We start from the raw sequence: 55,460 nt of genomic DNA, 5'->3' as shown, positions 1-55,460 counted from the left end.
AGCACTTCGCCCATGGTGATTTCGCCTTCATCAATAGACGCGCGCAAACCGCCGCCATTTTGAATCACGATTTGAACACCTTGGTCTTTCGTGCGGTCCAACATGGCTTCTGTCACCAACACGCCCATTGAGCAAACTTCGGCACGGCACACATTGCGATCGCCATTGATTTGGCCAAGGCTGTTGCCCACAACTTGCGCTTTGATTTCTTCAAGCGGAGCCGCTTTTTCCTCAATAAGGGCAGCCATTTCTTTATCTTCTGGCACGCGAGCGTCTAGCAACCATGGTGCACCTTCAGCTTCAACAACGTCGCCATTGTCGTCCCAGGTCACGCTCAGCTCACCCAAATATTTTGAATAAGCATAGGCCTGAACAATCGGTACATTTTTGCCATTTGGCGCTTGCGCTATTGTTGGATATTCATCCAGCAATGTGTGCGAGTGGCCGCCCACAATCACGTCAATGCCATCAACGGCCTCTGCAATGGCAATATCGCGGTTGATGCCGACGTGAGACAGCAGAACAATTTTGTTCACGCCATCAGCCTCAAGCTGGGTCACCAACTTTCTCAAAATGTCTTCGGCCTGGATAAATGGCACATTGTCGCCCGGTGAAGACGTTTCCGCTGTGTCTTCTGCCAACACACCGATGATCGCGACCTTCTCGCCATCAATTTCTTTCACTATATGGGAGGGGATTTTGCCTTTTAGCAAAGGCTCATTTGCCAGATTTGTATTCGCAAACAAAACCGGGAAATCAACGGCATCAACGAACTCAGCCAGTTTTTCTGGCCCGTCATCAAATTCATGGTTGCCCACCGCCATCGCATCAAAACCGATCATGTTCATCAGTTCAGCAGCAAGCGAGCCCTTAAATGTGGTGTAAAACAAAGACCCTTGGAATTGGTCGCCCGCATCCAAAGTCAACACATTGAAGCCAGCGCCTTCCAAAGCGGAGCGACGGGTTTCAATGGCAGTCGCCACACGGGCCATGCCACCAAAACATTCACCAGCGGCATTATCTTCTGCACCGCAGCTCGAATCATATTTGTTGATCGGCTGAATGCGTGAATGCACATCGTTAATATGCAAAATCTTGAGCGAGAAATCCGCCAATGCAGGCGCTGCAAAGCTGGCCATTGCCATGCCTAGCGTCAGCGCTAAAGCCTGTTTTTTCATTTTATAGAACCCTCCAAAGTTTATGATGCCCCGGTTATAAGCCAGTCTTTGTTTCAGCTTTTTGACATTAGCTGCACTGGTCTTCGTCGAGGTCCTCCGCATGAGGTGCGAAATATGTCGCCCGCCCATGATGGCGAAAAGTTTATGACAGTTTTGTGACAGCCGCAACCGAATTTGACCGATTGGAAAAACTTCCAGCTTTCGGGAGATAAAATTATCTAATCATCAAGAACGATATAACAATGTCTGTTCTGTTCAAAATGCACCGCTAGATGTTTCATCAGCGATTCGATGCGCTTTGCCTTGCGCAGTTCGGGATGGATCAGCATCCAAATGGGCATATAGCTTTCCCAACCCAACGCAGCCACGTGCTGCAATTCTGGATGTGCCTCGCCCAGCACTTTCGGCATTCTTGTTAGCCCCGCACCAGCTTTCACCAATTGCAACGCCGCAATCATATCCTCGCTACGTGCGGCCACACGCACATTCGGGCATTGCTCCCGCAATTTCTTGGGTATGGCCTCCGGCCAAGAATGAAATGAGATGATCGGCACATCACTGGTCAAATCACCCGCGCCCAATGCACTTTGTGCCAACCAATCGGCGGAGGCATAAAAACCAGCTTGCTGTCCGGTCAGTTTCCGGCCCCAAAGGGTTTCGGGCGGCTTCCGCGTCACCCGTATGGCCAGATCAGCTTCGCGTTGATGCAAATTGAGCAAGCTGTTGTCGCCAACAAATTCCAAAAGTACACTTGGATTATCGTGCGCAAAAATTGCCAGACTTTGGCTCAATCGCGCATCAAGCAAGGCGGGAGGAATGGTGAGGCGGATCGCGCCGCTCATCCCTTCCTCATGCACCACCAAATGGCGTTCCAGCGCGTGAAATTCTGGTTCGACACGGCGCGCATGGTCTAAAACCACCTGCCCCGCAGCGGTTAACCTCAACCCAGCTGGCAACCGTTCAAAAAACACAATCTGCGCATCTGCTTCTGCGCGTGCCAATCGCCGCGATATGGTTGCATGGGTCACCCCCATATGCCGTGCCGCGCCCGCCACACCACCGTGGCGATCAATGGCCAACACCAACCGCAATATATCCCAATCCGCAACCAGACTATTATTTTCGTACATGAATTGTACTCAGATAGCGAATTTCGCACAGAGTCAATCCCTGCTATTTCACCTTCATTCACTGAAGGAGAGACAAATGGCACATTACGCATTGATCACGCTGGTCGTAAAAGACCAAGAGAAATTGGCCGCATATCTGAAAGTCGGCGGCCCCGCTGTTGCAAAACATGAGGGCAAAGCCATCGCCGGTGGGCCAGGCAGCCTATCGCTGCAAACCCCGCATGGCGAAACAAGAGGTGTGGTGCTGGAATTCCCAACCCCAGACCACCTTACAGCATGGCTGCAAGACCCTGAGTTGGCTGAGGTTCATGCGCTACGCAACGCTGGCGCAGACACAACAATTCTATCTTTGCCCGAAATTGCCTAGCCGAAACAAAATGGGCAGCGACCCGGCTGCCCACATCTCGATGGGTACTAAGTTAGACCGGTTCGCCTAGTTCATTACGCCAACTATGTTTGGGCGCAAATCCAAGCATTTTCTTCGCTTTCGCGATTGAGAAAAAACTCTCATATTCGCCCATTTTGGCGCAGGGCACGCCCTGATAAAACCGATCGATCAAATCCGGGGTCCGCTCACCAACTGAATGATCCTCATTGGCAACATTGAACACTTCAAAACCCAATCCATCGGTCAAAAGGCATCGCTCAACCATATGACCAAGGTCGCGTGCATCAATATAGGCGAAAAAGTTTCGCCGCCGTGAGGCTGGGTCTTTAATGTACGCTGGAAAATTCTCTTTATATTCGTGCGGCTCGATCACATTATTGATGCGCAGCCCATAAATATCCGCACCACTGCGCTGTTGAAAACTGCGCGCGGTCACCTCATTCACCACTTTTGACATGGCGTAGCTATCCTCGGGCACCACCGGATGCTCTTCATCCAACGGCAAATAGTCGGGCTTGCGCTCTCCATCAGCAAAACACACCCCATAAGTGGTTTCCGAAGAGGCAAACACGATCTTCTTCACCCCGGCCCGCAGCGCGGCATCAATCACATTGTAAGTGCCAATGGTGTTGACGCGATAGCATTCATTATCTGAGGTGATCAAAATGCGCGGCACCGCCGCAAAATGCACAACCGCATCAAAGTTCGGCACGCCCGTGCCCGGCTCCAGTTCGTCAAAGTCAGCATAGCTTTGCATCACGTCAAACATCTGTCCGGCATCCGTGATGTCCGCCAACCGATTATCAACACCCGGCAAATCGAGCGGCACACGATCCACATTCAATACACGGTGCCCCTGCGCCAACAAATGTGCCACTGCATATTTGCCCGCCTTACCCGAACCACCTGTAAATAAGATTCGCATGGCCACTCTCCCAATTTAAAGATTGCAAACGTTTACAGCACCATAGAAAACCAAATTCTTCGTGCCAATCCCTTTGCAACTTTTATTGGGCCGTGCGTAAAATTTTCTCCAGCGCCTTGCCCCGCGCCAGCTCATCAATCAGCTTATCCAAATAGCGGATTTCACGCATCAGAGGCTCTTCAATCTCTTCCACCCGTATGCCACACACAACGCCTTTGATCAGGCTGCGATTGGCATTCATGTTCGGCGCTTCAGCAAAAAAGGTCTCAAAACTCACCGCCTCAGCAAGCTGTTTCTCTAGCTGCTTTTGATCATAACCCGTTAGCCAGCTAATGATCTGATCCACTTCTGCCTGCGTTCGCCCCTTGCGTTCCGCTTTGGTCACATAATGCGGGTAAACGCTCTTGAAACTCATGGCATAAATTTTGTGACCCATTTTTACGCCTCCCGCTACATCTCTTCTGCTTTTCGCGCCGCCGCCGTCAACCCTGCGCTGATCGCATCGGATAAATCGGAATCGATCATATTGGTAAGGCCCGCAGCGGTGGTGCCTGCATAATCCACCATCGCTTGCACCTGTTCAGCAGGCGTTGCCTCATCCTCAGCCAACATGCGGCCACTGGCCAAAAACAATTGGCGCACAGCTCGGTCGGCGATTTCAGGGGCAATGCCCTGTTTCACCGCATGGTCCACCATGCATTGCGCAAAATAAGCTACAAAACCTGGCACAGGGCCGGTCATCGCTGTGAAATGGTTGAGATGCGCTTCAACAGTCAATTCATCTGTAGTCCCAAGCGCGCTGAAGATCTTAGTCACCATCTCCTTATCTGCCGCCGACACATCGGCACTTGCAAACCAAGGCGAATAGGCCAAGCTCAGCGCTGCCGCTGGGCTGCTCATGGCGCGAACAATACGCGACGATCCCGTTGCTTGCTGCAAGTCACGTACCGTACCGCCCGCCATCACAGAAATCACCAAACATTTGGCCGCATCAATCTGAAGATCAGCAAAATGAGCTGGCAGTACGCACAGAATAACAATGTCGCATGCATCCACCAATTGCTGGTTATCGCTGGTCACATGAACATTTTGACGCGATTCAAATTCTGGTACTTTGCCGCTTCGGTTTGAAATCCAAAGCTGCAAATCCTCAATTATTGGTTGGCTAAGCAACGCACTGGACATCGCGCCGCCCAACATGCCTGACCCACCAATAATACCGATTGAAACCGCCATAATGCTCTCCTCTGGTTGAGTAGATTGCCCCCGGGACGGCCTATCCCCAGAGTGCACTCAACAGCAAAATAGCACCAAAGCCAAATACAGTGAAGGCACCCACAAGCTCCGCAGTGGCAAGCACTTCGCCCCAAATCTTGCCGCCCTTTTCCTCCTGAGCCCGCACCAAATCTTTGAAATAAACTGCAAGGCTCGCCAGCACGGACACAGTGATCGCCGTGCCCAGCCCCATCAAAAAGGTGGCTGCGATCCCGGCAGGCAGCAGATCTTGGCTCAAGGCAAATGCCAACACCACCAATGCGCCCGAACAAGGCCGCAACCCAACGGACATCACCAAGCCAATTTGCGCTTTCCAATCGCGCCCTGCGAACTGCTTCGGCTCGGGCGCGTGCTTACAATGATCGCAACTTTCCGCATCATGATCCGGATGATTGTGATCATGATGGTGATGATGCGCATGGCCTTTACCACCAAAGCGCGGTGCCAGCTTGCGCCACACCAAATAGACGCCCAGCAACATCACCAACGCATAAGAGCCAACCGCCATCCAATGCGCCGCATCCGACATGGCAAAACTGGTCAATCGCAACAGCCCCGCAGCGATCAATACGAACGCCACAGCCACAATGGACTGCATCATCGCCGCTGCAAAGCTGATCAAAATGCCTTGCCGCAATTCTCGTTCACTGGCCACCATATAGGATGAGATCACAACCTTGCCGTGGCCCGGGCCAGCGGCGTGAAACACACCATACAAGAAGCTCAAGCCGCCGAGCGCCCAAAAGCCATTCCAGTCTTCCTTCAAAAACTGAAGCGCTTCGGTCAAGGCTTGGTAAAATGCTTTTTGCTGCGTGTTGATCCACCCCAAAATCCCTGTGGTCGAACCGCCTAAATTGGGCTCACGTGGCGGCGCCACAAATGGACTGCCACCGCGGCGCCCTACATTGGACGCAGCGGGCGCTACCTCCGCAGCTGTGTCACCACATCGCACAACCAGCACGTTGGCCAAATCCTTTGCGGCCTCTGCCAAATGCGGCGGCAATTGCAACACATCTGGGCCAAGCGCAAACAATTCTTCCTCAAGCGATGGGTCTATTGGGCGTGGACCGTTTACTTCCAGGCTGCACCCTTCCGGTGCACCAACCAATTGCGCCGCATCATTCTCGGCAAAGTTAAAGGCCACATAATATTCCGGGTCTCCCACTTCAATTTCAAAAGCCTCGCGCACAGGCGCGGGCACCGTGAAGTCCAACGTGAATGATAAAATCAAATTTGTGCCATCAAACACCATGCGCGCATCCCGCCCGCGCGCGATTTCCGCATTGCCGCGCCCCTCGCCGGCAAAGGTGTAATAGCTATATTCGGCCAGCCCAATCATATTGTCATCGGCAAGCGGTTGAAGTTCTTCGGGCGAGACGTCACCATCGCCATCCACATCAAGCCCCTGCACGGCCCATGCTGAATAAAGCGCATCAAAATTCCAGCGCTGACGCACACCCGCAATTTCGCCTTGTTCATTAAACAACACATCCACCTGTGCATCGGCAAAAATATGCGGGTGCGCCTGCGCCAATTGCACAGGCAAACCAATCAACAAGATCAAAGCACAAAGCAAACGCGCACAGCCGCGCCAAAAAGGATGAGAATAAGCCATAGGCCCCCGGGGTAATTGCTGAACTGGTTCTGGCCGAAAAATGCGGCAAAATTCAGTAATAACATTACATATCGTGATTTGCCGCATCACGCCAAGGGATAATCATATACTGAAAATTGACGCTAAACTTTTGAAAATATTAATCCTTTCAAAATCCTCCATTAACGATATTCACGCTGTCAGGTTTCCAGCGCCCCGCCCATGCGCTAAAAAAGTCAAATGGCGCTAAAATTTGAAAAAACTTTGAGCTATCAACTGATGCAACTGGGGGCAATCGCCCGCCAAGAAGCGCTTGTGCCGTTGCACGCGCAGGGGTTGCAAGTTGGCGATGACGCGGTGCTGTTTTGGCTCGCGGATCAATCGCGCCTTACGCTTGAAGAAATGCGCCAAGGATTAAACCTGCCGCCGGAGCAATTTAACGCCCTGATCGATCGGCTGGACCGCGCGCAAATTCTTGAAAGTCAAACCGATGAAGCTGATGGTGCGCTGCACATTTTCCTATCTGCAAAAGGCCTAGAGTTGCTGCAAACCATCCATAAGAATTTCAAATCGCTGGACGCAGAATTGACCAATTCTCTTTCAACCCACAAAGCCAGGAAGCTCAAAAAACTCCTGAGTAAAATCAACAATCTATTTTGACAAGTCCGCAAACATTTGGTTCTCTCATTGTCCAATCGGAGAGCGCCCATGTTGTCTACGCCACTTTACATTCTTGATTTGCTTGGCGTGGCGGTATTTGCCACCACGGGCGCATTGGTTGCCTCCCGCAAACAAATGGACATTATCGGCTTTGTGTTGCTGGCCACCCTCACGGGCGTTGGCGGCGGTACGTTCCGCGATTTGATTTTAGATCGTCCCGTTTTTTGGACGGTGGATCAGACCTATCTGATCATTTGCTTTGGCATCGCCATCATCGCCTTCTTCGCCTCGCACCTTATTCAACGACGCTATGTCGCGCTGCTCTGGCTGGATGCGATTGGTTTGGCGGCATATGCGGTTATGGGCGCCCACATTGCCACTCAAAATGGCGCGGGCTTTTTTGTGGCAGGCGCGATGGGCGTGATGACAGCCACCTTCGGCGGCATGATCCGCGATGTGGTGAGCGATGAAAATGTGCTGATCCTACAAGAAGAGATCTATGCCACCGCCGCACTCGTTGCCGCCTTCGCCTATCTCGTACTCACCTATCTCGGCATCCCTCCGCTTTACGCCGCAAGCGCAGGCACAGCATTGGGCCTAGTTGCCCGCGGCGGCGCCATCATTTGGCACTGGCAATTGCCGCGCTACAAGCCGCGCGAAGGGCGGGAATATTGATTACTCAATCGACGCCGATTTGATGATCACAAAAATAGATGCGCCCGGGGCTAATACCAAATCGGCAACGGTTTTCGCCATCACCCGAGCCCGGATGCGTGCTTCGCCAACCTTCACGAAAATATCCGTGGTGGCTGGATCAATCGCTTCTAGCCGCTCAATGGTGCCCTCCAATTGATTGCGCGCACTGATGCCCTCAAGCCGCGATTTAGCCAGCATCACATCCCGCGCCCAGATATTGAGCTGCACCCGCCGTCCGATATCCAGCCCGCGATTGGCGACTTCCAACATCTGCCCACCAATATTGACCTGCGCCAGACCATATTGATCATCCAACGCCGCCACATGCCCGTGCACCCGGCTGAGCAAATGCGCGTCAGCACGCAAAGCAAGAACTTCTTGCGTCGGTCCATGGGTGACAATGCGGCCCTGTTCGATCACCGCGATCTGATCCGCAAGCCGCGCCGCTTCTTCCATAGCGTGTGTCACATAAAGCACCGGCACATCAAGATCCGCAAAAACATCACGCAAAAATATGATCATCGCTTCGCGCCGTTCTGGGTCCAAGGCAGACAAAGGTTCATCGAGCAACAAGGCGTGCGGTTGCGCAAACAGTGCCCGCGCCAGCATCACCCGCTGCTTTTCCCCGCCAGACAAATCATGGGGCGCGCGCGCCAGCAGGTCGGCAATGCCCAGCCGATGCACCAGCGGCATATGTACGCCGTTGCGGCCCAACCGAATATTCTCTTCAACACTCAAATGGTCGAGCAGTCGTGGCTCCTGAAACACCATGCCCAAATGCCGTTTATGCGGCGCACTGGATTTGCCACGACCCGCAAAGACCTGCCCATCAAGCTCGATCTGCCCTTCGCTCGGCTCCAGCCCGGCAATGGCCCGCAACAAAGATGTCTTGCCCGCGCCCGATGGCCCCACCAGTGCCGTTACACCGCGCCTCATCTCCAATAGAAACTGAAACAATCGCGCCCCGCGCTCAAATTTCAAATCTACCTTAAGCATGGCGCACCGCCCGCCGTCCGTTCAGCCTTTTCTCCAACCATGAGAGCAAAAATTCGGAACCCCAAATCGCCAGCCCAGAAATGGCAAGTGACGCAACACACAGCCACACCACAAGATCATTCTGATCAAAAGCCTGCAGCGCCGCATGAATGGCTAAAGAAATGGTTTGCGTTTCACCGGGGATATTGGCGACAAAAGTTATGGTTGCGCCAAACTCTCCCATGGCTTTGGCAAATCCCAACACGCCGCCAGCCACCACGCCGGGCAGCGCGCTAGGCACATATAGCATCTTAAACCGTTGCCATGGCGTCAGCCCCGCCACCGCCAGCGCTTCATCTAAATCTGTTGACACATGTTCAAAGCTCAGTCGGATTGGCCGTACAATCAGCGGCAATGCTACTAAGCCCGCGGCCAACGCAGCTCCCGCAGCATTAAAGGCAAAGCTGATCCCCAGCGGCGCCAAAAGACTACCAAACGCGCCCTTAGGGCCAAACACATAAAGCAGCACTAAGCCGGTCACCACCGGAGGCATCACAAGCGGCATCATCACCAAAACGGAGAGCAATCTTCGCCCGAAAAAGCGCTTGGTGGCCAGCACATAGCCGAGCATAAAACCCAAGGGCAACGCCCATAAAAGCGCAAAAAACGCGACTTTTAAAGACAAGGCGATAATGGGCAGAAAAGCAGTCAAAGTGGGCGCTCAATCGGTTGAAAACCAAATTCAGCAAGCAGCTTATGGCCTTCCGCACTATCGATAAAGTCCAAAAACGCATCCACAGCGGGATCATCATCGCACAACCGAACGGCCCAATAGCGTATGGACGGATGGCTTTCTGCCGGAAACGCAAATGCAATGGGTAAGTCCATCGCCTTGGCATCCGACCCATAAACCACCCCAAATGGGGCGGCTCCACTCCACACAAAACGCGCCGCACTGCGCACATTTTCCGCCGCGGCCACACGACCCGACAATGCCTCCCAAAGCCCCAAATGCTCAAACGCAGCCTTTGCATAAAGCCCCGCAGGCACATGATGCGGATCAGCCAAAGCCAAACGGTTTTCACCCAGCATTAAGGGAAGCGCTTCAATCTCTATCTGCCCTGCTCGGTCAGCCATCAACACCAAACTGTTTCCAAACAGAGGCACCAAGTCGCGTTCACCTGCTGCATGTTCGGCCCAATCCTCATTGGCGGAGATATACAAATCAGCAGGTGCCCCCGCTTCAATTTGCCGGGCAAGTGTTGAAGACCCGCCCGCCACAATTATTACATCAAGCTGCGCCGCCGCTGCTGCACTTTGGGCAAAATCCACCAAGCTGGACGCCACAAAAAAGCGGGTTTCCGCCCATGCTGGCCGCACCGAAACAAGTGCCATCAGTACAAGAATGCCAATGCGGGCGGCGCGCCAAATCATGCGCCTTCAGTCAACCGCGCAGCTGTTGCGGCCAAATTTTCAATATGCGCAAAATCGCCCGCTTCGATCACATCGCCAGGCACCACCCAAGAGCCGCCAACACAAATCACATTCGGCAAAGACAAATAGTCCCGCGCATTTTGAACGCTCACGCCACCGGTTGGGCAAAATTTCAAATCCGGCAAAGGCGAAGCAAAGCTCTTCAGCAATTTCGCGCCACCAACAGCTTCCGCGGGGAACAATTTCAACCGCTGATAACCCATTTCCGCGGCAGCCATCGCTTCGGTTGCAGTGCTGATGCCCGGCAAAAGCGGCACATCAAAATTGAGTGCTTCTTCAAGCAATTGACGCGGCGCCCCGGGCGACACCATAAATTGTGCGCCAGCAGCAATGCTCTTTTCAATATCAGCTTTGGTGCGCACAGTGCCTGTGCCAACATAGGCACCTTTCACCCCTGCCATTTTTTCAACGACTTTCAGCGCATTTGGGGTTCGCAATGTCACTTCCAGCGCAGGCAGTCCGCCAGCCACCAGCGCTTCCGCCAAAGGAATCGCTGCATCCACATCATCCAAGATAATGACCGGAATAACCGGGGCAGCGCCCATAATTTCGTCGAGTTTTGCAATATTTTGCGCCATATGATCGGGACCTCATTGGGCTGGATTTAAAGGGACAGGGCCGCTATCGCGACCTTTCAACTTGGATTAGCATAAAGCAGAGATTGAAATACACCTCAAAAATACCTAAGTTCCACCCAACTTTGCTGCTGAAAGGGCGAAAGATGGTACAATTGATCAACGCGTTGACCCCCATGGATGAAGCGCGTGCAATTTTGAGCAAAGAATTTGATCTCAAATTCACCAAAGCGGTAGAAAAAGAAACGGCTGACATTTATGAACATGTCAAAGACCGTATTCCCGAAATTGAGTGGCAGTTTTACGCGCCACTGATCCGCGAGATCAATAAGCTCAAGCGCGAAAAAGATGCCGTGATTCTGGCGCACAATTATCAAACACCGCAAATCTTCCATGGCGTGGCCGATTTTGTGGGCGACAGTTTGCAGCTCGCCATCGAGGCAACAAAGGTTAAACAGCAAACCATCATTCAGTGCGGTGTGCACTTTATGGCGGAAACATCCAAATTGCTGAACCCAGAAAAAACCGTACTGATTCCAGATAGCCGCGCCGGTTGTTCTTTGGCTTCATCCATCACGCCAGAAGATGTGATGGCCATGCGCGAACAATATCCGGGCGTGCCTGTGGTCACCTATGTGAACACATCAGCGGCCGTAAAAGCCGTGACTGATATCTGCTGCACCTCCTCCAATGCGCTCGACATTGTTGAAGGGTTGGACAGCGACACTGTGATGATGATTCCAGATCAATATTTGGCGCAAAACACCGCCAAAAAGACCAAGAAGAAAATCATCACTTGGGCAGGCGCGTGTGAAGTGCACGAAACCTTCACCGCTAAGGATATTGAAGAGCTGCGCCAGGCCTATCCAACGGCCAAAATCATCGCACACCCAGAGTGCCCCACCGAAGTGATCGACGCGTGCGATTTCTCCGGCTCCACATCCGGCATGATCAATTGGGTGAAAACGGAGCGCCCGGCCAATGTGGTGATGGTGACCGAATGTTCCATGTCAGACAATGTGGCGGCAGAAACGCCCGGTGTGCAGTTCTTAAAAGGCTGCAACATCTGCCCGCACATGAAGCGCATTAATTTGGAAAATGTGCTTTGGTCTTTGCACACAGGCACTGAAGAAGTGACTGTTGATCCCGAAATTGCGGAAAAAGCCCGCGGCGCTGTAGAGCGCATGATCAATTTTGGCAAAGATAAAAACGCCACCAAAAAATAAAATCTGATCGATCAAGTCAAAGCCGGGGCAGTGCCCCGGCTTTTTTATTAGTGGTCAGAAAGATGTCCGCCAGCGGCAACAATTGAATATGGCTTGCCTGCCACGTCAATCACGTCCAACACAGCCAGCTCATCAGTCGAGATCAGCTTCAACGCGCTCGCCAATGGCTCCACCAACGCAATATGGTCGCCCGCAAAGGTGAAGTTGGGCCGTGGCGCATACCAAGGTTGCTCCATATCAACAGGCGCCGTCGCTTCAATTGACGCCACAATCTTCGCGTTAAACGCATCAATCTTATGCAGCTTGCCATCTGCCGTATGAGCAAAAGCCTCGCCAGAATTGGCCGGGTTCAAATAACCACTCACCAGCGGCGCTTCAAATTGAACTGATGTGAAGCTTCCCTCGCCTTCCACATCGATAAAAATCATTTTGTCTTTACCAAAATTACCCGCAAAAAACTGGACAGTTTTTCCGCCATCGAGGCGACCTGAACGTCCTTCACCCAGTTCTTCCGGATAAGGCAAGAATGCTGATTTGCTCAAATCTTCTTCATCAAAAACCAAAATGCCATCAATGCAGGCAAACGCAATTTTGTGCATGGAACTGGCTTCACCATGTAAGCCTTTACACTCATGCAGATCGCCTAACTGCTCTCCGTCTTTGTCCAAAACCTGCACATGGTTGGGCAAGCTGCTAGGTTCTTCCAAATTTGGCGCGGTAATCAGCATATGATCATGCAGTGGCACCGCAACACCATGATGCGGCGCGTCGGTAACCGTGTAGTTCACCTCAAACGCGTCATCAAATGCGGAAACATCCACTTTCGCAACACTCCCCGTGCCATCCATAAAGGCCGCCACTTCATCGCCGTGCAAAACAAAGTGAGTTGGCCGTGCACCGGTCAAAAACAGCCCTTGCCAAGCAGGCGCTTCCAAATGCAGATCACTATGATCACCATGATCTTCCACATGCAAACCAGTTTCAGCCACATCCACGCGGCCCTTGCTGCGCTGCACTGCAAACAACAATTCACCATCTTCACTCAAATGCAACCGCGCTGGCTCGGTCAGCTGATCCCAAACAATTGGATCATTTCCTTGCTCAAACACAATGATTTGCGCTTTCTCATGGTCGCCAATGAAATAGCGCCATGCCTCGTCAGCGCTCGCACTCGCCACGCCTGCCATCAATGCAAGGTTTGAAACGCCAAACGCCAAAATCTTTTTCTTCATCTCAATTCACCAAATGTAATATCATAACAATTGCGACTCATATGTTATAACGTTACGATTTTCAAGTTGAAGATGTTGCTTTCTAATGACGAAACAATTTGCTGGGAAAATTGGCGCAGCGACACCCGTTGCGCTCACGAAACCCAATTGAGGCGAGATGCTATTTTACAGAGGAACGGAGAGTTTTAGGCTTTTTTCAAAAACTCAGTTTTGAGCACAATCGTCGATTTGCCGATGCGGCATTCAACTTCGCTGTCTTTGTTTGTCGTGCGGATATTTTTGATCAACGTGCCCCGCTTCAACGTTTTCGACATGCCTTTAACCTTCAAATCTTTGTTGACCTGAACATTATCGCCATCTTCAAGGGCAGCTCCGTTACAATCTTTCGCGCTCATGAAAAAAACCTCGCTCTAACACTAGAACGAGGCTTAAACCATTGCATCCGGCCTGTCGCCAAAAAAAGCTTACTTTGGCGCACCTTCTGGCCAAAATTCAGGATCCCACGTCACATCAACACCGTAAAGCGGCACGGTCGAGATGGCCATTTTGGCCGACCCATCTGTCACCTGACGCGAATGCGACAGGTAGATCATGGTGTTGTTGTTCTTGTCATAAATCCGGTTCACCACCAGCTTTTTCCAAAGGAAGGAGCGGCCTTCTTTAAAGACTTCCTCGCCATCCTTATCGAGCTGAATATTTCGGATTACAATTGGCCCCGTCGCACGACAAGCAATGGAGGAGTTCGAGGGATCTTCAAACCAATTGCCCTTGGTCAACCGATCAATCATGCCGCGATCAAAATAGGCCAAATGACACGTGATGCCGTCCACTTCTTTATCGTGCACAGCCTCGATCAAAATATCATTGCCAACCCAATCAACACCAATCTTACCTGCCTCTTCAGCATGGCTTGGCGCAGCCATAAGGCCAAATGACAAGAGTGTTGCCGCAACCCATTTATTCATGTTCATGCTCCTCGCATCGTTTCCAAACACATGGCGATGCACCCATCTAAATTCAAGAAAAAAGCTGCCCAGTGTTGCCAATTCAAGCAAATTTCTAATTCAAATCAGCCGGGCAATTCTCATAAAGGCCGGCAATATGCAGCGCGTTGGAACACATGATCCCGCCCCACATATAGCCGCGCAAGCCCTCACCATATTCAATTTCAAACCATTCATAACCCTCAAACTGCACATCGGTGCGTGACACGATGGCAATTGGCTCCCCATAAGCCAGACTGTCGATTTTTTTCATTTTGTATGCCGGGACCAGAGCGGACATTGCCGCCGAGCGCGAAGTTTTCCATGCTCGACACATAGCCTTCAACTTCGCCAGAAGCTTCTGCGGAGTTGCTGCTGATCGGAGTAACCTTGCACTGTTTTGGCGCTTCATCATCTTTCATCAACAGCAAGCTATCGGCCCCTTTGCCATGCACCATCCAGTGGTGCGGACCTAAACTCAATTCGGCACCATAACCAGATGCAACCGGGGTTGGTTCCATTTCAATTTGCTCGCTGCCAAGCAACAGAATGGGGTTGGCATTTTGACCACTTGGCACCAAAACCTGCACATAAGGCTCGCCCTCATTGCACAAAAACAATGTGCCAGCAGGCAGTGGACCGCTGGCCATGGCCGCGCCGCTACCCATCAATAATGTGCCAACGGCACCAATCATAATTTTCGAAAACTTCATAATCACTCTCTTGCGCCCTCATTTGTCTGCGCATGCAACCAAACTATGCCACGGGTTCCCACATTAGCCCAACAAGTTGCACCCTTTGCAACCCATCGCAATCTATGTATCTATATCCGCCAGAGTAATTCGCACCGCTCGGTGCCCCAAAGGTATCAACGCGCCTATGACTATTTATGACAATGTTTTAAACGCCGAAGGCGCCCTAATTGTGGGTGCGGGCTTGGCCGGTTTGTTTTGTGCACTGAAGTTGGCGCCCCGCCCGGTCACTGTATTGTCGCCCAAACCACTTGGTCTTGGCGCATCCTCAAGTTGGGCCCAAGGCGGCGTTGCCGCGGCAGTAGGCCAAGGCGATAGCGCCGAGGCCCATGCCCGCGACACAGACATTGCTGGCGCCGGCATTGTTGATTTTGAATTGGCAGAATCCGTTGCGGCAGAAGCGGCAGAGCGCATCGAAGATTTGGCCAAATGGGGCACACCATTTGACCGCGATGAAAAAGGCCAATTTATCCTCTCAAAAGAAGCAGCACATTCGGTCAACCGCGTGGTGCGTGTATCGGGAGACCGAGCGGGCCGCGAGATCATGGCTGCCCTGATCGAAGAGGTGCGCAACACGCCCTCCATTCGCATTGTTGAAGGCATTACGGCTGTTGATCTGGCGCGTGCCGATGGCCGCGTGATTGGCGTTTATGCCCGTAAACTTGGTGATCGCTATGCCGAACCCGTTCTCATCCGCGCCCGCGCCACAGTTTTGGCCGCAGGCGGCTTAGGCGGGCTTTATGCCGTCACAACCAACCCGCCCGGTGTGCGGGGCCACGCCATGGGCATGGCCGCCCGCGCAGGTGCGCTTATTGCCGACAGCGAGTTTGTGCAATTCCACCCCACCGCCATGGCCGTGGGGCAAGACCCTGCGCCCCTCGCCACAGAAGCGTTGCGCGGCGAAGGCGCGATCTTGGTCAATGATCTTGGCGATCGCTTTATGCTCGATGTGCATAAAGATGCAGAACTGGCCCCGCGCGACATCGTGGCCCGCGCCAACTTCCGCCAAATTCAGGAAGGTCGCAAAGTGTTTTTGGACACACGCGAAGCCCTTGGCAGCCGCATCTATGATGCGTTTCCAACCGTTGCCAATTATTGCAAAGAAGCAGGCATTGATCCTGCTGTCGAAATGATCCCGGTCACCCCTGCGGCCCACTTCCATATGGGCGGCGTGAAGGTGGATGATCGCGGTCGCTCATCCTTGGCTGGTCTTTGGGTCTGCGGCGAGGCCTCCTGCACCGGCTTGCATGGCGCAAACCGCTTGGCGTCTAACTCCCTACTGGAAGCCGTCGTATTTGGCGCACGCATCGCAGAAGATATCTCAGGCCTTGAGCCCATCAACAAAAGCCTCCCCCCCTACCTCGGTATTGAGTGGGACGAGGAAAAGGGCGAAGAAGCGGAACGCATGTTGCGCAACCTGACCGCGGTGCAGCAATTGCGCCATATCATGACCAATTATGTGGGCGTGGAACGGTCTGAAGAGAGCTTAAAAACCGCTCTACGTAAAATCAGAGAACTGGAAGAAACAGCACGCGACGTCACCCGTTCCTATTTGAACATGACAGTGTCCGCCACATTGGTGGCGGCGGCGGCATTGCAGCGCACTGAGAGTCGCGGCGGTCATTACCGCTCCGACTATCCAGAGAAAAATCCTAAATTCAGAGACCACACCACGTTAACGCTCACTGAAGCGCTAAAAATAAGGGACGCTTGCTAAGAGCCAAGCGCCCCTCTAATTCCGGCTTATCTGTCCGCGACTAAACGCTTGGATCGTTGGCTGCCATCTTTTTCATTTGTGCTTCGCGGTGCGCCCGCTCAGCCAAAAGTTTCTTTTGATATCGGCTCTGTACCACATCAACAGCCACCATTACGAACAGTACGAAATAGAAGGTTGATTTTGCCATCGGCACAATTTCGTAGCCGAATAATATCAGATGCGCCAAGTGCCCACCTTCGGAAATCAGCAAAATGCCCACCAACAACAGAATAAACAAGCCAAGCACTTGATACATGCGGTTGCGGTCTAGGAAGTCAGCGACATAATCCGACAAAACAATCATTAAAATACCTGAACCGATAATCGCCACAGCCATCACCCAGAACACATTCGTCAACGCAATAGACGACAATACGCTGTCGAACGAGAACACCGCATTCATGGCCACAATCCAGAAAATGGTGGCCCCGACCGAGCGGGTTTTCTTGTGTTTATCCTGGTCATGCAGATCATGCACGGAGATCAAATGATAAATCTCCTGAATGGCGGTGTACATGATGAACCCGCCGCCAATCAGCACAATAAAGGCATGTACATTCATTTCGGTTTCGATAAAGCCCGGCAAGTCGATGGCGAAAAATGGAGCCTGAAACAGCTCAATCATGCGCACCAGCAAAAACAGCAGCACGATCCGGAGAACAATGGCAATGCCAATGCCCACACGGCGCACATAGGCTTGCTTTTCTTTCGCCACCTGCTTGGATTCAAGCGAGATATATAAAAGATTGTCGAACCCCAAAACCGCCTGCAATGCGATCAACATCGCAAGCGTGAACCAATTTTCAATCGACAAGAAGCTTTCCATCAGCGCGCCCAATCCCAATATTTCTACATCTGATTTACAGCTAAATTAGCTTAGCGGTCTGAAAGTGCAAGCTTTAGCCCCAGAAAACCAAATGTGCCAGCAAAGCCGCGGCGCAGCCATAGCAACACTTTTGGACGAGATAAAACAAAGTCTCGCGCCAAAGCGGCACAAGCCCCATATCCCACAAAAACGATAAACGTCATAACCATAAAAATGGCAGCCAAACTCAACATAAGCGGCGTCGGATTGGCGATGGAAGCCGGCACAAACTGGGGCAGAAAGGCGAGGAAGAAGAGTGATAGCTTCGGGTTGAGCACGTTGAGCAAGGCGCCATCACGAACCGTTTTACCAACACTTTTCACATCTGGCGCCTTTTCAACATCCAGCGCACCACCTTCGCGCAAAATGCCCCATGCCATATAGAATAGATAGGCCACGCCAGCATATTTGATCAATTGGAAGGCCAAAGCGCTCGTATGCAAAATGGCTGCCAATCCGACCACACTAGCAAGCGCCGCAGGGATAATGCCGAGGGTGCAACCAAATGCGGCCATAACGCTCATTTTAAAGCCTCGAGAAAGGCCGATTGCCAAAGTGTACAACACGCCAGTGCCTGGCAACAAAACCACCACCAGTGACGTCAGGAAAAACTCTAAAGACATAATTTTCTCGCTCTCCAGGCTATTCGCCCTCTAACAAATAGGTCGTCAACGCTTTCAAATCTTCGTCAGTCCAATGAGTCAGCGATTCATTGATCACCTCCCCCATAGATCCGCCAAGCGTATCAAAATCGGGCGTAAAGCCGCCAGTTAACGCGTCGGTGAGCGTGGCTTCATCCCACCCATCAGAAGCTAAACTCTCTGGATCAATTGCAGGCACAAACGATCCGCCAGTGCCGCCACTTGAACCTTTAAAGTGTTGCCCAGAATCTGATGCACCCAGCATGTTGCGTGGTGTATGACACGCCCCGCAATGCGCCGGGCCTTTCGCCAAATAGGCCCCACGATTCCATAGATCAGACTTCTCGGGATTTGGCTCATATCGCTTCGGCGTGAAGAACATGTTCTTCCACCCCAACATGGCGAGGCGAATGTTAAATGGAAAGCCGACACTATGTTCCGGCGCTTTCTCAGCGACAGGATCAGTGGCCATCATTGCCGCATAAAGATCCACAATGTCCTGATCGCTCATCAGCGCATAATTGTCATATGGAAAGGCAGGATAATAATGTTTGCCGCCGGGGCCTTCACCAACACTCATGGCGCGCGAAAACTCTTCAAGGCTCCAATCGCCGATCCCCGCCTCTTTGTCAGACGTGATGTTTGGCGGCACAAAATCCCCGAACGGCGTTTTCAGCGGTGCACCGCCTGCCAGAAATGCGCCTTCATTTTTGAGGTCTGTGTGGCACGCCACACAGCCGCCCACGCGCATCACATAATTGCCGCGGGTCACGTCGGCCTCAAGGCTCAAATTGCGCTCAGGCCCATTTACAGGTTTGAGAAAATAGATCGCCGCCGCCGCGCCCACAACAACGATTATTGCAAATAAGATTGTCACTGGTCGTCGCATAGGCCGCTCTCCTCTGATCCCTTAGCCTTAAACTATCTCGGTGCCACACCATTATGTCAACAAAATCAAAAGGCCGCCCCATGGGACGGCCTTTCACTTCATTTTGATTTGCCTCTTATGAGAACAACAGATCCGGCAACCAGGTGACCAGCCCCGGGAATGTCCACAAGAGCGCTAAGGCCAACACTTGGATCACGATGAAGGGCAGCACCCCAGCATAAAGATCGCTGGTCTTAAACTCCTTCGGTGCCACCCCGCGCAAATAGAACAGGGCAAACCCAAATGGCGGCGTTAGGAAGCTGGTCTGCAAATTGATGGCGATCATCACGCCCAACCACAGCGGATCATACCCCAATGCGATCAGGATCGGACCAACAATCGGCACCACCACATAAATGATCTCGATGAAATCAAGGAAAAAACCCAAGAAGAACATCAGCAACATCACCAACAGTAGCGCAGAAAAAGCACCGCCCGGCAAATGCCGCAAAAACTCGGCAATCACATCGTCACCGCCAAAGCCCTTAAATACGGTCGAGAAAAGCCCTGCCCCAATGATAATCAAAAACACCATCGAGGACACTTTTACCGTTTCCAGCCCCACTTCGCGGAACAGAGTAAGATTAAGCTTTTTCGATTGCCACGCCAAAACCATCGCACCAATCGCGCCCACAGCAGCAGATTCCGTTGGTGTGGCGATACCGGCCAAAATTGAACCAAGCACCAAAACAATCAGAATAAGCGGCGGCAAAACAGCTTTCAGCAACGTGCCGAAAGTGGGCGCGTGAACGCTCTCATCTTTCATGGAAGGCACATCTTCTGGCCGAATAATGGTGAGGATAAACACCCAAGCCAGATAAAGTCCAACCAACAGCAGGCCCGGCACCAACGCTCCAGCAAACAGATCAATTGCGGTCACCGGATCTGGCGCCAAATTGCCTGTCAGTGCTGCGGCTTCTTCATTCACCCCTTGCAAAATGCTGGCCAGAAGCACCAACACGATTGACGGTGGAATGATCTGCCCCAACGTGCCAGACGCACAGATAATGCCCGACGCCACTTTCGGGTTGTACCCCGCTTTCAACATCACTGGCAGGCTCATCAGCCCCATGGTCACCACGGTGGCCCCAACAATGCCAGTAGAAGCCGCCAGCAGCGCACCCACAATCACCACAGAATAACCAAGACCGCCGCGCATTTTGCCAAACAATTGGCCCATCGATTCCAGCAACTGCCCGGCAATATCCGATCGCTGCAACACCACGCCCATATAGACGAACAAGGGCACCGCCACGAGCGGCTCATTTTTCATGGTCGAGAAAATGCGTGTCGGTGACAGGTTCAAAAAGGCAAAGCGAAACAGGTCGAGCTGATCGCCAATAAACGCAAAAAGGATCGCTGAACCAGCAAGCGTCAATGCCACAGGAAACCCAAGGATCAGAACAACAATCGTTGCCCCGAACATAATAAACGCGAGAATTTCTGGGGTCATGCCATCACCTCTTCATCGTCGCTGACCAATGCCACGGTTTCACCGGTGATCATGCGATCGATCGCGCGCAAGCTCATGGAAATAAGCTGCAAGCCCAATAAAATGGCCATCGCTGGGATAATCCCTTTCAAGATAAATAGATTGGGCAATCCGCCCACTTCTGCGCTGCCCTCAAATCGAGAATAAGAACGCTGGAAAAAATCATAGCCGCGCCAGAAAATCAGCCACAATACTGGAAAGCCGAAACAAATTGTGCCGGCAAGATTGATGATGTCTTTATAGCGATTGCTGGCACCTGCATAAATCAAATCGATGCGCACATGCCCATTATGCAAAAGCGTGTAACCCGCCCCAAGCATAAAGATAAAGGCGTGCATCCAGATGTAGCTTTCTTGCATCCACACTTCGCCGATGGAAAACACATAGCGCAGCACCACAACCAGAAACACATTGAGCACCAGTGCCAATGCGGTCCAGGCCATTATATGTCCGATCACCATGTTCAATCGGTCGATGGCGTTCGCCACTTTTCGGCGCACATCCGTGTCAGCCAAGAAAACCAAAAGCGCTAAAATACCGCCTACAACGGCGTGGACTTTTGCGTGCGTACCCGCGCGGTCTTGAAACCCAAACCCGGCGGCATAGCCGATGGCGAAACATGCCACCAGTGCCAAAATTGTTCGCACATAAACGTTAGAAATTGCACTGCTGACAGGGGCCCATCCCTTTTGCAGCGCGCGCACAAGGCCAGACATTAATCGTCCCCCCGCTCCCCGTGACAAAAAAGCCGCCGACAAAGGTCGACGGCTCTTTTAAGCATGTTGATTAAATGGCTTCAAACTTGGCTGAAGTCCGCGCATTCATGAATTTACCTTCAGAAATGCCAGACCATTCAACCATGGTACGACGCCATTCGATCAGTGAGTTGTAAAGCTCAGAAGCTTCCGGTGAAACGCTCGCGCGATCCCGCACAACTTCAGCAGTCCGCTCACCAATCGCTTGCAACAATTCGTCAGAATATGGACGTAGATTCACGCCATTTTCATTGACCAATTTTTGCAGTGAAGCGTTGTTCACAGCTTGGAAGCGAGACAAGATCCACAAGTTGGTTGACGCTGCTGCACGCTCAACGATACCGCGTGTTTGGTCATCCAAAGCTTCCCATGCCTGCATGTCGAAGAATGAATCAAGCACTGTGGCAGGCTCGTGCCAGCCAGGATAGTAATAGTTATTTACAACTTTGAAGAAGCCAGCGCCAAGGTCAGCCGCAGGGCCGATCCATTCGGTGCCATCAATCGCGCCAGAAGTCAAAGCTGGCAACACTTCGTTACCCGGCAACAAAACAACGTTCACGCCGAATGTTTTCAGCACTTCGCCGCCCAAGCCAGGCATACGGAATTTCAAGCCATCCAAATCATCAACTGTGTTGATTTCTTTGGCATACCAGCCACCCATTTGGTTGCCGGTGTTGCCCATTGGCAAGAACTTCACGCCAAGTGGGTTGTAGCTCAAACGGTCAGCCATTTCGATGCCGCCGCCATAATAGAACCAAGCATTTTGCTCTTGTGCGTTCAAACCATAAGGCATGGCCGCAACAAATGAGATGCTGTCTGATTTACCTTCCCAATAGTAAGGTGCACCAAAGCCCATTTGCGCTGTGCCGGATTGAACCGCATCCAGCGCTTCCAATCCGCCAACAAGCTCGCCAGCATGGTATGTTTTGATGGTCAATTTGCCTTCAGACATAATGGCTACATCTTCAGCAAACTTGTCCAAAGCGGCGCCCAAAAGGCCAGCCTTACCAAACGCAGAAACGGCGACCCATTCCATATTGCCTTGAGAAAGCGCAGGTGTGGCCAATGTTGCGGCACCTGCCGCGCCAACAGCGCTAACCCCAGCTTTTTTGAAAAACTCGCGTCTTTTCATTGAAATCCTCCCAAAAAATGAACTCGACGCTTTCAATGTTGCCATCGAAAGCAATAGCCGAACTATAGACTGAACCTGCACAATGCGTAAACTGGCTGGCCAAGTCCGCCCTCTTTGTACGACAAACAAAGGCTTTGACCACGCCTAACTTGTGCTAAATTACCCATAACTACTGATGCAGCCCAAAACATGCCTCGACAATTTGGCAAAGGTCCCAAAATGCTGGCTTACATGAATTTCAGACAAAAGATCCTCGCCCTCGCCACCTTGCCGCTTATCTTGGCCATCCTCGCCATCACCAGCTTGGTGACCTGGCAATCGAGCGAACTGTCCAAGCAAGGCATCACTGCCTTTGAGCAGTCTATGCTGGAAGCGAAAGAGGCTGAACTGAAAAACTATATCGAGCTGGCCCTCACCGCGATCGCCCCCTATTACGGCCCTGCCCAGGCTAATGATGAAAATGCCAAACAGCGCGTCATCCGCATTTTGCAAACGCTGGAATTTGGAGAAGACGGATATTTCTATGTCTACCATTATGATGGCACCAATATCGTGCACCCACGCCAACCTTTCCGCATTGGCGAAAACTGGGCTAATCACCCAGACGTTGCCGCGCTAATCGACGCCGCACAAAATGGCGGCGGCTTCCACCGCTATGTTTGGGAAAAACCATCCTCCAGCGAACGGTCAGACAAGATCGGCTATGCTGTGGGCTTGGACAAATGGCAATGGATGCTTGGCACTGGCGCATATATTGACGATATTTTGGCGCAGACCGCCGCCGCCAATCAAAGCTTGAGTGATCGGGTGAACCAGACCTTTTTCTGGGTAGCCCTAATCACGGTGCCTGCCGTGTTCGCGGTGTTTGGCACTGGTATTGTGCTGAATTTGCGCGAACGCAAAATGGCCGACACCAAGCTTAAAGAGCTCACCCAGCGCATCGTAGACACGCAAGAGGAAGAGCGCACCCGCATCGCCCGCGAATTGCATGATGGCATTTCACAAAATATGGTCGGCGTGCGCTATGTGCTCGATCTGGCCCAGCGCCAAGCCCAAAAAGGCACGGCCAATGCCCTCGCCAGCATCGAACATGGTGCCGAAGCACTTAACGCCGCCATCAAAGAGGTGCGCCGCATATCCCACGATTTGCGCCCCGGCATTCTTGACGATTTGGGTCTAACTTCCGCGTTAGAAGCGCTAACTGGTAATTTCGCCGAACGCACCGATATTGAAGTGACGCTCAAAAGTGTGGCCTTCAAAAACCTCTTGCCGACCGATGCAAAAACCGCTGTTTATCGGGTAGCCCAAGAGGCGTTGAACAACATTGAACGTCATTCAGGCGCGACCAAGGTGCTGTTGCAGCTCAAAAGCACCAAAGCGGGTTTGGAAATGCACATCACCGACAATGGGTGCGGCTTTTCTAATCTGCTGGAGGCGCGCCGAAAATCAACACGCGACGTTGCACCGCCGCGCACGGGCCTCGGCCTGCGCAATATGCAGGAACGTATGGAACATTTTGGCGGAACGTTAGACATAAAAACCAGCCAAAATGGTACGCATTTGATTGCCAAGCTGCCGTCTTCCATTTATCTCACCCATGAGAAAGACCAAGAAAAAGACGCAGCGCAAGCTGAACTCAAAGAAGCAACGAGTGCATAAATGAGCCATTCAAGTCCCATTAAAATCATATTGATTGATGACCACCCTTTGGTTTTGGAAGGCATTCGGTCGGTGCTGGAAACTTATGCTCATATTGAAGTGGTTGGTGCAGCCTCATCCGCCAAGCAGGGCCTAAAAATCGCAACCGCCAGCAAACCTGATGTGGTGTTGATGGACATCAACATGCCGGAAATGAATGGCATTGACGCCATTGAGGTGTTTAAGGAGCAACTGCCCCACACCCGCCTTTTGATGCTGTCCATGCACGATAGTCGGGAATATATATCCACCTCCACCATGTATGGCGCCTCCGGCTATTTGTTGAAAGACGTGTCGACAGACGAAATCGTTCATGCCATCGAGACAGTAGCCGCGGGCGGCACATATTTTTCAACGGGTGCTGCGCAAGCGCTAATGGCGGACAAGCCTAAATCAGACATTGAGACCCCGCTCACCACACGGGAACAAGCCGTATTGTTGCTGGTCGCCGAAGGCGTATCCAATCGCGAAGTGGCCGAGAAGCTGGATATTTCCGTGCGCACGGTGGAAACACACCGCAAAAACATCAAAAAGAAATTGGGCATCTCCACCACGGCAGGCCTCACGAAATATGCCATCTCTAATGGGCTGATTGGCTAACCGAATTTCTGCTAGATCCGTGTAAAAACCAAGTACGCGTGAGAAATGTGCGCGGCTAGAAAGACGCCCGCCAAGCCCAAGAAATACAAGTGAGGCCGCGCCAAACGCCCGATCATAGAATGATTGCCCATCATGCCAATGCCCAACAACCAAATTGCTGGCGTATAGGCTGGCGCGAGAAACCCAAGCGCACTAGTGGCCCACCAACCCGTTGGATTCACCACGATAATCCATTGGCAAGCCACATAAAGGCCAATGCCGATCACATAGATCCACAGGCCCGATCGCTGGCGCGGTGTGCGCCAACTCATCAACATAATGGCCGAAAAACCTATGGTGGCTATACGGGTGATGTTTTCAACCATGCCAAGCAAAACTGGAATATCCCGCCAGAAAAACTCTGGCTGATAGGCAGAACCAAGCTTTGGCCAAAAGGCAAAACTCGCCACAAGCGGCGGTATCCAAAGCCAAATACAACTTCTTAAAAATGTCCTCAGCACGTCCATGGTTTCCGCCCTCACATTGGGCAACCTAGCGCAGCTCATCCGCGCACCACATGATATGCATCAAATAAAAAAGCGGGCTCGAAAGCCCGCTCAAGTTTGCACTCTTAGGGATAGAATGCTTAGTCAGCCAAATATGTAGAATTGTTGGCGCCTTCAACAGCGTCTTTAAATTGGTTCAAAAGCGCTACGCCTTCGTCACCCAACTCTTCTTCCACATGCTTCAACACAGCAGGTTGCGCTGCCGCCTTGAACTCTTCACGCGCCTCAGCAGAAAGCGCTGTGACTTCAATTTTATCCATCAAGCCAGCCAGACCACGGTCAGACGCTTCGATGATGCGGCTCAAACCACGGCTCGCCGTGACGCAGCTTTCAGCCGCATAATTCACAACGCGTTGCTCATCTTCGCTCAAGCTGTCCCAGAATGATTTTGACATCATAAAGGTGTAGGGCGAGAACAAGTGATTGGTCAGCGTCATATAGTCTTGCACTTCAGAGAAGTTCGCGAACGAAATGATCGGCACAGGGTTCATCTGCCCATCGATCACACCAGTTTGCAGACCTGAATAAACTTCACCCCAAGACAATGGATAAGCTTCGCCGCCCATCGCTTGAATGATTTTTTGGTGAGAAGGCAATGTCATGGTGCGCACGCGAATGCCTTCAAAGTCTTCCAAATTCTCAATTGGACGCTTTGAGTTGGTGATCGCGAAAAAGCCACCCGTATCTGGGAAGCCCAGCACTTTTGAGTTTGGAATGGTTGCCTCAATGTCCGCAGCAAGTGCAGTACCGAATGGACCATCAAACACTTCATATGTCGCCGCGTTGTGGTCGAAGGCAAATGCCAAGTTCAAGACGTCGATGCGCGGATAGTAAGATGAAATCGCACCGGTTGATGTCAATGTTGCTTGCACCACATTGTCTTGAATAAACTGCACATGCTCCGCAGCAGAACCCAACTGGTTAGAGGGGTAAACCTCAACCTTGATTGAGCCATTTGTGTCCGCTTCAACAATGTTAGCGAAAACAGCAGTACACGCGTGTGCCGGGTTTTCAAACGGATCCGTTTTGTTGTCGTGGGCAAATTTCAGGATTTTGGTGTCTGCAAATGCTGAGCTCGCTGCGCCAACAATTGCCGCGCCAAGCGTCAATCCAAGTGCCAATTTTTTCAAAGTCATTTTTCACTCCCTTTAAAACGCGCCCAAAGTTAAGATGGCGGGCGCAAACCGTTCGCTTTAAGCAATCTCTGCCTTAAGCAAATCCAAGCATGCGCGGCATCAGCAACGCCAAATCTTCAAAGAAGGCAAACACGAACAGCACTGCCACTTCCGCCAACAAAAATGGCCAAAGCTTTGCGGTAATGCGTTCGAGTGGTTCGCCGGTTACCGACGACAAAACAAACAGGCACGCACCAACAGGCGGCGTCATCAGCGAGATGTTGAGCGCCAGCACAAAAATGATGCCCGCATGAATAGGCTCCAGCCCAATCGCAGCGGTCAGCGGCACCAACACTGGGGCCAAGATGATCAAGATCGCAGTGATGTCCATCACCATGCCGATCAACAGCAACAAGCCGATGATCAGGGCAATCACCACATAGCGATTGTCCGAGATACCAAGAATAGAATTGGCCACCATTTGCGGAATTTGATTGAAGCTGAGATACCAGCCAACGATTGAGGCGAAGGCGATGATCACAAAAATTACGCCCGTCACCCGCGCTGTGCGGATCAGCATCTTCACCATATCGTCCATATTGATCTTGCGATAAACGAATGTGCCGATAAACAGCGCATAACCAACAGCAATGGACGCCGCCTCTGTCGGGGTCACGATGCCCCCCAAAATACCGCCCAAAATGATGATCGGCATAAACAGTGCCAACAGCGACTCTTTAAAGGTCGCCCAAATTTGCGGCAGCCGCGCCCGCTCTTCGCTTTGCGGCAAATTATTTGCCCGCGCTCCAATGGCGATCACCGCCATACACACGGCACAAATGATCAAGCCCGGCAGCAAACCAGCGGCAAACAATCCACCAATAGAAACACCCATCAAAGAGCCATAGACAACCATCAAACCAGAAGGCGGAATGGTCGGCCCAATGATGGAGCCCGCAGCCGTCACGGCGCAGGCATAATCCCGCCGATAGCCGCGCTCCACCATGGAAGGCACCAAAGTTTTCCCGAACGCTGCCGCATCCGCCGTTGCAGACCCGGTCAAACCAGCAAAAAACACAGAGGCCAGCATATTCGTGTGCGCCAAACCGCCACGGAAATGGCCAACCAGCACTTGCGCCAGCATCACAAGCCGAGAAGTGATGCCTGTGTGGTTCATAATTTCACCCGCTAGGATGAAAAAGGGCATCGCCAAAAACGGAAAAATATTTAGCCCGTTGAACATTTTGCCTGGGCCAAGCGCGACAAAATTGTCGCCACCAATTTGATAAAGTCCAATCACGCCAGCTGCGCCAAGCGCAAACCCGATAGGCAACCCGAGAATAACAAGTCCAACAAAGGCGAGGGCGATAATCATTCAACCATCCCCTCAGAATTGGGCACGATCAGCGCACCTTGGTCACGGATGGCCACAAGCAATGTTTGAATCGCGCAAATGCCAGCAGAAACGGGGATAGCAGCAAAGGGCACCAGCAAAGTCATGCCAAAAATCATGGCCTGACGATTGCCGCCCGTTTGGGCAAAGCCAATGCCGTACCAAAAAACGTAGAAAAACAACAAAAAGGTCACCAGATCGAGCCCCAGCAGCACTATACGCCGAAGCCCTTCAGGCACTTTGGAGATCAAGGCGTGCAGCCCGATATGCTCGCGTCGCGCAATACCAGCGGAAATGGCCAACATCGCTGCCCATATCATCAAATAGCGCGCCACAACTTCAGGCCAAGGCAATTGCCAGTGAAAAACATAGCGGTCGATCACACCGATCCAGACATCCAAAACGAGCAGCGCCATCAGCAGCGCTACAAAGCGCTCAACGCCCCAGTTCAGTCCTGCACTTAATCGCGCCGCTAAAGCTGACATATGCCCTCCTCATCGCAAAATGTAGCAAAACTACAAATATGGGATAAAAAACGCATTGTAAAGCGCAATTTTTGTAGTTTAATATCGGAATTGACGATTATGTCCGACAAAATGGACGAATCATGTTTTTTACGTTGGAGGAGAATATGTGCGGCTTTCGCGCATATGATTTAGCAATATTATGAGCGATACAGCATTGGATATTATTTCGCAGATCCGACAGAAGGACGGCAGTTATAATGCTCGCGAACAGCGGGTAGCCACTTATGTTTTAGATAATTTAGAACAAGTCAGCGACATGTCTGTCGCCAGCCTCGCCGCCGCCTGTGAAGTTTCAGAACCCACAGTCATTCGTTTTTGCCGCACCCTTGGGTGCACTGGCTATCGCGACTTTAAAATCCGCTTGGCACAAAATGTGGCGGTTTCGCTGCAATATCTGATTTCCGGCAATGAAGCGGAGAAAGATCAGAAAAACCTTATCGATCAAGTTTTCCAAACCTTCTATGTCACCGCCAATGTGGCCCGGTCGCAATTAAATGAAGACATCATCAAAACAGCGGCAAGCCATATTAATGCCGCGCAAAAGATCATCTTTTGCGGCGTAGGCGGTGGCTCCACCACCGTCGCTTTTGATGCGGCTAATCGTTTTTTCCGGCTTGGCTTCGCTGCCAATGCGGTCTCAGATGCCTATTTGCAGCGTATGCACGCCGCAACGCTCACCCCGCAAGATGTGATGGTGTTCATCTCTGCCACCGGTCTGCCCCGTTCTAACATTGATAGCGCCAAAGTTGCTCGCCAATATGGTGCAAAAACCATCGCACTCACCAAACCTGAATCGCCTTTGGCCCATGCCTGCGATTTCACCATCGGGCTCAGCCTGCCTGAAGATCCTGATATCTATAAGCCAACCGCGTCGCGCTTGGTGTTCTTGGCCACCATCGACATTCTGGCCGCTACTGTGGCACGTCAACGCCCTGAACATACAAAAGAAAATTTGCGCCGCATCCGCTCCAGCCTCACCGCTCTACACGGCAACACTGGCCCGCAACCCGTTGGCGACTAGTTAGGCCACATGGCTGGCGGCGAGATTGCTTTTGACTGCTGAGGGCCGCTCAGCCCGCGCCACATCATTACGCGACGCAATAATGGTCGCAGTGGGATCAACTGTTGGTCGACCAAAAAGATAACCTTGGAAATAGTCACAGCCTGCGGCGCGAAGCAATTGAGCCTGCCCTTCAGTTTCCACGCCCTCGGCAGTTGTCGCAATCCCCAATGTTTTCGCCAACCCCACAACGCAGCTCACCACCGCATCATTGGCTTTGTCTTTGCCCAAACGGTCCACAAAGCTCTTGTCGATTTTTAACTTGCTGATCGGCAAGCGGGTCAAATAATTCAAGCTAGAATAACCAGTGCCGAAATCATCCATAGCCACCTGCACACCCAGTGCGCGCAATGCCTGCAAATGCCCTACAACGCGTTCCGTGTCATACACAAATATGCCTTCGGTGATTTCCACCTCAAGGCGCTGCGCGGGCAAACCCGTCTGCTCCAATATTTGCGCGATGTTATGGACAAAGTCCTCACTGCGCAGCAACACGGGTGAGATATTGACCGCAACGATCATATGATTGGGCCAATGCAGCGCGGCCCGACAAGCCATATAAAGCATTTGCTCCGTCAATTGTTCAATCAGTCCCGTGCTTTCTGCCAACGGAATAAACACGCCAGGGCTGACTGCACCCAAACGCGGATGTGGCCAGCGCGCCAAAGCCTCAAAGCCTGTCACGCAGCGATCGGTTGACCGAACCAGCGGCTGAAATGCCACCTCCAAACTGTTGGTATCCAGCGCCACTTCCAATTCGCGTTGCAACAAATAGCGGTCATCCTGCGCCGTCTGCAGCGCCTGGGTAAACTCTACATATTGGCCCGCGCCTTTTGCCTTAGCATCATAAAGCGCCAAATCAGCGCATTTGGTCAGCTCTTCAATCGTGCGCCCATCTGCAGGGCAAAGCGCACTGCCCACACACATTGTTGCGGTGAAGCGCGCGTGATCTGTAGTAATCGGCATCGGCATAATTTCAAGAAATTGCGCCACCATTTCAGCCGGCGTTGGATGACCATCCGCCCAGCAAATGGCCATAAACTCATCACCGGATAAGCGATAGACTTGACCCAGCTTACCAATGGTCGCATTCAACCGCCGCGCGGCAACAATCAGCAACCGATCACCAGCCTCATGTCCATAAAAATCATTCACTTGCTTGAACGAATCCACATCGAGGCTGATCAAATTGAAATTGCGATCTTCCCAGCGCGCTTGTTGCAACGCCGCATCAATATCACGGCGAAACTTCCGACGGTTCGGCAAGCCGGTCAGTGAATCATAGTCAGCCAAGCGGATCGCCTGCCGCTCGGCAATGCGCCGTTGTCGCCCCCAATAAGATAAAAGCGCCAAAACGAAAAAGGCCAACACCACCAAAACCACAGATGTCATATGCGAAGAGAACTGAACGCCACGCACCATCAAATGACCAACAGGATGGCGCACAATCTCAATGCTCACCACGCCGCGGGGCATACCCAGCCGCTCCAAGGGGATCAACACTGCCACGGGGGCTTGCCCCGCTTGCAGGCCGTCTAGCGGCAACGCGAAAAGGCGAGTACGCCCATCTTGAATGGAAGCCCTCACCTTGTCCGCAAAGAGCTTGTTGGTGAGATCGCGCATCTTTGGCTGCCCACCTGCAATGGTCAACTGCCCAAACCGGGTGAAAACGGAATAGCCGGAAACGCTTCCAAAATGATCCGCTTCATCAATGCCTAAAGGGCTCCACACTTCCTGCTCAGAATAGTCAGCCAGCTTCGCTTTCATGACAAATTGATCAACAAAATACTCAATCGGATCCAGCCTTTGTGGGGAGAGTTCGCCCGGCAGATCAAATTCAGTTCTCAGAGCAAGCGCCGATTTGCGGGCCAATTGCTTGGCATCCAAATCACTCAGTTTCTGCACCAATAAGGGTGACATGGAGGATGCAAAAAATACCAAGACGCAAAAAGCGCTCACAATTGAAAAAATTGAAGCGATAAAACCCCAGCGGCTCATGTCTTCATCCAAAGTGACGCATTAAACATAGGACGAGAGACTGGATCATCATTGTTACATATTTGTTTACAAAAGCAGTTTTGTTATGATTTTTCAGTCATTTAACAAATTACCTAAATACCAAAGAAGGGTAAAACCCACAAAAAAGGACGCGCCAACAAGGCGCGCCCTACCTATCCCCAGAGCATTATTTTTATTCCGCGGCGGTTACAGATTCTTCTGCTTTTAGAACGCCACGTTCAATTTGTTCCCGCTCGATTGACTCGAACAAGGCGCGGAAATTGCCTTCACCAAAGCCTTCATCGCCTTTGCGTTGAATAAATTCAAAGAAGATCGGGCCGATAACGGTTTTGGAGAAAATCTGCAGCAAGATCTTGGTCATGCCACCGTCAATCACGCCTTCACCGTCAATCAAAATGCCGTGCTTGGCCATCCGGTCAATCGGCTCATCATGGCCGTTCACCCGATCATACGACATGTCGTAATAAGTCTGTGGTGGTCCCGGCATGAACTTCAGTTCATTTTCGGCCAGCTTGTCGGTACAATCATAAATATCATCACAACCCACAGCGATATGCTGAATGCCTTCGCCTTTATACTTCTTTAGATATTCTTCGATCTGGCTGGTATCGTCTTTTGATTCATTCAGCGGAATGCGGATTTTGCCACAAGGCGATGTGATCGCACGGCTGGTCAAGCCTGTGATGCGGCCATCAATGTCGAAGAAATGGATTTGCGTGAAGTTGAACAAGTCACGATAGAAATCCCACCATTTGTCCATATTGCCACGGAACACATTGTGGGTCAGGTGGTCGAGATAATAAAAGCCAACGCCTTCAGGGCGTGGGTTGGCTTCACCGAGCCACTCAAACTCCGCCTCATAGGCTGAGCCTTTGTCACCATATTTCTCAATAAAATAAAGCAAAGACCCGCCAATGCCCAAAATCGCTGGTGCATCGATTGATTTGTCATCGCCTTCATAAGGCTCCGCGCCATTTTTCACGGCATGGTCAAATGCGTGTTGCGCATCAACAACCCGCCACGCCATAGAAGGCGCGCAAGGGCCGTGCGCATCAACAAAGCGACCGCCAAAGCTGTCTTTTTCACCGTTCAAAAGATAGTTGATGTCACCCTGGCGCCAAACGGTGATGTTTTTAGTTTTATGCTTGGCAACGGGGGTGTAGCCCATCTTAGTGAAAAGCGCTTCAAGCTTTTCAGGCTCATCATGCGCATATTCAACAAATTCAAAACCATCCGTACCGGCTGGGTTTTCTTTTGTGATTTCTGCTGGTGGTGCGTCGTGTGGAAACGGACCCATTGGACTCTCCCTATCAAAATTGTCTGACGATTATTATGACGCACCATCAGTGCAATGTGCTTGCGATTTTCACGCCGAATGAATAGGATTTGCACAAATCACGCACCTTACACCCATCGGACGCACAAAATGAGCGCACTTGATAATTACGACAAAAGAATCCTCAGCCTTTTGCAGCAAGATGCGCGGCTTACCAACAATGAATTATCTGACCGGGTAAACCTCAGCGCGTCCCAATGTTCGCGTCGTCGCGCCCGCCTAGAAGAGGAAGGCATCATCTCCGGCTATCATGCCCATCTGGACCGGGATAATCTCAAGCTGGGCATCGTCACCATCATCAATGTGACCCTCGCGACCCACAACCGCGACAACGCCAAACGCTTCGCCGCCCTGATTTCAGATTTGCCAGAAGTGTTGGAAGCCCACGCCCTGACAGGCGAAATGGACTATTTCATCAAAGTCGTCGCCCCAGACCTGAACGGCCTCCGCCAATTCGTCAACGACGTTCTCCTGCCCCACGAATCCGTGCAACATGTCAAAACGTCAATCGTTCTGGAAACATTAAAAGAAACCAGCGCGTTGCCGGTTTAGTTTGGCTGATGCTGATCCGGATACGCCGCCTGGAATGCAGCGTTGCGGTTGCAGTTTTCTTCAACCGCCAAAATGCGTGGCATGTTTGAGAGGTCCACCTCCCAGCGGCGCGCATTGTAGAGCTGCGGCATCAGGCAAATATCAGCCATGGTCGGCACATCGCCAAACGAGAAGTCGCTGGGCGCATTTTGCTCGAGCATGCGCTCATAAGATGCCAACCCTGCCGCGATAAATTTATGGAACCACGCCACAGGCATCTCATCGGGCTTGGCGGCAATTGATTTGGCGAAAGCCGCAACGCTCAAATTGCATACGGGATGAATATCCATCGCGATGGCGTGCGAAAGCGCGCGCACCCGCTGCCGATCAAGTGGTGTCACGGGCAGCAAACCCACCTCAGGATGCATTTCATGCAAATATTCGATGATGGCCACAGATTGGGTCATCATCTGCCCGTCAATCTCAAGGGCAGGCACAAAGCCTTGCGGGTTACGCGCTAAATGCGCTTCGCCCTTATGCTCGCCCTCGAGTAAATTGATCGACACGCTGTCAAAATCCAGCCCGCACAGCCCCAAGGCAATGCGCACCCGATAGGCAGCGGAAGAGCGCCAATAATCATAAAGCGTGATATCTGACATATTGGCGCTCCTTTTAAACTTAGCCGAACTTGACGATTTTTTGATCGATCGCACCGAAGATAGAGGCACCATCATCCTCTTTCATTTCAATGCGCACCTGATCGCCAAATTTCATAAAGGAGGTGCTGGGCTTGCCCTCATCAATGGTTTCGATCATGCGGATTTCAGCAATGCAGCTATAGCCCAAGCCGCCATCTTTCACCGGCTTACCGGGCGTGCCGTCACTATCCTTGTTTGAGACAGTGCCTGAGCCGATAATCGCCCCAGCCGCCACATGGCGGGTTTTGGCCGCATGTGACACCAATTTCGGGAAATTGAAGGTCATGTCAACACCGGCGTTGGCCTTGCCAAACGCATCGCCATTATAATGCACCAGCATGTCGCGATGCACCTTGCCGTCTTGCCAATGATCGCCCAATTCGTCCGGCGTAATCGCCACGGGCGCAAAGGCCGTCGCGCCTTTGGATTGGAAAAAGCCAAAGCCTTTGGCCAATTCGCCGGGGATCAAGGCGCGATAGCTCACATCATTCAAAAGCACCAGCAGTTTGATTTTGTCGGCGGCCGCTTCAGGGGACAAGCCCATCTCAAGGTCATCACAAATCACGCCGATTTCGGCTTCCATGTCGATGCCCCAATCCTCGGAGCCAACTTCAACATCATCATGTGCGCCAAGCATTGCGTCCGGTGCGCCCATATACATCAAGGGGTCTTCCCAAAAGCTCTCGGGCAGTTCCGCGCCACGGGCTTTTCGCACCAGTTCCACATGGTTCACATAGGCGGAGCCATCGGCCCACTGGCTGGGGTTCGGCAAAGGCGCCATCGCCTGCAGCGGATCAAAATCTTTGCCTGCCACATCGCCATCATTCAATTGAGCAGAAAGGGCTTGCAGCTGCGGCGCGTGCACGTCCCAATGGTCCAGCGCTTCGCGCATAGTGCCAACAATTGAGCTTGCGGAGATATATTTTTTCAGGTCGCGGCTCACCACAACCAATTCGCCATAGCGCGTTTCGTTTTTTAATGTTGCAAGCTTCATTATTCGTCCCAATCTCCTTCTGGTGTGCCGTTAAAGTGCTTTTTCAAGCCTTTCCAGCAATCAATGTAATCGTCCTGAATGGTGTCAAGATTCGCGCCATATTCTGTGAGTAGCTGCGGGAACCTTGTTTCAAACATAAAGGCCATCGTATTTTCAAGTTTCATCGGCTTAAGCTCCGAATGTGTCGCTTTTTCGAAGCCCATTGCATCTGGCCCATGGGGCAGCATCATATTGTGCAGGCTCATCCCGCCTGGCACAAAGCCTTCTTCCTTGGCATCATATTGACCTTGGATCAGCCCCATAAATTCAGACATGATATTCCGGTGATACCAAGGGGGCCGGAACGTATGTTCCGCCACCATCCAGCGCGGCGGGAAAATCACAAAGTCGATATTCGCCGTGCCTTCTTCGCCTGAAGGTGCCGTCAACACGGTGAAGATTGACGGATCAGGGTGATCAAACAAAATCGCGCCCACTGGAGAATAAGTTGAAAGATCATATTTATACGGCGTGTAATTGCCGTGCCAGGCCACCACATCCAGTGGCGAATGGCCGATTTCAGTGCGATAAAACTTGCCGCACCATTTCACATACACAGCGCAATCAGTCTCTTTTTCCTCGAAGGCCGCCACAGGTGTTTTGAAATCCCGTGGGTTGGCCAGGCAGTTTGCACCAATCGGCCCCCGGTCTGGCAGCGTAAATTTCGCGCCATAGTTTTCGCACATATAGCCGCGGCTAGCCTCATCAACGCCAACCTTGAAAATCATGCCTCGTGGCAACACACAAATCTCACCCGGCGCCACGTCCATTTTGCCCATTTCGGTGAAAATATGCAGCGTGCCCACTTCCGGCACCACCAGCAATTCAGCATCCGCATTGAAGAAATGATCATCTTCCATGCTTTTATTCGCCACATAAACATGGCTGGCCATGCCCACTTGGGTGAACACATCGCCCGCTGTTGTGATGGTGCGCACCCCTTCAATAAAAGAGGTTGGCTCGGTTGGCATGGGCACAGGGTCCCAGCGCGTTTGGCCAATCGGCATCTCACAATCCGGATTGTGCGGCGCGGATTTCCAATAATCCAATTTGACTGACTTGAAACGCGTGGTGTGACGCACACTTGGGCGAATCCGATAGAGCCATGAGCGCTCATTGGTGCCCCGCGGCGCAGTGAATGGAGAGCCAGACAATTGCTCCGCATAAAGGCCATAGGCACATTTTTGCGGGCTATTTTGCCCCTGTGGCAGAGCGCCAGGCAATGACTCGGTTTCAAAGTCGTTGCCGAAACCAGGCATATAGCTTAGTTGATTAGACACACTGTTAACCTTATCATTCATGATTGACGGTCTCCATTTGAACAAAAAATTTGTTGCATATGTAACGATAGACTATGTAACTAACAATAAGGGGAGGAACAAAATGGACCAGAACAACGTCAGTGAGGCGGTTTTACCGCTGGAAAAATTTATCGCCTATCGACTTAATCAGGCGGCTGAAAAAGTATCGCAGAGATTCGCGCTCGAATATAAGAAGCGCTATGGCATGACCCGCCCAGAATGGCGGACTTTGGCCACGATCGGCCAATTTGGCAACATCACCGCTAAGCAGATTTGCCAACATTCTTCGATGCACAAAACCAAAGTTTCACGGGCCATTTTCACACTGGAACAGCGCCGTTGGCTTAAACGCACTGTTGATGAAAATGATCGACGCGTCGAACATTTGGAGCTCACCACACAAGGCCAAAAAGCCTATATGGAACTATCCGATGTGGCCCGCACATTCCAAGATCAAATTTACGGCGCTCTCGGCTCTGCCAACACAAGCGCGCTCGAAACCAGCTTGGAAGCAATCGAAACGCTCATTGATCCACAGTAAATTAGTATAATCAAAAGCCCTGCCGGCGTGAACCGTCCGCTGGCAGGGAAATATGTTTGTTTCTATTTTTTAGACAATTGCCATAATAATTCTGTCACGCAGCCGGACATAATAGCGCCGGGTTCATCTCACATTAAGATGCACGCGATAAGCCGGAAAAAACAAACAAAGAGGTCCCTATGTCTCGCGCAGCAAATAAATTTGGTTCGCCCTTTAAAGCCTATGATGTGCGCGGCATGATCCCCACCCAAATCAACACGCCCTTTGCCTATCGTTTTGGGCAGGCAGTAGCCGCTCATCTTGCGCCAAAGCAAGTGGTTGTTGGCCATGATATGCGCATGGATAGCGGCCCGCTCGCCGCTGCATTGCAGCAAGGCTTGCAAGATTGCGGCGTCAATGTGCACCCGGTTGGCCGCTGCGGCACGGAGGAAGTTTATTTCCACACCGCCCAAATGGATGCCGATGTGGGCCTAATGGTCACCGCCAGCCACAATCCAGATAGTTATAATGGGATCAAAATTGTGCTCAAAGGCGCAACTGCCGCCACGCAGGAAAACACGCTCGGCCCGCTGGAAAAGCTGGTGATGGGCGACAGAGAATTTGAAGCCGTCACCAACTATGAAGCCCGCGGTAAAGCGGAATCAACTCTTGACCGCAATCTATATATTGAACGCTTGCTGAAACAGATCGAGGGCATCGACCTGAAGCCGCTTAAGATCGTCGCCCATGGCGGCAATGGCTGCGCTGGCCCGATTATCGATCTGCTTGAACCACATCTGCCTTTCGAGTTTATCAAAGTCGATAATGAGCCAGATGGCCGCCTGCCCAATGGCATCCCAAACCCGCTTCTGCCAGAAAAGCGCCAACGCGCTGCCGACGCGGTTAAAGCCCACGGCGCAGATTTGGGCATCGCTTGGGATGGCGATTTTGATCGTTGCTTTTTCTATGATCATGAGGGGACCTTTGTGGAGGGCTATTACCTAGTTGGCCTGATCGGACAAACTCTGGTGCGCCAAAATGGCGGCGGCAAAGTGATCTATGATCCGCGCCTCACCTGGAACACCATTGATCAAATTGAAGCTGCTGGCGGCACCCCCATTGCTTGCCGCACTGGCCACACCTTCTTCAAAAAAGTCATGCGCGATAATGATGCCATTTATGGCGGCGAAATGAGCGCCCACCATTATTTCAAAGATTTCGCTTATTGCGACACGGGCATGTTGCCTTGGCTCGCCATCGTGGCGGAAATCTGCCAGTCCGGCACCAGCCTCAAAGACATGGTCGCCGCCCGCATTGAAAAATTCCCCTGCTCCGGCGAGATCAATTTCACGGTTGAGGATGCGCCTACAACGATCAAGAAAATCGAAGACGAACTGGCCGGCAAAGCCAATCAGGTCGAAGACATTGATGGGCTTGGCTTGGTGTTTGATGATTGGCGCTGCAACATCCGTGCGTCCAACACTGAACCGCTACTGCGCCTCAATCTGGAAACGCGTGGCGACAAAAAATTGCTCAACCAGCAAACCGAACTATTGTCGACCCTGATTCAGGGCTAGCACGCTCCTTTATCAGGCATCATCCGGCACACGCGGCACTGGTGGCAAATCCCATTTGGCACCGGTCAGTTCTTCGGAAACATCCCATAGCCGCGCTGCGGCCTCTTGATTTCCCGCCGAATGGGAAATGGGCGTCACGCCCACTGGTCCAGATAGACCGCGCATTTTCGTTGGCCCATAAAATAGGCCAGGTTGCGCTTCTGGGTCAGTCGCCGCCAAAACTTGCGACTTGGCCCCATGGAAGGGTGAATGCGCAAAAATCACATTCATCACTTCAAGCCCTATGCGGGTTAAAAAGCTTGGCCCCGTGCGTTGCAAATTCGTTGCTGCATAGCCCGGATGGCACAAATAGCCACAGCTGGGCATATCAAGCGCCATCAAACGGCGGTTCAGTTCCAAGATAAACATGATGTTCGCCAATTTGCTTTGACCATAAGCTGCCATCGGCGCGTAACTATGTTGCAGTTGTAGATCATCAAAATTGATCTGCTCTAACCCCCATCTGTGCGCAACTGACGACACAGTGACCACACGGCCATTCGCCTTTTTGATCAGGTCAAACAAAAGCGACGAAAACAGAAAATGGCCAAAATGATTGGCTCCCATATGCAGCTCAAATCCGTCGCGGGTCTCAATCCGTTCTGGCACCATCATAATGCCCGCATTGTTGATCAGCCCATCCAGCTTCTCATGCCATCCTACAAACCGATCTGCAGCCGCGCGCACTGAATTGAGATCGGCCAAATCCATAATTTCAAATTCAATCTTGGCCTTTACGCTACGAAATTCAGCCAGTTCGTCCACGGCCTTTTTCGCCCGGTCTTCTGAACGGCAAAAAATGGTCACATGCGCGTTGCGTCGGATCAGCATTTTGGCCGTTTCGTAACCAATGCCACTATTGCCACCCGTGATGGCATAATGACGGCCGACAAGATCTGGCACTCGCCCATAATCCCAGCCTTTTTTGCCAAACGGCAAAAGCTGTGTGCTCATAATAAAACCCTTAAACACAATAGGCGCTCAATTGGCGCCGATTGAATATATCCCAAAACGTCCCACGACAGTTTTTCACAACTTGTCATTATTTTGCAATGGGAAAGCAAAAACCGCCGCTTCATCGGCAAACAACGCCCGCACCACAAGGGAACTTTCCACGTGGCCAAACGTTGTTCTCACATGAAAGGAGGGTGCAAATGACAGATAAAAACAAAAATGAAAAACGCACTCAAAAAGAGATTGATGATCAGCTGGACGATAGTTTTCCAGCAAGTGATCCGCCATCTTGGATGCCCGGCACCACAAAGGAAGCCGACGAGGACGCTAAGCTGAAAGTGAAGCCCGAAGACAAGAAGAAATAGGGCAACGCAAAGCGCTTTTATGTCGATCACCCGAACCCGAATATTCCCGCTGAAAACGGCCATCGCACGCTGGTGGAACAATGATCCGTTCACCCAAAGTGCTGCGGTGGCCTATTATACGATATTCTCATTTCCTGCCTTGATCATTCTTTATTTGGGGCTCGCCTCTTTCTTCATGCAAGAAGAGGCGGTACGCGAGCAGGTCTTTGGGTTCCTCATTTCAAATTTCGGCCGCGATGCTGCAGATACATTTCGCACCATTGTTGCTAATACGGCCCCGTCAGAAAAAAGCTTTATCCCCTTCATCGTTGCGGGCGCAGTGTTGGTCTATGCCGCCCTCCGGCTTTTCCTGCAATTGCAAAAAGCCCTCAACTATATTTGGGATATTGATGACCGCGAAGTGTCCAACTTCCGCGCCTTGTTCCTGCGGCGCTTTATGTCTTTCGCAGTGATGTTGGGCGTATTGTTTGTCTTGGTCATTTCATTGGTCATCACATCAGCAATCAGCTCCATCACTGATTGGCTAATCGACCATTTGCCAGACATGTTTGCCGTGCTGGCCCACAGCATTAATTTAGCGCTCTCACTCATTGTAATCAGTTTGCTTTTTGCTGTGATTTTAAAAATGCTCCCTGACCGGTACATTCGCTGGGCTCATGTGGTTCCCGGCGCCCTCCTCGCCGCCGCCCTGTTCATGATCGGCGAATATGGCATGGGGGTATATTTCAGCTGGGTGGAACCGGGCTCTGCCTATGGGGTCACGGGCTCTATCATATTGCTGATGATTTGGGTGTTCTATTCCAGCGCAGTTTTTCTGCTGGGCGCAGAATATGCAAAGACTTTGCACCAAAAATCTTTGGTGCATCAAAAGCAATAATTTCAGGAAAGATTGGTTGCGGGGGTAGGATTTGAACCTACGACCTTCAGGTTATGAGCCTGACGAGCTACCGGGCTGCTCCACCCCGCGACAATATCAAGGAATTTGACCCTGTGTTGAACTCAACACCGTCAATCAAAGACAGCGCCTATATAGGCGGGATTCTTCTATTTGTGAAGGGTTAATGACAGAATATTTCAAAAAAATTTTCGACATTTGATTACATCATACCTTGCACAGCTTTTTCGCTCTAGTTTAGGCTGGATTATCCCTGCGAATAAAAGAGAAATCATATGAAATTCAATCAACTCGGGCGCACCGATATTAAGGTGAGCGAAATCTGCTTGGGCACCATGACATGGGGTCGGCAAAACACCGAACAAGAAGCCCATGAGCAAATGGACTATGCTCTGGATCAGGAGGTTAATTTCTTTGATACAGCAGAGCTATATGCGGTCCCCACCAATGAAGAAACCCAAGGCCTGACCGAAGAATATATCGGCAGCTGGTTTAAAAAATCAGGCAAACGCGACCAAGTGATTTTGGCCACCAAAATTGCGGGTGAAGGCGTGCCGTGGATTCGCGAAGGCGAAGAGATCACAGGCGCTGCCGTTCGGCGCGCGGTGGAAGGCAGCTTGTCCCGGCTGCAAACAGACTATATCGACCTTTATCAGCTCCACTGGCCAAATCGTGGTCACTACCACTTTAACACCGGATTTGATTTCGACCCTTCTGACCAAAACACGGCAGAAATCAAAGCCAATATGCTTGACGTGTTGGAAACACTCGATGCCTTGGTGCGCGATGGCAAAATTCGTCATGTTGGTCTTTCCAACGAAACAGCTTGGGGCACCATGCAATTTGTCAACCTCGCCGAGGAACATGGCTTGCCGCGCATGGTATCGATCCAAAATGAATATGGCTTACTGCGCCGTTATTTTGATCATGATTTGGCCGAAGTCGCTCACCACGAAAAGGTAGGTCTTCTGGCCTATTCAGCTTTGGCCGCTGGTGCAATTTCCGGCAAATATTTGGATGGCAACATCCCTAAAGGTACACGTGGTGATTTGGTCAAAAGCACGATCTACCGCAACTCAACCCATTCCGAACCCGCCATCCGCGCCTATATGGCACTGGCGGAAAAACATGGATTGGACGTGTGTCAGATGGCCCTTGCCTTCTGCCTCACCCGGCCATTCATGACCTCGGTGATCATTGGCGCCACCAAATTGGATCAGCTAAAAACTGACATTGCCGCGAAAGACATTGAATTGTCCAAAGAAGTCATGGACGGTATTGCCGAGATTTATCGCCAATATCCAATGCCCATTTAGGCATCCAACTATTCAGAAAATTGGGCGGCGATAAACCCGTTGAGCGTCGCCCAATATCCATCCACAAACGCACCACTGCCCCACAACATCACCTTCCCCAAAAGCCACAGCCCATCTTCGCCCGTCATAGGGCGCCGCTCTTTTGTTGGCACCATGCTGTGCCCGGCATCTTCAAACAAATGCACCTGCAGTTGTTCTGGTGGCAAAATAGCTTTGAAGGCCGCAACACTCTTGTTCGCATCCACTTGTCCATCTCTGCCGCCCGCCAGCAATAGAATTGGCACATTTGGCAATCGCGCCAAATCTTCACTAAGGTCAGCCTGAGCATTGCGCACCACAAAATCCCAGCGCGCCTTAGAAAAATCATCAAGTTCGAAGACTTCACTTCTTTTGCTCAAGGCCAGAAACGCGTCATAGCCTGCACCGTCATTGATCAACGCCTCCAATTCAGCCTCGGCCGCCACTTTGGCGTCGCTGTCTGGCGCAAAACGCCGCCGCAAGGCGGTCATATAGGCTGATTGCGCCATCCAATTCACCGCTGGCGACACAAACACGATAAAATCAATATCGCCTGCCTCCACATCAAGTTGAGGCATCACCCAACCCGCTTGCGAAAAGCCGAGAACACCCACTCGGTCAATGTCAAGATTAGGCGCGGCCCGCAAGGCGGCGATCGCGTCATCGATCAGCGCCGCGCGGTCTGCCATGGAATAGCTCAGCCAGTCGCCATCTGAATCACCAACGCCGGGCTTGTCCCACGAAAATGCACACCAGCCATGCTCAGCAAATTTGCTGAAATAGGGGTCGAAATAACCAAAGGCGCTGCGGTCCATTTCGCCATCCCCATGCACAAACACGATACAATCGAGCGGCGCTTGCTCTCCATTATGCGGCAAACTGATCTGGCCAAAAATGGTTTTACCCTTGTGCTCAAATCGCAAAATCCGTGTCGCATATCCAGCATCAGGCACCCAAAATACCAGCCCCACCAGGATCAAGATGAGCCCCAAAACAACACTGGCTCCCATGGTTGCACGACGCCCCATCATGAAAAACTCCAATTAGCAGAACAATTGTTCGCTTAATTAGCACAGCTTGAGTTTTCTGCAAGCATAATTTATAGAATAACCATTCTATGAAAGGATGTTTATGGCCCGCAAAAAAGATGAAGCCCTACACCAGCGCCGCAAATCAGAAATTCTAGCAGGGGCGCGGGCGTGCTTTATCGAGAAAGGCATTCATCAAACTTCAATGCAGGACATCTGTCAGCGCAGCCAAATCAGCCCCGGCGCCCTATATCGTTATTTCGCCTCGAAACAGGCCATCATCGAAGCCATCGCTGCAGCCGAACAGCAATCCAATGCCGACCTCATTGACCATCTCAAAGGCGCTAAAGACCCTGCCAACGCATTATTGCAGGCCCTGCCCGAATTGTTGGACCATATTCTTGATCATGATTTTGCGCGACTGATGGTCGAGATCAGCTCTGAAGCGTCGCGCAACCCCGCGGTTCAAAAACTATTTGCAGCGATTGATGACCAGTTCCAACATGATCTCAATAACATCTTCGCCGCCCGCCGCAAGTTCGGGCCGTTTGGCGATGCGGACCACACAGCACATCAGATTTTTGTGCTGCTCGCCCTTATCGATGGCTTAGTTGCCCGCGCCGCCAATGATGATCTACCGCCCCGCGAGCAGCTAGAGGCAATGTTGCACAAGACCATTCAAGCGCTTTTCAAATAGCAAATTCTGCATAAAAGACCTCGCCTTGACGCCGCTTTTCAGTATGATCAACCGACCAAGCGAAAAAGGGGGCGCGATTTGGTATGTCGCTATTGTCTACGCTATTGCCACTTATATTTTGGCTTACCTATGGCACTGTATCTAACCAAATCGGTCGCAAGCGCCCTTCCATCACATCTTTGATGATCCATCAACGGTTCCGCTGGGTGAGCAATGCGGTCAAGCGCGACACGCCATTTGATGCGATCCTCACCGGTAACATCATGAACTCTGTAGCCTTTTTTGCTTCAAGCTCAGTGCTGTTGATCTTGGCCATGTTTGCCATTTTCGGTCAGCTCAACGAATTGCTGCCCGCGCTTCGCACTGTGCAAGTCAATGGCTCTTATTCCATGGGCGAATATCAGCTGCATCTGATCATTATGCTGGTGATGGTGGTGCTGGCCTTCTTGTCCTTCACCCTTTCGCTCCGTCAGTTTAATCACTTCTGCATTTTGCTCGGCGCCGCTGATCATAGCGAAACCGCAGATCCGGAAGAAACCCGCGCCATGGCCCAGCTCAACGCCCAAGGCGCGCGCTATTTCAACAATGGCATCCGCGCCTATTATTTTTCCATCGCAAATGTTGGTTGGTTCATTTCAGCAGAAATCGGCATAGCGCTGGCTATTTTTACTTTTATCTTCATTGTGCATCGCGAGTTCCTGTCAAAATCGCACGAAGCGATTTCGCGTCTGCCGCAACCCAAGGACGACTTGTAAACATGAACGTTAAGATGATCGCAATCGCAGGTTTTTTCGCCGCGCTCACCACGCCGGTGCTGGCGCAAGACAATCAATTCACAACCGCTGATGAAATCCAGATGCAAAATTGCTGGGAAGCTGTGACCGACCTGAATATGCAGGGGGAAGAACACTCGCTCAGCGAATGCATCGGCGCCGCTTCAAATGTGTGCATGGAAGAGGAAGAAGGTGGCATGACCACTGTTGGCATGGCCTCCTGCATCATGCGTGAAAATTCTTGGTGGGACAGTATTTTGAACATCAACTACCAAAATTTGAAACAAATTCTCGAACCCAAACAATTTGAAGATCTGCGCGATGCCCAACGCAAATGGATTGCCTATCGCGATGCATCCTGCGCCTTTCATTACAATTATTGGGGCAATGGCACCATGCGCAGCACAGCATTTGCTGGCTGTATGCTCGATACAACAGCACGGCGCGCGTCTGAGCTAAGCAACATCCTCGATATGTCGATGCTATAATCCAACATGGTTGAGCCGTTTAAAAACTTTTTCTCCATTGCAGTCATTGAAAAAATGGCCGCAATTTTGTCGGCGCAGTCATCAGACTTTGACGCGCCTCACTTTGTGCAAATCGCCAGCATCGATCATGACAAGAACGAGTTGAAACAGCGCAGCCAACAAATCCAGAAAGCGCTTTTGGCCACACTGCCAAATAATTTGGATGATCTCGCGCCAATTCTGCTCCGTGCATTAGGACCGGAAGCGCCGATTGATGGTGGCACCACCAGCAATGATCGAGAAGGCCTCAACGGCTTCGCCCTTATGCCGTTTTGTGATTTTGTCGCTGAGATCGGGCCAAATGAATGGCCCAAGGCCGCCGCTCTTTTCGAGGAAATGACAAAGCGTTTCAGCGCCGAGTTTGCCGTTCGCCCTTTTATCGCGCAAAACCAAATCGAAACGATGCAAACATTTGCCCAGTGGGCGAAACACGAAAATGCTCATGTGCGCCGCTTGGCGTCCGAAGGGTGTCGCCCGCTGTTGCCTTGGGGAATGCGCTTGCATCAATTTGTAAAAGACCCTGCCCCCATCCTACCGATACTTGAGCAACTGAAGGACGATACAACGGAATATGTGCGCCGCTCCGTTGCCAACAATCTCAACGACATTGCGAAAAACCAACCAGACCTGGTGGCGGAAATTGCAGAAAAATGGATGCGCGGTGCAGATAAAAACCGCCAGCGCTTGGTGCGCCACGCCTGCCGCACCCTCATCAAAAATGGCCATCCACCAACCTTGTCAGCATTGGGCTATAAGCCCTTGGATTTAAAAACGGCAGAGTTCAGCATCGAAACACCAACTGTGGTGCTGGGCAATTCTTTGGACTTTTCGTTCAACATTGTCCCGAAAGACAATGCGTCACATCCATATATTTTGGATTTCGCAATTCACTTCAAAAAAGCAAATGGCGAGCTATCTCCAAAGGTCTTCAAGCTAAGCACAGGGGTGATAAAGGCAGGGGCCGCATTGCAAGGCGAAAAGCAAGTCTCCATTCGCCCAATCACGACAAGAACATTCTATCCCGGCGCGCATAAGCTAGAGCTGCTGCTCAACGGGCAGTCACTCGGCACAAAGGAGTTTTTGTTAGAGATTGACGGTGTGGCCTAAAACGCAAGCCAAACAACAACAACAAAAAGCCCAACTAAGGCAATGGATTCACGCAATACTATATTCATGGAATCCAGCATAGGTAAAAGATATTAAAATAGGTTTATGAAGAGCGCCACATACGACGCTCTTCAACTGGACCAAACCCATCTATTTCCTTGGCTACTGGTCTGCATCCGCTAACTCAAACAATTCATGCACACTCACGCGCAACGCAGCGGCCAGCTTGAGCGCCAACACAGTAGAGGGCACAAATATATGGTTCTCCACCGTATTAATGGTCTTGCGCGATACGCCAACCATTTCCGCCAATTGCGCCTGCGTATATCCAGCTTGTTTGCGATATTCGGCCAGATGTGAAACCAAACTCACAACCGCCCCCTTAGATCCAACCAAGCAAATTTTAGCAAATAGGCAGCGGCCGTCAGCGTCCCCATGGCGGCATAAGCAGTATGATAACTCACCCAACCTTGCCATAGCGGAATGGCGAAGGCAGGATAGAGCAATATCGCGACCCAAAATCCAAACCCTTCAGCCTGCTTGCGATCAGCTACATATCCCTCATCTGTGGCGCGGCGCGCATTATCATTCCCCGCCGCTATCGCAGCAATAGTGATCAAAATGGCGCTGGCAATGCCGAAAAGGCCAGGCAACCAGAAAGCGAAGGGCTGCGGCGTCCCCAAAGCCAAAGCGCCAGCGCCATATGCGAGGCAAACGAGCCCCGTCAGCCCCAACACTGCTGTGCGAACATTATTAAAAAACTCAGATGTCATATTACACTCCTCAAATTTGTAACCTTAGGGTTACATATAAGGGCGGGAAAATGTAACGTCAAGGTTACATTTAAAATACATCATCTATTCGACAAGATATAATGTCTGGTCCGGCCGCGGCACCAACTCGGCAGGCACATCATCAACCCAAGGCTCCAGATGCAATTCTGGCCAAAGAGCGCAGAGCCGCTCTCCCTTATTGAGATGGGTTTCCTTGTTCGGCAAATTATAGTTTGGGATCAGCTTGAACGAGAAAATATCCTTCAAGCCATAAGGGGCATAAAGCTCAAATTGATCTTTGTCATTCAGCCGCATGCCCACCGAATGGGTGGTACAGGCAAAACGATCAATCGCCTCGCGCGAATGGTCCAGCTTGGGATAGTCAAACCCAAAATGCGCCGGATACCATAAATGCACACGCGCCTGATTGCGCACCTCCACGGGCACTTGCATCCCGGCAAAAATCGCTTCCGCATCACTGATGATTTTATCTTCTTCATCATAGGTGATGGCATCGGCATCATAATAAAAGATGTCGACATCCTTCACGCCATGCATAGCCGGGCGATCAGTGAGATAGTTCCAAACATTATTATAAATTGCGCCAGAAACGATCCACGCATCCGGCAAATTCATGTCGCGCAAACGCGCAAAATAATCATAAAGCGGCCCGAATTCACGGCACATTGAAAAGATCAATGCGGCCTGCTCATCCAATGTCGCATCTGCAAATTTTAAGTAAGTCATGCGGGGAACCTACCCGATTCCTCCGCCACCCAAAAGAACAAAGTTGGTACAAATATATCCAAATATCACATATAATTCACATGTTAATTTTATTTGAAAATTTTGATCAGGATCAACGCAACACGCCCACGCAGCTCTATAGTACTTATCATGTTAAATAAATGGAGGGAATAATGGGTAAGATCGTACTGGCTGCCAAAACCACACATGTGCCAACCATGCTGCTGTCAGAAATGGACGGCCCGTTGAAAGGTTGTCGCGAAGCGGCCATTGAGGGGCACAGAGAAATTGGCCGCCGCGCCCGCGAGGCTGGGGCAGACACATTTGTGGTGTTAGACACACATTGGCTTGTCAATGCAGGCTATCATATCAATGCCAATCACCGTTTTAAGGGCACCTTTGCCAGCCATGAATTCCCGCAATTCATCAAAGATTTGGATTATGAGTATGAAGGCAATGCCGCGCTTGGCAATTTGATGGCCGAAACCGCCACCAACAATGGCGTCTACACCTTATCGCATCAGGTCGAGTCGCTCGATCTTGAATATGGCACCTTGGTCCCCATGCGCTATATGAATGAGGATAAAGCCATGAAAGTGGTGTCCGTTGCCGCCTGGTGCACGGTGCACAGCCATGCCTCCACCCGCACCCTTGGGGCTTCGATCGGCGAAGCCATTGCCAAAAGCGACAGCAATGTCGCGCTCATCGCGTCAGGCTCGCTGTCGCACCATATTTGGCCCAATGACATCTATGCGGAAAATAATGGCACCTTCACCATCTCCAGCGAGTTCAACCGCCAAGTTGACTTGCGCGTACTGGAGCTATGGCAACAAGGCGACATTGAAACCTTCTTGAAAATGCTGCCAGACTATGCCGAATTTTGCGACGGCGAAGGCGATATGCACGACACGGTTATGCTATTCGCCGCTTTAGGTTGGGACAAATATAAGGGCAAGGGCGAAATCATCACCGACTATTTCCCAAGCTCAGGCACCGGCCAAACAAATGTTGTCTTTTCACTCGATGATTAGTCCGACAAAAATGATCACGCCGATTGAGGCGTGATCACCATCCGCACTTTATTCGGCCAAAACGCCATATAGCCTTTAATAATGTCGGAAAAAGCAAAGGGGTCATTATAAGCCCAGCCAATTTCCTCGTCGCGAAACGCGAAATAGCTGGCATCCCCTTTCAGCGGACAATGAGTTTGCTTGTCCAGCTGCTTCAGCGGCACAATCACCTCATCTTGCGGCACATAGATAACAGGCGGATAAAGGGTTTTGCCTACTTCCTGCAACCACACCGCATTGTCGGTGGCAATCAATTGATCTTCACCCAATATAAATTCCACATGGGCACCCACGGGCTGTACCCGCATAAAATGCCGTGGCTCGTCGGTCCGCGCCGCAACACCTTCTAAGGTCAGCTCAACCGTCAAATCATCTTGTGTTTCTGCCATGCTTGCCTCCTGTCAGCTTAAAGCTTCGGCCGCGCCAGCGCGAAAATATCGCTCACCGCTGCATAGTTGAAATAGCCTAACCGACCAACCGCAGCCAGCGCCGCTTCATCGATCATACCATCTTGGATAAAGCGCTCCTGAATATGCACGCGCACCACTTCACCAATGATAAGATAGTTCTGAAGTTTGGCGCCCTTGTGATCTTCCAATTGCCGGATGTCCACCAACTTGCATTCAAACGATGCCGGCGCTTCAGCCAAGCGCGGCACATCCACCACGTCACCGGGCAGCGTGGCAAGGCCAAGCATTTCAATCTCGCTTATTTCATGATCATAAGGGGCGCTGCTGGCGTTCATTTGCGTCACCAACTCGTGTCCAGCCACATTATGCACAAACGCACCTGTCGCCTCGATATTGCGCAAACTATCCTTGCGCCCCGAGGACGAAAAGCCAAGCAAAGGCGGCGTCTCACTCAATGCATTGAAAAAGGAATAGGGCGCGAGATTGCTGATCCCTTCAGCACTGCGCGACGAAATCCACCCGATAGGCCGTGGGGAGATCAAAGCTTTAAACGGATTATGTTTCAGCCCATGTCCATCTTGTGGATTGTAAGAATGGAAATTCATCTCATCTCCCTTTAGCCTTTGATCAATTGCCACGCCCGCTCAGCACCGCTCACTTCAATCACCATGTCAAAGCCAGTCTGCTGCGCCATCATCTGTCGCGTAATACGCTCATAATGTTGGATAAATACCGCGATCCGATCGCGATCATCATCTTTGGGCACTTGGCCAATTTCAGCCAAATTGCCAATTTCTTGTTGCCAACGCCAATCTAAAATCTGCGAGAATGATATAGGCTTCAAATAACAAATATGCGCCATGCGCCGCCATATTGGCAAATAATGTGCGCGTAATTGCGCATTCACATAGGCACGCCATCGCCCCGCTTCATCCTTGCTTTCTTCCAACGCATTGATCGGCGTCGCCAAAGCGCTTTCCATCTGCGGTTGAGCACCAACGCACCATCCTTCCAGCAAAATCAGCTTGGGCGCTTGCGTAACGACCTGCCAATCGGCTTTCGCCGCACGCTCATCATGCGCTTTAATAAAATGGGGCAATGCAATGCCATCCCCCATTTCACCTTTCATAAGCCGATCAAGCACATGTCTAAGCAAATTCAAATCATGGGTGCCCGGCACGCCCCGCGTAGCCAACATCGGGTGCACCTGCACCGCCAGCTCTTCTCGCGCCGCCTTGGTGAGGTAAAAGTCGTCAAGGCTCAGCACCAACAAATCATCACCAAACCGCGCCTTTAACTGGTGAGACAGATAGCTTTTGCCAATCCCCTGCCCACCTGCCAAGCCTACCAGCTGACAAGAAGTGTCATTTAACAGGGCCTCATAGTGCGAGACCAATTTTTGAAGGATAGAAGCTCGATCCATTTGTGTCTTTTTAAACTCAACTTTTCTTATTGCATCAAAATATTTCTGCGCACATAGTGATATTCCAACCTAGGGTCAGGACCTAGACTACACCTTACGATACGCCGTCCGAAAGCTCATAAATGTTTGCCGCTCTTAAAGAATTTAACAAGACCATTTGGCTCTTGATTCTCGCCACCTTTGCCTCACGTTTTTTCCTCTTTATGGTCTGGCCCTTCCTGGCCATCATCCTGCACGACAAATTTGGGCTCAACGAATTTGAGATCGGCGCGTTTCTGTCAGGCTCAGCTGCTGTGGGGGTTATTTTCGGGTTCTATGTCGGCTATCTTTCCGACATTGTGGGTCGGCGCAAAATCATTCTGGTCGGGCTATTTCTCAACATTGTTGCCTTCGGCATCATTGGCATCGCCGATAGCCTGCTGGTCTTGTTCTCAGGCACCTTGCTGCAATCGTTTGGCCGCGGCATGGTCGAAAACCCGGGGAAGGCCTTGATGACCGACATGGTCAGTGACCGCAAGGTCAAAGACATGGCGCTGCACTTCCGCTATTTCATGTTGAATGTGGGCGCAGCCACTGGTCCCTTGCTCGGCACCTTTGCCGGCGCAACGGGCCGACAAAGCACATTTATCTTTGTCGCCGGCCTCTATGTTCTCTATTTCATCGCCGCTGCCTACATCTTTAATTTGGAAAAGCCGCTCAAGCGTACCAAGCAGGGCGAACCATTAAAGTTTTCCGCAGCCCTTTCGGTGCTGGGAAAAGACACTGCCTTCCTCCTGTTCGTCTTCGCTTCTTTCATCGGGTTTGTCGGCTATGGCCAGATTGATGCGGGCCTCGTGCAATATCTACGGCAAATGGGCGTTCCAGAGCTCACAGAACTCTACGCGACACTTATCCTGATCAACGGCACCACCATCATCATCTTACAGTTTGCATTGCTGAAACTGATGGAAAACTGGTCGCCATTTCTGAGGGCCATGTCCGGCGTTATCTTCTTCGCAGGCGGCTTTTTCGGTTTCGCTATTGCCCCAACAGATCCTTGGATCTGGTTGATGATTGCCATGTTTATTCTCAGCATAGGCGAAGCCATCCTTTTCCCTACCCTCAACATCATTGTTGATCGTTTGGCACCAGAACACCTCAAAGGCTCCTATTTTGGTGCCTCATCTCTTTCCAGCTTTGGATTTGTATTTGCGCCGCTGATCGGCGGCTTTCTCCTACATCAATTTGGCGGCATGGCACTCTGGCTAACCATGACAGGGCTAACCTTAGGTGTCGCCATCCTATATTTCAGCGCAAACCGACTGAAAGGTGGCATGTTGGAGAACTAAAGAGGGAAAACAGGTTACCTTTGATGATAGGTAAAGGCTTGGGTAACAAACAGGCCTAGCAGGTTTTCGTCCAACCTCGTGTCGAAACTGAAATGTACACCTCGGTTGCCCTCATAGTAGAACTCGTTAGGAGACATAAGTCTGAAACTGGAAATAAGTTTTGTTTGGCAGGACACATAAAGGGCATAGTCCTTGAAATTGGATTGCCCAAGCCGCACTGTTGTGCCCACATTTCTCTTTTTTGGCAAATAGGAAGGTTCACCCCATTTCAGGGTCTCAACCAATCCCCCCGTTTGAGGCAAGTCCGCAGCGACCTCAAAGATAAGCGCGCGCAAATGCAGCAGCGCATTAGCAACAGCCTCAGGATATTCATTATACTTTTCAGCAACTTGCGCTGGCATTTCCATACCGCACCTCCAAGCATAGTTTAGCGCATGGGACCGCAAAAAAACAAACTCACTTGAGTGACCATATTATTTTCCAGGTCCCCCCTTCAGCAAACAAAAAACCCCACTGGCTATTTCTAGCTAGTGGGGTTTTGATATTATTTACATCGATTGAGCTATTTTTGCTTTTAGCAGACTTGGCAACGACCTACTCTTCCATGCCTTAAGACAAAGTACCATCGGCGCTGAGGTGTTTAACGTTCGAGTTCGGAATGGGATCGTGTTCTGAGCACCACGCTATAATCACCAAGTCGGCAAAAAGCAAAAACGTGAAGTTAAATATATGTACTAGGCGAACCTAGTGATGATGTTCGTGTTTGGTAAATGGTGTTTTACGGACATTGATTAATGAGAACAATCAAGCCAATCGAGCTATTAGTACCAGTAAGCTTCACACATTGCTGCGCTTCCACACCTGGCCTATCAACGTGGTGGTCTCCCACGGCTCTCAAGGGAATGCTAGTTTCGAAGGAGGCTTCCCGCTTAGATGCTTTCAGCGGTTATCCCGTCCAGATATAGCTACCCTGCTATGCGGCTGGCGCCACAACAGGTCCACCAGAGATCTGTTCACCCCGGTCCTCTCGTACTAGGGGCAACTCTTCTCAACATTCCTACACCCACGGCAGATAGGGACCGAACTGTCTCACGACGTTCTAAACCCAGCTCGCGTACCGCTTTAATTGGCGAACAGCCAAACCCTTGGGACCTGCTCCAGCCCCAGGATGCGATGAGCCGACATCGAGGTGCCAAACAATGCCGTCGATATGGACTCTTGGGCATCATCAGCCTGTTATCCCCGGCGTACCTTTTATCCGTTGAGCGATGGCCCTTCCACGCGGGACCACCGGATCACTATGACCGACTTTCGTCTCTGCTCGACTTGTCAGTCTCGCAGTCAGGCGGGCTTATGCCATTGCACTCGACGACCGATTTCCGACCGGTCTGAGCCCACCATCGCGCGCCTCCGTTACTCTTTGGGAGGCGACCGCCCCAGTCAAACTACCCACCACACACTGTCCCGGACGCTGTTACGCCGCGGTTAGACATACATGACGATAAGGGTGGTATCTCACATTGCGGCTCCATAGCAACTGGCGTCACTATTTCAAAGCCTACCACCTATTCTGCACATGCCGACACGAATGCCAGTGTGAAGCTATAGTAAAGGTGCACGGGGTCTTTCCGTCTAACCGCAGGAACCCCGCATCTTCACGGGGAGTTCAATTTCGCTGAGTCTATGCTGGAGACAGTGGGGAAGTCGTTACGCCATTCGTGCAGGTCGGAACTTACCCGACAAGGAATTTCGCTACCTTAGGACCGTTATAGTTACGGCCGCCGTTTACTGGGGCTTCAATTCAATGCTCTCACATCTCCTTTTAACCTTCCAGCACCGGGCAGGCGTCAGACCCTATACGTCGTATTGCTACTTCGCAGAGCCCTATGTTTTTAGTAAACAGTCGCCACCCCCTGGTCTGTGCCACCCTCCCATAGTTGCCTACGAAAGGGTCACGCTTATCCCGAAGTTACGCGTGCAATTTGCCGAGTTCCTTCAGCATAGTTCTCTCAAGCGCCTTAGTATTCTCTACCTGTCCACCTGTGTTGGTTTAGAGTACGGTCTTAACGGTGGAGCTATTTCCTGGAACTTGCTCACTGCCAGAACCAATCCGATAAGGACTGACAGATCTGCAAATTCGTCACTACCACCAGGTTCAGGAATATTAACCTGATTCCCATCGTCTACGACTTTCGTCCTCGACTTAGGGGCCGACTAACCCTGCGCTGATTAGCATTGCGCAGGAACCCTTGGACTTTCGGCGAGAGTGTCTCTCACACTCTTTATCGCTACTCATGTCAGCATTCGCACTTCTGATACCTCCAGGACCCCTCACGGGTATCCCTTCGCAGACTTACAGAACGCTCCGCTACCGCTTGCACAAAGTGCAAACCCTAAGCTTCGGTGCATGGTTTGAGCCCCGGTACATTTTCGCCGCAGGAACGCTTGACCAGTGAGCTGTTACGCTATCTTTAAAGGATGGCTGCTTCTAAGCCAACCTCCTGGTTGTCTATGCATTCCCACAAGCTTTCCCACTTAACCATGACTTTGGGACCTTAGCTGTAGGTCAGGGCTGTTTCCCTCTCCACTACGGACCTTAGCACCCGCAGTGTGTCTGCCAGATATTACTTCCAGGTATTCGGAGTTTGGTTAGGTTTGGTAATCCGTTGGGGACCCCTAGCCCATCCAGTGCTCTACCCCCTGGAGTATTCGTCTGACGCTCTACCTAAATAGATTTCGCGGAGAACCAGCTATTTCCAAGTTTGATTGGCCTTTCACCCCTAGCCACAGGTCATCCCGTTCTTTTTCAACAGAAGTGGGTTCGGCCCTTCAGTAAGTGTTACCTCACCTTCAGCCTGCCCATGGCTAGATCACTTGGTTTCGGGTCTAATCCAACATACTCAACGCCCTATTCAGACTCGCTTTCGCTACGCATACACCTAACGGCTTAAGCTTGCATGTTAAATTAAGTCGCTGACCCATTATACAAAAGGTACGCCGTCACCCTTGCGGGCTCCGACTGTTTGTAGGCATCCAGTTTCAGGAACTATTTCACTCCCCTCGTCGGGGTGCTTTTCACCTTTCCCTCACGGTACTTGTTCACTATCGGTCGCACACGAGTACTTAGGCTTGGAGGGTGGTCCCCCCATGTTCAGACAGAATTTCACGTGTTCCGCCTTACTCGAGGACCTATATGCTTTCTACCAGTACGGGGCTATCACCCACTATGGCTGAGCTTTCCAGCTCATTCCTGTTCTTACATATAGGCCACTGGCCTGGTCCGCGTTCGCTCGCCACTACTAACGGAGTCTCGGTTGATGTCCTTTCCTCTGGGTACTTAGATGTTTCAGTTCCCCAGGTTAGCTCCCTTGCGGGTGACCTAAAT

59 protein-coding genes, 1 tRNA gene and 2 rRNA genes (2 of these 62 running past the window's edge) are annotated in these 55,460 nt (G+C 51.4%); 20 read left to right on the top strand and 42 right to left on the bottom strand.

All coding sequences use genetic code 11. The features are described 5' to 3' along the window. A protein-coding gene (locus ACP15Y_RS13375) for a bifunctional metallophosphatase/5'-nucleotidase (RefSeq protein ID WP_424983604.1) crosses the window boundary here: on the bottom strand, positions 1 to 1,178 show its 5' portion. Its footprint begins 415 nt before the window's first position; 1,178 of the gene's 1,593 nt are visible here — the first part of the coding sequence; it begins with the start codon at positions 1,176 to 1,178; its stop codon lies off the left edge, out of view. 218 nt (positions 1,179 to 1,396) lie between these two features. After that, positions 1,397 to 2,308, bottom strand: a complete 912-nt coding sequence (locus ACP15Y_RS13370; RefSeq protein ID WP_424983603.1) for a LysR family transcriptional regulator — start codon at positions 2,306 to 2,308, stop codon at positions 1,397 to 1,399. Between the two features lie 76 nt (positions 2,309 to 2,384). Here ACP15Y_RS13370 and ACP15Y_RS13365 point away from each other — a divergent pair, with 76 nt between their 5' ends. Next, the gene (locus ACP15Y_RS13365; protein ID WP_424983602.1) at positions 2,385 to 2,675 is read left to right on the top strand and encodes a DUF1330 domain-containing protein; all 291 of its coding nucleotides are present in this window, start codon (positions 2,385 to 2,387) and stop codon (positions 2,673 to 2,675) included. A gap of 52 nt (positions 2,676 to 2,727) precedes the next feature. Here the strand turns inward: ACP15Y_RS13365 and ACP15Y_RS13360 are convergent, their stop codons facing one another. From ACP15Y_RS13360 to ACP15Y_RS13345, 4 genes are all read right to left on the bottom strand, one after another. After that, a complete protein-coding gene (locus tag ACP15Y_RS13360) occupies positions 2,728 to 3,621 on the bottom strand; it encodes an NAD-dependent epimerase/dehydratase family protein (protein WP_424983601.1) in 894 nt (297 codons plus the stop codon). Between the two features lie 82 nt (positions 3,622 to 3,703). After that, positions 3,704 to 4,057: a DUF2200 domain-containing protein gene (locus tag ACP15Y_RS13355; RefSeq protein ID WP_424983600.1), complete on the bottom strand. Its 354-nt coding sequence runs from the start codon at positions 4,055 to 4,057 to the stop codon at positions 3,704 to 3,706. A gap of 14 nt (positions 4,058 to 4,071) precedes the next feature. Then, positions 4,072 to 4,857: a pyrroline-5-carboxylate reductase family protein gene (locus tag ACP15Y_RS13350; protein ID WP_424983599.1), complete on the bottom strand. Its 786-nt coding sequence runs from the start codon at positions 4,855 to 4,857 to the stop codon at positions 4,072 to 4,074. A gap of 40 nt (positions 4,858 to 4,897) precedes the next feature. Further along, positions 4,898 to 6,511, bottom strand: coding sequence for a DUF1007 family protein (locus tag ACP15Y_RS13345; protein WP_424983598.1), 1,614 nt, complete (start codon positions 6,509 to 6,511; stop codon positions 4,898 to 4,900). Between the two features lie 219 nt (positions 6,512 to 6,730). Between ACP15Y_RS13345 and ACP15Y_RS13340 the strand changes: the two genes are divergently transcribed. Both ACP15Y_RS13340 and ACP15Y_RS13335 read left to right on the top strand, forming a co-directional pair. Further along, positions 6,731 to 7,150 (top strand): MarR family winged helix-turn-helix transcriptional regulator, encoded by a 420-nt coding sequence (locus ACP15Y_RS13340; RefSeq protein ID WP_424983597.1) that lies wholly within the window; start codon positions 6,731 to 6,733, stop codon positions 7,148 to 7,150. Between the two features lie 48 nt (positions 7,151 to 7,198). After that, positions 7,199 to 7,825: a trimeric intracellular cation channel family protein gene (locus ACP15Y_RS13335; protein WP_424983596.1), complete on the top strand. Its 627-nt coding sequence runs from the start codon at positions 7,199 to 7,201 to the stop codon at positions 7,823 to 7,825. On the opposite strand, the gene modC is transcribed toward ACP15Y_RS13335, so the two are convergent. From modC to eda, 4 genes are read right to left on the bottom strand one after another with little or no spacing between them, the layout of a single operon-like run. Next, entirely contained in the window at positions 7,826 to 8,842 is a 1,017-nt protein-coding gene (gene modC, locus ACP15Y_RS13330) for a molybdenum ABC transporter ATP-binding protein (RefSeq protein ID WP_424983595.1), read from the bottom strand. Beyond that, on the bottom strand, positions 8,835 to 9,533 hold the full coding sequence (gene modB, locus ACP15Y_RS13325; RefSeq protein ID WP_424983594.1) for a molybdate ABC transporter permease subunit: 699 nt from the start codon (positions 9,531 to 9,533) through the stop codon (positions 8,835 to 8,837). Before modB ends, modC begins: the two co-directional genes overlap by 8 nt. Beyond that, entirely contained in the window at positions 9,530 to 10,255 is a 726-nt protein-coding gene (gene modA, locus ACP15Y_RS13320; RefSeq protein ID WP_424983593.1) for a molybdate ABC transporter substrate-binding protein, read from the bottom strand. Before modA ends, modB begins: the two co-directional genes overlap by 4 nt. Continuing rightward, on the bottom strand, positions 10,252 to 10,893 hold the full coding sequence (gene eda, locus ACP15Y_RS13315) for a bifunctional 4-hydroxy-2-oxoglutarate aldolase/2-dehydro-3-deoxy-phosphogluconate aldolase (protein ID WP_424983592.1): 642 nt from the start codon (positions 10,891 to 10,893) through the stop codon (positions 10,252 to 10,254). The genes modA and eda overlap by 4 nt, the downstream gene beginning before the upstream one ends. Positions 10,894 to 11,066: 173 nt before the next feature. Between eda and nadA the strand changes: the two genes are divergently transcribed. After that, entirely contained in the window at positions 11,067 to 12,116 is a 1,050-nt protein-coding gene (nadA, locus tag ACP15Y_RS13310) for a quinolinate synthase NadA (RefSeq protein WP_246028664.1), read from the top strand. 47 nt (positions 12,117 to 12,163) lie between these two features. Here nadA and ACP15Y_RS13305 read toward each other — a convergent pair whose 3' ends face one another. The 5 genes from ACP15Y_RS13305 to ACP15Y_RS13285 form a co-directional block, all read right to left on the bottom strand. Continuing rightward, positions 12,164 to 13,348 carry a hypothetical protein gene (locus ACP15Y_RS13305; RefSeq protein WP_424983591.1) on the bottom strand — a complete coding sequence of 395 codons (1,185 nt, stop codon included), beginning with the start codon at positions 13,346 to 13,348 and terminating at the stop codon, positions 12,164 to 12,166. A gap of 185 nt (positions 13,349 to 13,533) precedes the next feature. Then, entirely contained in the window at positions 13,534 to 13,743 is a 210-nt protein-coding gene (locus ACP15Y_RS13300) for an alkylphosphonate utilization protein (RefSeq protein WP_133572094.1), read from the bottom strand. A gap of 69 nt (positions 13,744 to 13,812) precedes the next feature. Further along, positions 13,813 to 14,313 carry a CreA family protein gene (locus ACP15Y_RS13295; protein WP_424983590.1) on the bottom strand — a complete coding sequence of 167 codons (501 nt, stop codon included), beginning with the start codon at positions 14,311 to 14,313 and terminating at the stop codon, positions 13,813 to 13,815. A gap of 94 nt (positions 14,314 to 14,407) precedes the next feature. Continuing rightward, positions 14,408 to 14,560 (bottom strand): hypothetical protein, encoded by a 153-nt coding sequence (locus ACP15Y_RS13290; protein ID WP_424983589.1) that lies wholly within the window; start codon positions 14,558 to 14,560, stop codon positions 14,408 to 14,410. After that, positions 14,535 to 15,044 (bottom strand): hypothetical protein, encoded by a 510-nt coding sequence (locus ACP15Y_RS13285; protein WP_424983588.1) that lies wholly within the window; start codon positions 15,042 to 15,044, stop codon positions 14,535 to 14,537. Before ACP15Y_RS13285 ends, ACP15Y_RS13290 begins: the two co-directional genes overlap by 26 nt. Positions 15,045 to 15,210: 166 nt before the next feature. Between ACP15Y_RS13285 and ACP15Y_RS13280 the strand changes: the two genes are divergently transcribed. Next, a complete protein-coding gene (locus ACP15Y_RS13280; RefSeq protein ID WP_424983587.1) occupies positions 15,211 to 16,800 on the top strand; it encodes an L-aspartate oxidase in 1,590 nt (529 codons plus the stop codon). A 40-nt stretch (positions 16,801 to 16,840) separates the two neighbouring features. Here ACP15Y_RS13280 and ACP15Y_RS13275 read toward each other — a convergent pair whose 3' ends face one another. The 6 genes from ACP15Y_RS13275 to ACP15Y_RS13250 all read right to left on the bottom strand — a co-directional run bounded on the left by ACP15Y_RS13275 (position 16,841) and on the right by ACP15Y_RS13250 (position 22,652). Beyond that, entirely contained in the window at positions 16,841 to 17,665 is an 825-nt protein-coding gene (locus tag ACP15Y_RS13275) for a TerC family protein (protein ID WP_424983586.1), read from the bottom strand. A 50-nt stretch (positions 17,666 to 17,715) separates the two neighbouring features. Then, entirely contained in the window at positions 17,716 to 18,327 is a 612-nt protein-coding gene (locus tag ACP15Y_RS13270) for a LysE family translocator (RefSeq protein WP_424983585.1), read from the bottom strand. 19 nt (positions 18,328 to 18,346) lie between these two features. Next, positions 18,347 to 19,234: a c-type cytochrome gene (locus ACP15Y_RS13265; RefSeq protein WP_424983584.1), complete on the bottom strand. Its 888-nt coding sequence runs from the start codon at positions 19,232 to 19,234 to the stop codon at positions 18,347 to 18,349. Positions 19,235 to 19,349: 115 nt separating this feature from the next. Further along, a complete protein-coding gene (locus ACP15Y_RS13260) occupies positions 19,350 to 20,726 on the bottom strand; it encodes a TRAP transporter large permease (RefSeq protein WP_424983583.1) in 1,377 nt (458 codons plus the stop codon). Next, positions 20,723 to 21,481, bottom strand: coding sequence for a TRAP transporter small permease subunit (locus tag ACP15Y_RS13255; RefSeq protein WP_424983582.1), 759 nt, complete (start codon positions 21,479 to 21,481; stop codon positions 20,723 to 20,725). The genes ACP15Y_RS13260 and ACP15Y_RS13255 overlap by 4 nt, the downstream gene beginning before the upstream one ends. A 70-nt stretch (positions 21,482 to 21,551) precedes the next feature. Further along, positions 21,552 to 22,652 (bottom strand): TRAP transporter substrate-binding protein, encoded by a 1,101-nt coding sequence (locus ACP15Y_RS13250; protein ID WP_424983581.1) that lies wholly within the window; start codon positions 22,650 to 22,652, stop codon positions 21,552 to 21,554. A 231-nt stretch (positions 22,653 to 22,883) separates the two neighbouring features. Between ACP15Y_RS13250 and ACP15Y_RS13245 the strand changes: the two genes are divergently transcribed. Next, entirely contained in the window at positions 22,884 to 24,311 is a 1,428-nt protein-coding gene (locus ACP15Y_RS13245) for a cache domain-containing protein (protein WP_424983846.1), read from the top strand. After that, positions 24,312 to 24,950 carry a response regulator gene (locus tag ACP15Y_RS13240; protein ID WP_424983580.1) on the top strand — a complete coding sequence of 213 codons (639 nt, stop codon included), beginning with the start codon at positions 24,312 to 24,314 and terminating at the stop codon, positions 24,948 to 24,950. It abuts the gene before it with no gap. Positions 24,951 to 24,961: 11 nt separating this feature from the next. Here the strand turns inward: ACP15Y_RS13240 and ACP15Y_RS13235 are convergent, their stop codons facing one another. The 4 genes from ACP15Y_RS13235 to ACP15Y_RS13220 all read right to left on the bottom strand — a co-directional run bounded on the left by ACP15Y_RS13235 (position 24,962) and on the right by ACP15Y_RS13220 (position 28,488). Beyond that, the gene (locus tag ACP15Y_RS13235) at positions 24,962 to 25,399 is read right to left on the bottom strand and encodes a hypothetical protein (protein ID WP_424983579.1); all 438 of its coding nucleotides are present in this window, start codon (positions 25,397 to 25,399) and stop codon (positions 24,962 to 24,964) included. Between the two features lie 176 nt (positions 25,400 to 25,575). Continuing rightward, a complete protein-coding gene (locus tag ACP15Y_RS13230; RefSeq protein WP_424983578.1) occupies positions 25,576 to 26,631 on the bottom strand; it encodes a DctP family TRAP transporter solute-binding subunit in 1,056 nt (351 codons plus the stop codon). Between the two features lie 73 nt (positions 26,632 to 26,704). Beyond that, on the bottom strand, positions 26,705 to 27,985 hold the full coding sequence (locus ACP15Y_RS13225; protein WP_424983577.1) for a TRAP transporter large permease: 1,281 nt from the start codon (positions 27,983 to 27,985) through the stop codon (positions 26,705 to 26,707). Continuing rightward, positions 27,982 to 28,488: a TRAP transporter small permease gene (locus ACP15Y_RS13220; RefSeq protein ID WP_424983576.1), complete on the bottom strand. Its 507-nt coding sequence runs from the start codon at positions 28,486 to 28,488 to the stop codon at positions 27,982 to 27,984. Before ACP15Y_RS13220 ends, ACP15Y_RS13225 begins: the two co-directional genes overlap by 4 nt. Positions 28,489 to 28,669: 181 nt before the next feature. Here ACP15Y_RS13220 and ACP15Y_RS13215 point away from each other — a divergent pair, with 181 nt between their 5' ends. Beyond that, complete coding sequence (locus ACP15Y_RS13215; RefSeq protein WP_424983575.1) at positions 28,670 to 29,551, top strand: MurR/RpiR family transcriptional regulator; 882 nt, start codon at positions 28,670 to 28,672, stop codon at positions 29,549 to 29,551. Here ACP15Y_RS13215 and ACP15Y_RS13210 read toward each other — a convergent pair whose 3' ends face one another. Together ACP15Y_RS13210 and hppD are read right to left on the bottom strand one after the other, a co-directional pair. Then, positions 29,552 to 31,588 carry a putative bifunctional diguanylate cyclase/phosphodiesterase gene (locus ACP15Y_RS13210; RefSeq protein WP_424983573.1) on the bottom strand — a complete coding sequence of 679 codons (2,037 nt, stop codon included), beginning with the start codon at positions 31,586 to 31,588 and terminating at the stop codon, positions 29,552 to 29,554. A 193-nt stretch (positions 31,589 to 31,781) separates the two neighbouring features. Next, positions 31,782 to 32,906 (bottom strand): 4-hydroxyphenylpyruvate dioxygenase, encoded by a 1,125-nt coding sequence (hppD, locus tag ACP15Y_RS13205; protein WP_424983572.1) that lies wholly within the window; start codon positions 32,904 to 32,906, stop codon positions 31,782 to 31,784. Between the two features lie 129 nt (positions 32,907 to 33,035). On the opposite strand from hppD, the gene ACP15Y_RS13200 reads away from it, so the two are divergent. After that, positions 33,036 to 33,497, top strand: coding sequence for an Lrp/AsnC family transcriptional regulator (locus tag ACP15Y_RS13200; RefSeq protein WP_424983571.1), 462 nt, complete (start codon positions 33,036 to 33,038; stop codon positions 33,495 to 33,497). Here ACP15Y_RS13200 and maiA read toward each other — a convergent pair. The 3 genes from maiA to hmgA are packed head-to-tail and all read right to left on the bottom strand — an operon-like array spanning position 33,494 to position 36,466. After that, on the bottom strand, positions 33,494 to 34,135 hold the full coding sequence (maiA, locus tag ACP15Y_RS13195; RefSeq protein WP_424983570.1) for a maleylacetoacetate isomerase: 642 nt from the start codon (positions 34,133 to 34,135) through the stop codon (positions 33,494 to 33,496). The genes ACP15Y_RS13200 and maiA overlap by 4 nt on opposite strands. 19 nt (positions 34,136 to 34,154) lie before the next feature. Then, positions 34,155 to 35,168, bottom strand: coding sequence for a fumarylacetoacetate hydrolase family protein (locus ACP15Y_RS13190; protein ID WP_424983569.1), 1,014 nt, complete (start codon positions 35,166 to 35,168; stop codon positions 34,155 to 34,157). Further along, the gene (gene hmgA, locus ACP15Y_RS13185) at positions 35,168 to 36,466 is read right to left on the bottom strand and encodes a homogentisate 1,2-dioxygenase (RefSeq protein ID WP_424983845.1); all 1,299 of its coding nucleotides are present in this window, start codon (positions 36,464 to 36,466) and stop codon (positions 35,168 to 35,170) included. Before hmgA ends, ACP15Y_RS13190 begins: the two co-directional genes overlap by 1 nt. A 124-nt stretch (positions 36,467 to 36,590) precedes the next feature. On the opposite strand from hmgA, the gene ACP15Y_RS13180 reads away from it, so the two are divergent. Then, a complete protein-coding gene (locus ACP15Y_RS13180; RefSeq protein ID WP_424983567.1) occupies positions 36,591 to 37,049 on the top strand; it encodes a MarR family winged helix-turn-helix transcriptional regulator in 459 nt (152 codons plus the stop codon). Positions 37,050 to 37,228: 179 nt separating this feature from the next. After that, positions 37,229 to 38,605 carry a phosphomannomutase gene (locus tag ACP15Y_RS13175; protein WP_424983566.1) on the top strand — a complete coding sequence of 459 codons (1,377 nt, stop codon included), beginning with the start codon at positions 37,229 to 37,231 and terminating at the stop codon, positions 38,603 to 38,605. Positions 38,606 to 38,617: 12 nt separating this feature from the next. Here ACP15Y_RS13175 and ACP15Y_RS13170 read toward each other — a convergent pair whose 3' ends face one another. Continuing rightward, positions 38,618 to 39,598 (bottom strand): oxidoreductase, encoded by a 981-nt coding sequence (locus tag ACP15Y_RS13170; RefSeq protein WP_424983565.1) that lies wholly within the window; start codon positions 39,596 to 39,598, stop codon positions 38,618 to 38,620. Positions 39,599 to 39,798: 200 nt separating this feature from the next. On the opposite strand from ACP15Y_RS13170, the gene ACP15Y_RS13165 reads away from it, so the two are divergent. Beyond that, positions 39,799 to 39,963 carry a hypothetical protein gene (locus tag ACP15Y_RS13165; RefSeq protein ID WP_424983564.1) on the top strand — a complete coding sequence of 55 codons (165 nt, stop codon included), beginning with the start codon at positions 39,799 to 39,801 and terminating at the stop codon, positions 39,961 to 39,963. 19 nt (positions 39,964 to 39,982) lie between these two features. Beyond that, positions 39,983 to 40,840, top strand: coding sequence for a YihY/virulence factor BrkB family protein (locus ACP15Y_RS13160; protein WP_424983563.1), 858 nt, complete (start codon positions 39,983 to 39,985; stop codon positions 40,838 to 40,840). Positions 40,841 to 40,853: 13 nt separating this feature from the next. On the opposite strand, the gene ACP15Y_RS13155 is transcribed toward ACP15Y_RS13160, so the two are convergent. Next, positions 40,854 to 40,930: transfer RNA gene (locus tag ACP15Y_RS13155), tRNA-Met, on the bottom strand. Between the two features lie 203 nt (positions 40,931 to 41,133). Here ACP15Y_RS13155 and ACP15Y_RS13150 point away from each other — a divergent pair. Continuing rightward, positions 41,134 to 42,174 (top strand): aldo/keto reductase, encoded by a 1,041-nt coding sequence (locus ACP15Y_RS13150; RefSeq protein WP_424983562.1) that lies wholly within the window; start codon positions 41,134 to 41,136, stop codon positions 42,172 to 42,174. Between the two features lie 8 nt (positions 42,175 to 42,182). Here the strand turns inward: ACP15Y_RS13150 and ACP15Y_RS13145 are convergent, their stop codons facing one another. Beyond that, positions 42,183 to 43,223, bottom strand: coding sequence for an alpha/beta hydrolase family protein (locus ACP15Y_RS13145; RefSeq protein WP_424983561.1), 1,041 nt, complete (start codon positions 43,221 to 43,223; stop codon positions 42,183 to 42,185). Between the two features lie 100 nt (positions 43,224 to 43,323). Between ACP15Y_RS13145 and ACP15Y_RS13140 the strand changes: the two genes are divergently transcribed. From ACP15Y_RS13140 to ACP15Y_RS13125, 4 genes are all read left to right on the top strand, one after another. Next, on the top strand, positions 43,324 to 43,917 hold the full coding sequence (locus tag ACP15Y_RS13140; protein WP_424983560.1) for a TetR/AcrR family transcriptional regulator: 594 nt from the start codon (positions 43,324 to 43,326) through the stop codon (positions 43,915 to 43,917). Between the two features lie 83 nt (positions 43,918 to 44,000). Then, the gene (locus tag ACP15Y_RS13135) at positions 44,001 to 44,672 is read left to right on the top strand and encodes a DUF599 domain-containing protein (protein ID WP_424983559.1); all 672 of its coding nucleotides are present in this window, start codon (positions 44,001 to 44,003) and stop codon (positions 44,670 to 44,672) included. Between the two features lie 2 nt (positions 44,673 to 44,674). Then, positions 44,675 to 45,178, top strand: a complete 504-nt coding sequence (locus ACP15Y_RS13130; RefSeq protein ID WP_424983558.1) for a lysozyme inhibitor LprI family protein — start codon at positions 44,675 to 44,677, stop codon at positions 45,176 to 45,178. Positions 45,179 to 45,184: 6 nt separating this feature from the next. Further along, complete coding sequence (locus ACP15Y_RS13125) at positions 45,185 to 46,324, top strand: DNA alkylation repair protein (RefSeq protein ID WP_424983557.1); 1,140 nt, start codon at positions 45,185 to 45,187, stop codon at positions 46,322 to 46,324. A gap of 162 nt (positions 46,325 to 46,486) precedes the next feature. On the opposite strand, the gene ACP15Y_RS13120 is transcribed toward ACP15Y_RS13125, so the two are convergent. The 3 genes from ACP15Y_RS13120 to ACP15Y_RS13110 form a co-directional block, all read right to left on the bottom strand. Then, positions 46,487 to 46,696 (bottom strand): helix-turn-helix transcriptional regulator, encoded by a 210-nt coding sequence (locus tag ACP15Y_RS13120; protein ID WP_424983556.1) that lies wholly within the window; start codon positions 46,694 to 46,696, stop codon positions 46,487 to 46,489. Continuing rightward, positions 46,693 to 47,097: a hypothetical protein gene (locus tag ACP15Y_RS13115; protein ID WP_424983555.1), complete on the bottom strand. Its 405-nt coding sequence runs from the start codon at positions 47,095 to 47,097 to the stop codon at positions 46,693 to 46,695. Before ACP15Y_RS13115 ends, ACP15Y_RS13120 begins: the two co-directional genes overlap by 4 nt. An 84-nt stretch (positions 47,098 to 47,181) precedes the next feature. Next, positions 47,182 to 47,844: a nucleotidyltransferase family protein gene (locus ACP15Y_RS13110; RefSeq protein WP_424983554.1), complete on the bottom strand. Its 663-nt coding sequence runs from the start codon at positions 47,842 to 47,844 to the stop codon at positions 47,182 to 47,184. Positions 47,845 to 48,017: 173 nt separating this feature from the next. Between ACP15Y_RS13110 and hpaD the strand changes: the two genes are divergently transcribed. Next, positions 48,018 to 48,875 (top strand): 3,4-dihydroxyphenylacetate 2,3-dioxygenase, encoded by an 858-nt coding sequence (hpaD, locus tag ACP15Y_RS13105; protein ID WP_424983553.1) that lies wholly within the window; start codon positions 48,018 to 48,020, stop codon positions 48,873 to 48,875. A gap of 14 nt (positions 48,876 to 48,889) precedes the next feature. On the opposite strand, the gene ACP15Y_RS13100 is transcribed toward hpaD, so the two are convergent. From ACP15Y_RS13100 to ACP15Y_RS13090, 3 genes are read right to left on the bottom strand one after another with little or no spacing between them, the layout of a single operon-like run. Then, the gene (locus ACP15Y_RS13100) at positions 48,890 to 49,303 is read right to left on the bottom strand and encodes a DUF427 domain-containing protein (protein ID WP_424983552.1); all 414 of its coding nucleotides are present in this window, start codon (positions 49,301 to 49,303) and stop codon (positions 48,890 to 48,892) included. Between the two features lie 17 nt (positions 49,304 to 49,320). Further along, positions 49,321 to 49,929, bottom strand: coding sequence for a flavin reductase family protein (locus ACP15Y_RS13095; protein ID WP_424983551.1), 609 nt, complete (start codon positions 49,927 to 49,929; stop codon positions 49,321 to 49,323). Between the two features lie 11 nt (positions 49,930 to 49,940). Then, the gene (locus ACP15Y_RS13090) at positions 49,941 to 50,747 is read right to left on the bottom strand and encodes a hypothetical protein (RefSeq protein ID WP_424983550.1); all 807 of its coding nucleotides are present in this window, start codon (positions 50,745 to 50,747) and stop codon (positions 49,941 to 49,943) included. Positions 50,748 to 50,869: 122 nt separating this feature from the next. On the opposite strand from ACP15Y_RS13090, the gene ACP15Y_RS13085 reads away from it, so the two are divergent. Then, the gene (locus ACP15Y_RS13085) at positions 50,870 to 52,075 is read left to right on the top strand and encodes an MDR family MFS transporter (RefSeq protein ID WP_424983549.1); all 1,206 of its coding nucleotides are present in this window, start codon (positions 50,870 to 50,872) and stop codon (positions 52,073 to 52,075) included. Between the two features lie 14 nt (positions 52,076 to 52,089). Here the strand turns inward: ACP15Y_RS13085 and ACP15Y_RS13080 are convergent, their stop codons facing one another. From ACP15Y_RS13080 to ACP15Y_RS13070, 3 genes are all read right to left on the bottom strand, one after another. Continuing rightward, positions 52,090 to 52,482, bottom strand: coding sequence for a DUF1801 domain-containing protein (locus tag ACP15Y_RS13080; RefSeq protein WP_424983548.1), 393 nt, complete (start codon positions 52,480 to 52,482; stop codon positions 52,090 to 52,092). Positions 52,483 to 52,656: 174 nt separating this feature from the next. Further along, positions 52,657 to 52,772 (bottom strand): 5S ribosomal RNA (gene rrf, locus ACP15Y_RS13075). Positions 52,773 to 52,875: 103 nt separating this feature from the next. Further along, positions 52,876 to 55,460, bottom strand: a 23S ribosomal RNA gene (locus ACP15Y_RS13070) (it continues 134 nt past the right edge of the window).

It is taken from the genome of Maritalea sp. S77, from assembly GCF_049801075.1.
In the GTDB taxonomy this organism is placed as follows: Bacteria; Pseudomonadota; Alphaproteobacteria; order Rhizobiales; family Devosiaceae; genus Maritalea.
Note: the sequence above shows the minus strand (reverse complement) of the source record. Positions and strands in the feature narration are given on the sequence as shown.

Coding starts and splice junctions, on each gene's coding strand:
- ACP15Y_RS13370 (WP_424983603.1), bottom strand. CDS start 2,308: ATGTACGAAAATAATAGTCTGGTTGCGGATTGGGATATATTGCGGTTG.
- ACP15Y_RS13365 (WP_424983602.1), top strand. CDS start 2,385: ATGGCACATTACGCATTGATCACGCTGGTCGTAAAAGACCAAGAGAAA.
- ACP15Y_RS13360 (WP_424983601.1), bottom strand. CDS start 3,621: ATGCGAATCTTATTTACAGGTGGTTCGGGTAAGGCGGGCAAATATGCA.
- ACP15Y_RS13355 (WP_424983600.1), bottom strand. CDS start 4,057: ATGGGTCACAAAATTTATGCCATGAGTTTCAAGAGCGTTTACCCGCAT.
- ACP15Y_RS13350 (WP_424983599.1), bottom strand. CDS start 4,857: ATGGCGGTTTCAATCGGTATTATTGGTGGGTCAGGCATGTTGGGCGGC.
- ACP15Y_RS13345 (WP_424983598.1), bottom strand. CDS start 6,511: ATGGCTTATTCTCATCCTTTTTGGCGCGGCTGTGCGCGTTTGCTTTGT.
- ACP15Y_RS13340 (WP_424983597.1), top strand. CDS start 6,731: ATGGCGCTAAAATTTGAAAAAACTTTGAGCTATCAACTGATGCAACTG.
- ACP15Y_RS13335 (WP_424983596.1), top strand. CDS start 7,199: ATGTTGTCTACGCCACTTTACATTCTTGATTTGCTTGGCGTGGCGGTA.
- modC (WP_424983595.1), bottom strand. CDS start 8,842: ATGCTTAAGGTAGATTTGAAATTTGAGCGCGGGGCGCGATTGTTTCAG.
- modA (WP_424983593.1), bottom strand. CDS start 10,255: ATGATTTGGCGCGCCGCCCGCATTGGCATTCTTGTACTGATGGCACTT.
- eda (WP_424983592.1), bottom strand. CDS start 10,893: ATGGCGCAAAATATTGCAAAACTCGACGAAATTATGGGCGCTGCCCCG.
- nadA (WP_246028664.1), top strand. CDS start 11,067: ATGGATGAAGCGCGTGCAATTTTGAGCAAAGAATTTGATCTCAAATTC.
- ACP15Y_RS13305 (WP_424983591.1), bottom strand. CDS start 13,348: ATGAAGAAAAAGATTTTGGCGTTTGGCGTTTCAAACCTTGCATTGATG.
- ACP15Y_RS13300 (WP_133572094.1), bottom strand. CDS start 13,743: ATGAGCGCGAAAGATTGTAACGGAGCTGCCCTTGAAGATGGCGATAAT.
- ACP15Y_RS13295 (WP_424983590.1), bottom strand. CDS start 14,313: ATGAATAAATGGGTTGCGGCAACACTCTTGTCATTTGGCCTTATGGCT.
- ACP15Y_RS13285 (WP_424983588.1), bottom strand. CDS start 15,044: ATGAAGTTTTCGAAAATTATGATTGGTGCCGTTGGCACATTATTGATG.
- ACP15Y_RS13280 (WP_424983587.1), top strand. CDS start 15,211: ATGACTATTTATGACAATGTTTTAAACGCCGAAGGCGCCCTAATTGTG.
- ACP15Y_RS13275 (WP_424983586.1), bottom strand. CDS start 17,665: ATGGAAAGCTTCTTGTCGATTGAAAATTGGTTCACGCTTGCGATGTTG.
- ACP15Y_RS13270 (WP_424983585.1), bottom strand. CDS start 18,327: ATGTCTTTAGAGTTTTTCCTGACGTCACTGGTGGTGGTTTTGTTGCCA.
- ACP15Y_RS13265 (WP_424983584.1), bottom strand. CDS start 19,234: ATGCGACGACCAGTGACAATCTTATTTGCAATAATCGTTGTTGTGGGC.
- ACP15Y_RS13260 (WP_424983583.1), bottom strand. CDS start 20,726: ATGACCCCAGAAATTCTCGCGTTTATTATGTTCGGGGCAACGATTGTT.
- ACP15Y_RS13255 (WP_424983582.1), bottom strand. CDS start 21,481: ATGTCTGGCCTTGTGCGCGCGCTGCAAAAGGGATGGGCCCCTGTCAGC.
- ACP15Y_RS13250 (WP_424983581.1), bottom strand. CDS start 22,652: ATGAAAAGACGCGAGTTTTTCAAAAAAGCTGGGGTTAGCGCTGTTGGC.
- ACP15Y_RS13245 (WP_424983846.1), top strand. CDS start 22,884: ATGAATTTCAGACAAAAGATCCTCGCCCTCGCCACCTTGCCGCTTATC.
- ACP15Y_RS13240 (WP_424983580.1), top strand. CDS start 24,312: ATGAGCCATTCAAGTCCCATTAAAATCATATTGATTGATGACCACCCT.
- ACP15Y_RS13230 (WP_424983578.1), bottom strand. CDS start 26,631: ATGACTTTGAAAAAATTGGCACTTGGATTGACGCTTGGCGCGGCAATT.
- ACP15Y_RS13225 (WP_424983577.1), bottom strand. CDS start 27,985: ATGATTATCGCCCTCGCCTTTGTTGGACTTGTTATTCTCGGGTTGCCT.
- ACP15Y_RS13220 (WP_424983576.1), bottom strand. CDS start 28,488: ATGTCAGCTTTAGCGGCGCGATTAAGTGCAGGACTGAACTGGGGCGTT.
- ACP15Y_RS13215 (WP_424983575.1), top strand. CDS start 28,670: ATGAGCGATACAGCATTGGATATTATTTCGCAGATCCGACAGAAGGAC.
- ACP15Y_RS13210 (WP_424983573.1), bottom strand. CDS start 31,588: ATGAGCCGCTGGGGTTTTATCGCTTCAATTTTTTCAATTGTGAGCGCT.
- hppD (WP_424983572.1), bottom strand. CDS start 32,906: ATGGGTCCGTTTCCACACGACGCACCACCAGCAGAAATCACAAAAGAA.
- ACP15Y_RS13200 (WP_424983571.1), top strand. CDS start 33,036: ATGAGCGCACTTGATAATTACGACAAAAGAATCCTCAGCCTTTTGCAG.
- maiA (WP_424983570.1), bottom strand. CDS start 34,135: ATGTCAGATATCACGCTTTATGATTATTGGCGCTCTTCCGCTGCCTAT.
- ACP15Y_RS13190 (WP_424983569.1), bottom strand. CDS start 35,168: ATGAAGCTTGCAACATTAAAAAACGAAACGCGCTATGGCGAATTGGTT.
- hmgA (WP_424983845.1), bottom strand. CDS start 36,466: ATGCCTGGTTTCGGCAACGACTTTGAAACCGAGTCATTGCCTGGCGCT.
- ACP15Y_RS13180 (WP_424983567.1), top strand. CDS start 36,591: ATGGACCAGAACAACGTCAGTGAGGCGGTTTTACCGCTGGAAAAATTT.
- ACP15Y_RS13175 (WP_424983566.1), top strand. CDS start 37,229: ATGTCTCGCGCAGCAAATAAATTTGGTTCGCCCTTTAAAGCCTATGAT.
- ACP15Y_RS13170 (WP_424983565.1), bottom strand. CDS start 39,598: ATGAGCACACAGCTTTTGCCGTTTGGCAAAAAAGGCTGGGATTATGGG.
- ACP15Y_RS13165 (WP_424983564.1), top strand. CDS start 39,799: ATGACAGATAAAAACAAAAATGAAAAACGCACTCAAAAAGAGATTGAT.
- ACP15Y_RS13160 (WP_424983563.1), top strand. CDS start 39,983: ATGTCGATCACCCGAACCCGAATATTCCCGCTGAAAACGGCCATCGCA.
- ACP15Y_RS13150 (WP_424983562.1), top strand. CDS start 41,134: ATGAAATTCAATCAACTCGGGCGCACCGATATTAAGGTGAGCGAAATC.
- ACP15Y_RS13145 (WP_424983561.1), bottom strand. CDS start 43,223: ATGATGGGGCGTCGTGCAACCATGGGAGCCAGTGTTGTTTTGGGGCTC.
- ACP15Y_RS13140 (WP_424983560.1), top strand. CDS start 43,324: ATGGCCCGCAAAAAAGATGAAGCCCTACACCAGCGCCGCAAATCAGAA.
- ACP15Y_RS13135 (WP_424983559.1), top strand. CDS start 44,001: ATGTCGCTATTGTCTACGCTATTGCCACTTATATTTTGGCTTACCTAT.
- ACP15Y_RS13130 (WP_424983558.1), top strand. CDS start 44,675: ATGAACGTTAAGATGATCGCAATCGCAGGTTTTTTCGCCGCGCTCACC.
- ACP15Y_RS13125 (WP_424983557.1), top strand. CDS start 45,185: ATGGTTGAGCCGTTTAAAAACTTTTTCTCCATTGCAGTCATTGAAAAA.
- ACP15Y_RS13115 (WP_424983555.1), bottom strand. CDS start 47,097: ATGACATCTGAGTTTTTTAATAATGTTCGCACAGCAGTGTTGGGGCTG.
- ACP15Y_RS13110 (WP_424983554.1), bottom strand. CDS start 47,844: ATGACTTACTTAAAATTTGCAGATGCGACATTGGATGAGCAGGCCGCA.
- hpaD (WP_424983553.1), top strand. CDS start 48,018: ATGGGTAAGATCGTACTGGCTGCCAAAACCACACATGTGCCAACCATG.
- ACP15Y_RS13100 (WP_424983552.1), bottom strand. CDS start 49,303: ATGGCAGAAACACAAGATGATTTGACGGTTGAGCTGACCTTAGAAGGT.
- ACP15Y_RS13095 (WP_424983551.1), bottom strand. CDS start 49,929: ATGAATTTCCATTCTTACAATCCACAAGATGGACATGGGCTGAAACAT.
- ACP15Y_RS13090 (WP_424983550.1), bottom strand. CDS start 50,747: ATGGATCGAGCTTCTATCCTTCAAAAATTGGTCTCGCACTATGAGGCC.
- ACP15Y_RS13085 (WP_424983549.1), top strand. CDS start 50,870: ATGTTTGCCGCTCTTAAAGAATTTAACAAGACCATTTGGCTCTTGATT.
- ACP15Y_RS13080 (WP_424983548.1), bottom strand. CDS start 52,482: ATGGAAATGCCAGCGCAAGTTGCTGAAAAGTATAATGAATATCCTGAG.